Here is a 54,631-nt window from a genome sequence, read left to right as displayed (position 1 = left end):
TCGCGAAAGCGTCGTGTCAGGCACTGAAAAGGTGACTGACAGACCGCATTCGCGAGCAAGCCCGCTCCCACATTTTGCTCAGTGTTGTGTCAAAAAACTTTTCGATCTGCTTGACGATTTCCTGCCAATAGGTTTTGATTGCCTTCGTTATCTTTCGAAACGAAACTTATCATCACCATGTCGAAACGAAATACACCCCAACGGCGCCACAACATTCTGACCCTGCTCAATGAACAGGGCGAAGTCAGCGTGGACGAGTTGGCCAAACGTTTCGAAACTTCGGAAGTGACCATCCGCAAAGACCTTGCCGCCCTTGAAAGCAATGGCCTGCTGCTGCGCCGTTATGGTGGCGCGATCACCATGCCCCAGGAACTGGTCGGCGACGCTGCCCAGCCGATCTCGGCCTACAAGCGCGCCATTGCCCGTGCGGCCGTCATGCGCTTGCGTGAACACGCGCGCATCATCATCGACAGTGGCAGCACCACCGCCGCCATGATTCCCCAGTTGGGGCCCCAGCCCGGCCTGGTGGTGATGACCAACTCCCTGCACGTGGCCCGCGCCCTTAGCGAGTTGGAACATGAGCCGGTGCTGTTGATGACCGGCGGCACCTGGGACCCGCATTCGGATTCCTTCCAGGGCCAGGTCGCCGAACAAGTGCTGCGTTCCTACGATTTTGATCAGTTGTTTATCGGAGCCGATGGCATCGATCTGGAACGTGGCACCACCACTTTCAACGAACTGCTGGGCCTGAGCCGTGTCATGGCCGACGTCGCCCGAGAAGTGGTGGTGATGGTCGAATCCGACAAGATCGGCCGCAAGATCCCCAACCTGGAACTGCCCTGGAGCAGCGTCCATACCCTTATTACCGATGATCGCCTGCCGCTTGAGGCCCGCGACCAGATCCAAGCCCGCGGCATTACGCTGATATGCGCGGCAATCATCTAGGAGATACACCATGTGTGGAATTGTAGGCGCAGTCGCTGAACGCAACGTCACCGCCATCCTGCTTGAAGGTCTCAAGCGCTTGGAATACCGCGGCTATGACAGCGCCGGTGTAGCCGTATTTACCAACGCCGGTAAGCTCGAGCGCATGCGCCGCCCAGGCAAAGTCAGCGAGCTGGAACAAGCTTTGCTCGGCGAGCCGCTGGTGGGCCGTCTGGGTATCGCCCACACCCGTTGGGCCACCCACGGTGCGCCGTGCGAACGTAACGCTCACCCGCACTTCTCCGGCGACCTGGCTGTGGTGCACAACGGCATCATCGAAAACCACGAAGTGCTGCGCGAACAGCTCAAAGGCTTGGGCTACGTGTTCACCTCGGACACCGACACCGAAGTCATCGCTCATCTGCTCAACCACAAGCTCAAGGACCTTGGCGACCTGACCGTCGCCCTCAAGGCCACCGTCAAGGAACTGCACGGCGCCTACGGCCTGGCCGTGGTCTGCGCCAGCCAACCCGACCGCGTGGTGGCCGCGCGCAGTGGCAGCCCGTTGGTGATTGGCCTGGGCCTGGGCGAAAACTTCCTCGCCTCCGACCAACTGGCCCTGCGCCAGGTCACCGACCGCTTCATGTACCTGGAAGAAGGCGATATCGCCGACATTCGCCGTGAAAGCGTGCAGATCTGGGACGTCAACGGCGTGCCGGTCGAGCGCGAAGCCGTGCAATACCGCGACGGTGCCGAGGCCGCTGATAAAGGCGAATTCCGCCACTTCATGCTCAAGGAAATCCACGAGCAACCATCCGTGGTGCAGCGCACCCTGGAAGGCCGCCTGAGCCACAACCAAGTGCTGGTCAACGCCTTCGGCCCACAAGCCGCTGAGCTGTTCGCCAAAGTGCGCAATGTGCAGATCGTCGCCTGCGGCACCAGCTACCACGCCGGTATGGTTGCCCGTTACTGGCTCGAAGAACTGGCCGGCATCCCGTGCCAGGTCGAAGTTGCCAGCGAGTTCCGCTACCGCAAGGTGGTGGTGCAGCCCGACACCCTGTTCGTGACCATCTCCCAGTCCGGCGAAACGGCCGACACCCTGGCCGCGCTGCGTAATGCCAAAGAACTCGGCTTCCTTGGCAGCCTGGCGATCTGCAACGTCAGCATCAGCTCACTGGTGCGCGAGTCCGACCTGACCCTGCTGACCCAGGCCGGTCGCGAAATCGGCGTGGCGTCCACCAAAGCCTTTACCACCCAACTTGTTGGCCTGTTGCTGCTGACCCTGTCCCTGGGCCAGGTGCGCGGCACCCTCGCCGAAGGCGTCGAAGCCACCCTGGTCGAAGAACTGCGCCGCCTGCCGACCCGCCTGGGCGAAGCCCTGGCCATGGACAGCACCGTGGAAAAAGTCGCCGAACTGTTCGCCGACAAGAACCACACCCTGTTCCTCGGCCGTGGCGCGCAATACCCGGTGGCGATGGAAGGCTCGCTCAAACTCAAGGAAATCTCGTACATCCACGCCGAAGCCTACCCGGCCGGCGAGCTCAAGCACGGCCCATTGGCCCTGGTGGATGACGACATGCCGGTTGTCACCGTCGCGCCGAACAACGAACTGCTGGAAAAGCTCAAGTCCAACCTGCAGGAAGTGCGTGCCCGTGGTGGCCAACTCATCGTGTTCGCCGACGAAAAAGCCGGCATGACCAACGGCGAAGGCACTCACGTCATCAACATGCCGCACATCCACGACACCCTGTCGCCGATCCTCTACACCATCCCGTTGCAGCTGCTGTCGTACTACGTTGCTGTGCTTAAGGGCACTGACGTTGACCAGCCGCGTAACCTGGCGAAATCGGTGACGGTGGAGTAACAGGCCATACCCTGGAGGCCCTCGGGTCTCCAGGTTGCTGTCGAAATGGACCTCGTCATACGAAAGGATTCGGTTTTGAAGCAAACTCCTTTTTCAACGATCCGTGAGCGTTTGAACAATCGCAGGTTCGCTGTCGCCAACAACACTCACGGGCTTTCTGGTTCCGACACGCTATTTCACTACCTGGTCGAGGGTGATGCTATTACCGGCACTTACCAAGGCGGCCGAATCCACTTGGGGCAGCAGGTCGGGCGTGTGACAGGCGAGGATTCCATCGAGCTTCTGTTCCAGTGCCTGACCACGCAAGGAGAGCTCCTGGCCGGCTGGTCCCGTGGCACTGTCGGCATCGACGACGTCGAGCGTACTACGCTGGACTTCGAGTGGGGCTGGCTGTCGGGTGCGACCGGCGGCGGCAAATCCAGCTATGTCGAACTCACAGCATCAGAACTCCGGTAGCCGGGGTTTTTCTGCACGCAATGTGAACGTAGCTGAACCTTGACGAAATAAATCCGTACTTCCAGGTGTTCCCTTTGGGATAGAGCGCTAAGGCGCGAGTGGTACTAGCCCCCTGGAAAACGATCATGCTGACCTGTTTCGAACCCGCTGAAGCCCAGTCTCCTTCGCAGACGCCTTTGCACGCACTGTTCCATCACGCCGCCGAGCGGCCCAACGCCGTTGCCCTGATTGCCGACGGTGACATCTGGTCCTATCACCGCCTGGCCACTGAAGTGGTGCGCCTGAGCGATGGGCTCAAGCGGGCGGGCATCGAGCCGGGTGATCGGGTTGTCATGCTGGTGCGCACCTCGCCGCTGTACGCGGTTTTCCTGTTTGCCGCGATGATGAGCGGGGCGATCATGGTGCCGCTCAAGTGTGAATTCACCGCCCGTGAACTGGATGAGTTTCTGGGGTGGCTGCGGCCGAAATTGTTTATCCATGAGGCGGACCTGCAACCGGTTGTTTCACAGATAGACAACACGTTACTTGAGCGTACGCGCACTTTTACCAGCACCCATTGGCATGCGCTGTTGGGCGAAGGCAGCCGCCAGCAGGCGAAAGTACCGGCCGACATCGACTCCACGTGCCTGTTGCTGGCAACGTCCGGCACCACCGGCATGCCCAAACTGGTGGCCTATAACCAGCGGGCGATTTCCCACGTTATCGGTGCATTGAGCACGTGGAAGCTGGATGCGGATGCCTGCACCATCGGCAGCACGCCGGTGGCCCATGTCTCCGGTTCGTTTATGTTGTTGGCGACGGTTATCCGTGGCTGTCAGGAGGTCATGCTCAGTCGCTTCGACGCCGACCAACTGCTCGATGCTATCGAGCAAGAAGGTGGCACTACGGTGTTTATCGCGCCGTTTATCTGCCAACCGCTGGTGGACGCCCAGCGCAAGCGTGCGCGCGACCTCAGCTCGTTGCGGGTGTGCGGCATCGGTGGCGACGCGTGCCGACCCGCCGTTGCCGAAACCTTCCAAAGCACCTTCGACGTGCGACTGAGTAATGCCTATGGCTTGACGGAATGCCTGGGCAGCACGGCCTTCGGTTCGGCCTGGGACACCCTGAAGCTGGTGCCGGGCCGCGCACGCCTGGTGGGTGCCGACGGTATCGAAGTGACCCCAGGCACAGTGGGCGAACTGCAAGTGCGCGGCCCCAACCTCAGCCTCGGCTACTGGACCGGCCCCGGCGACATCATCAGCCATAGCCCCAAAGGCTGGTTCGCATCTGGCGACCTGATGCGCCAGGAACCCGGCGGCGAATACCGATTTGTCGGACGCTGCAAGGACCAGATCGTCTGCTTTACCGACAAGATTTCACCGGTGGAAGTGGAAAACCAGCTGATCCTGCACCCGGCGGTCGCAGATGCGGCGGTGGCAGGTGCGCCGGATTGCGAAGCGGGTCAGCGCGTGGTCGTACTGGTCAAGCTGGCGCCCGATGCAGCGGGCACCTCGGCGGATGACATTCTCGCCTGGCTGCGCACCCGCCTGGCACCGTTCAAGTTGCCTCAGCGGATCGTGCTGAGTGACGTCATCCCGCGCAATGCGTTGGGCAAGGTGGTGCGTAATGAGGTAATACGTATGGCATTGAATGCAGATTTTTCCTAGATTTAAAAGTCGGAAAAAATATCGGAAAAATAAATCTGAATATCGGTGTTAAAACCGGGATAAGCCCAGATAATATTGATCATTGTGAAAAAAGATATCGGAAAATAAATCGGAAAAAGGTAACCGTAATGGCGCAGGAATTTATCTCTGGAAACCATTGGCTTGAGCCTATCTGGCCTTCTCCGGGGTTTCCTGCGTCGACAGTGCGTACGGCAGAGTCCCTCGGCTTTCGCGCTGGAAAGCTGACAGGGCTCTTGCCCAGGCAAACGGCCAACCGCATAGGCGGTTTGATGCGGATCACCAGTAGCTATTACAGCAACCTGATCGAGGGCCAGTTTACGGAGCCGGTCACGTTGTCGGCTCGCGTGCCCAGGCGTGACCCAAAGGAGCTGCGAGCTCTCGCCCAAAGTCATATTGGTGTTCAGGAATTGTTAGAGAGAGCCTTGCGACGGCCCCAATCCATGGACGCCCCTTGGGATCTGTTCTTCGCGCCAGAGCTGGTGTCTGTTATTCATCGCCGCCTTTTCCGCGAGGCGAGTGATGAAGATTTGCGCCTGGGTGACGGGCACCTGCTGGTGCCTGGCCAACTGCGTGACGCCGCGCAGCGAAATGTTCTGGTGGGTGACCATGCTGCGCCAGCCTGGGGAGCTGTAACCCCCATGCTCACTCGGCTTCAGCAGGTCTATGGCAGGCAACCTGACCTGACTCCGCGAATCCTTGGCTCGCTGGCTTACCATCATCGCCTTGCTTTCGTGCACCCCTTTGAAGATGGCAATGGCCGGGTTGTACGCATGATGACCCACCTGCAACTGATGCGGCTTGGGCTTGCTTCCCCATTGTGGTCACTGTCCAGAGGGTTGGCGCGTAAGCAGGATGAATACTACGCCCATTTGCGCGCAGCGGATCAGCCTCGCCGAGGCGATCTGGATGGTCGGGGTCAACTCACCCAAGCGGGTTTGTTTGGTTTTGTGGAATTCATGCTGCAGGTTTGCATCGATCAAATGGACTATGTCGAGCAAGCCATGGACCTTGTGTCCTTGCGCCACCGGCTGGAACGGGTTGTCGGGCTTGAGCCGCGATTTATCCAGGCAGGCGTGAAGCAGGAAATGGCCAAAGCGATCCATATCTTGCTGACCCAAGGCGAGATGCTTCGAGCCGACTTCAAGACGTTTTCCGGCCTGCACGACCGAGTCGCCAGTGAGCAACTCAGAAAACTCATTGTTTTGGGGGTTGTTGAAGCCTCTTCAGCAAAATCACGGTCGATTTTTCCGGGACTGCCTGTGTGGTTCGCTCAGACGATCTTTCCCGATTTGCACAGACGTTTCTAGCCTTGAACGACACGCTTGTCGGTTCTGTGCGCTAAGTCCGGGTGCTTCACCGCGCTTTACCCCTAGAATGCCTCCCTGTGGATAACTCAGCCAGGGAACGCCTTCATCATGAACATAGAACTGCTTATCGCCGGTATCGTCGTGCTGATCATTGTCGTCGGCCTGATCGGCTGGATGGTCGGCGTTTACAACGGCCTGGTGATGCGGCGCAACGATGTGGATAAAGCTTTCGCCAACATCGACGTGCTGCTCAAGCAACGGGCCGATCAGATCCCCGACCTGATGCGCGTGGTGCAGACCGCCATGAACCATGAGAACGCGCTGTTCACGCGTTTGAGCGATGCGCGCACTCAATACCTGAACGCCAGCAGTCTCAATGCTAAGGTCGATGCCTCCAACCAACTCAACGCGGCGCTCAAGTCGGTGATTGCGGTGGCGGAGAGTTATCCGGCGCTGATTTCGGGGCCGAACATGGTTGAGTTGCAACAGGCTATCTCGGCTGTGGAGGAGCGCATTGCTGACCGGCGTGAGTTCTTCAACGAGTCGGTAAACCTCTACAACATCGCCATCGCGGTGTTCCCCGACCTGTTCTTTGCGCGGATGCTCAGCTATCAGCGCATTCCGCTGTTGGCCATCAGCGCCGAAGAAACCCGCTACGAAGGCGTGAAGCTTGAGGTGCCGGGGGCATGAAAACCACCCAGGCAGGCGTTGTGGTGAAAAAGCCGAGGTGGAAAACCGCGCTGGCGCTGGTGTTCCTTGCCGGCTTTATCGCCTTGATGGTTTACGCGCCAAACATCCTGATCGCGCTGTTTTTCCCCGTGGGCATTCTGGTCGGTTTGCTGGTCAGCTTCGGCCCCAGTTTCTACAAAACCGAGCAGCGCCTGGCCACCAGTCAGATTCGTTCGCTGGCCATGGGCCTGGTGGAAGTGCGCGGCAAGGTGGTCGCCGACCAGACCATGCTGTCGCCGGTCTACGGCAAGCCGTGCGTGGGTTACGTGTTGATTGTCGAAGAGGGGACCAAAGACAAGGACGGCGATTGGAGTTGGAGCCGGGTGTTGGGTGAGGCGCGCTGTCATGACTTCCGGCTGCAGGACGCCAGCGGTGAGGTCCGCGTGATTGCTGAAGGGATTGACCTGTTTGGCAATAAATCGCCTGTCGAGTATGAGCTGCTGGGCAGTTCCCGCCGCCAGGGTGAAATCCTGTTGGTCCAGGACCTGGACGTGATGCTGATTGGCGACGCCGGTGAGCGAGAAGGCCAAACGGTTATTTCACAGGGCAAACACCCGAAGGCGGTGTTTGGCGTGGCATTGACAGAGGATGTGGAAAACCGCCGAGTGCTGGCGCCTTTATGGCGTGCCGGTGGTTTTTATGGTGCCGTGATAGCGCTGCTCGGGGTGGGCGTCATGGCCATGACGCCTGCGCACTTCGCTCAACTGCATTTGCCCGGCCCCGAGACTTATCCACAGATGGCCGAACGGGGCCCGTTCTATCAGCTGCTTGCTTGGCTATACCGCGAAGGCGGCTTTCAGATTCCGTTCATGGCTGCGTTTGGCTTCTTTTTGACCCTTATCGTCGTCATGATGGCCACGCGGCTGGTCCTGCCCAAAGGTATTCGCCTGGCCGTGGGGCGCGTACTGGGGGCATGGATGGGGTTGGGCATGGTGATTGGCGGCGTTGTGACCCTGCTGCTGTTCGTTGCCCATGTGGATACGATGAAGTTGTTTCTGGTGTGGATGCTGATCCTGCTGGGCACCCTGGTGTTCTCGATCTTCGAGCAGAGAAAGCTCGGCGCGGCGTACAACCATTACGCCAAGCGCGTAGGCAAAGCCAGCTTCGGCGACGAAGACGCCTGATCAGCGAGTCGCACAGCAGATCCCCTGTGGGAGCGGGCTTGCCCGCGAAGACGTCAGCCCAGCCAACAGTAATATTGACTGACCCACCGCTATCGCGGGCAAGCCCACTCCCACAGGGATCTGCGCTTAGCCAGCTCAGGGCACAAACTCCACTTTCAGCCCGCGGCTAGCGCTGCGGCCCTGATCATCGCTGACCCGCAACCGATACTCGCCCGACTTGCCCGGCCGCCAGTTCAACGTGGTCTGCGGCGGGCCTTGGCCGATCAGCGTCTGGTCGGCAAACCAGTACAGCGTGGTCGCGTCGCTGGCGGCGTTGGCATTGAGCGGGATACTTTCCTGCGGCTGGGACAGGCGCAACTGGTAGCTCACCTGGGTCAGCGGCGAGCGAATCTGCGGCGCTTCGCTTTGGTCGCTGATGCGGTTGGGCTGGCAATTTTTCATCACATTAGGCGGCGTGCGCCGGGGCAGGCCGGCGGCGCGGTACAGGCGCTGCACGTCGCTGGGCCAGAATTCGAAGACTTCTTCGCGGGTGTATTGCGGCTCGAACGGCGGGCATGCGGCCTTGCCGGTGCGTGTGTCGATCAGTACCGGGCGATGCAGGTTGGACACGCGAATCGGCGACACGCCGGGGATGTACCAGGTCTTGCGGGTTTGCGGGCACCAGCGGTTGGGCAGCTCGCCGGAGGCCGCGCACACGTCGATGCGCACCAGCCCGGCGGGCGGCTTGTCGGGCTTGATCACCACGTTGGGCAAGGCCAGCGGCAGGGCGTCGGCGATCCGGAAGAACAACGGCGCGGCGGTTTTGGCGCCGATAAACGTCGGGTTCGGCCGCCCATCAAAATTGCCCACCCACACCACCAGCACATACGGCCCCACCAGGCCCGCGCTCCAGGCATCGTGAAAGCCCCATGAGGTGCCGGTTTTCCAGGCTGTGCGCCAGTGGCGGCCGGGCAGGCCGTCCGGGCGCGGGTTGCGGCGCAGCATGTCGCGCACCATAAACGCTGCTTGAGGCGTGAGCAGTTGCGCGCCGGTGGTTTGCGGCTGTTCCTGCAAATAGCGCAGAGGCCGCAAATGCCCGTCACCTGCCAGCATCACATACAGGCGCGCCAGTTCCTCCGGCGTCATCTCGCCGCCGCCCAAGGCCAGGGCCAGGCCGTAATGGCTTTCCCCACGCAAACCTTTGATACCGGCGCGTTGCAGCAAGCCATACAGCGAGGGCGACTGCACCTGGCTGGCGAGCCATACCGCCGGAATATTGCGACTACGGATCAACGCATCCCGCGCCGTCAGGGGCCCGACAAAACTGCCATCGAAATTTTCCGGCTGGAAGTAGCCGAAGTTACTGGGCAAATCCTTGAGGATGCTCATGGGGTGGATAACCCCCTGATCCAGCGCCAACCCATACAGAAACGGCTTGAGCGTCGACCCCGGCGAGCGCCGCGACAACACGCCGTTGACCTGCCCGTGGATGCCTGTGGATAAGTAATCCGCCGAACCTACCAGCGCCTTGACGCTCTGGTCGCGGCTGTCCACAAGGAGGGCCGTGGCGTTTTCCACACCGGTACTGCGCCGCTCGGCAATAAAGCCTGTGATCAAGCGTTCGAGCAGTTGCTGCAAAGGCAGGTTGAGGGTTGAGTTGAGTTCGTTGCCGGGTTGCGACGCCAGCAGCTGTTCGCTCAAGTGCGGTGCTAGAAACGGTATCTGCTGGCGGTTGCGCGCCTCCAGGGGCAAGTCGAGCAAACTGTCGTTACGCGGGTCCTGTGGATAAGTTTCGCGCCAATCGGCCATCAAGCGCAGCCGCGCATGTTGCAGCGACGGCCCGAAGCGCGCGCGCCGCCCCGGTTGCTGCGGGATCACCGCCAGCGCCAGCGCTTCGGACAACGACAGCTGCGCCGCCGACTTGCCAAAGTAAATCCGGCTGGCCGCTTCGGCGCCTTCGATATTGCCGCCCATGGGCGCCAGGTTCAGGTAAGCCTCAAGGATATCGTGCTTGCTGTAGCGCGCTTCCAGCCACAGCGCCAGGGCCATTTGCTGCAACTTGCCCGGCACTTGGCGGGTGTTGAGGTCCCACAGCCGCCGCGCCAGCTGCATGCTCAAGGTCGAACCGCCCTGGCGCTGGCCGCCGCTGTAGGTAGCCATGGCCGCGCGCAGCAACGCCGGGGGGTTGATGCCCGGGTGCCAATAGAAATTGCGGTCTTCCTTAAGCAGCAACGCCTCGACCAGTGAAGGCGACATGCGTTCCAGCGGCAGCCACAGGCGATATTGCCCGTCCTGCGCCAAGGTCATGCGCAGCAGCGAGCCGTCGTCGGCCAACACCACGCGGGACGAGGTGACGGCCTGTTCGAGTGGGGCGTGGGGCCACCATCGCAGCCCCGCCAGCGTGCCTGCAAAGAGTACCGCCGCTGCAAGCAGCGGCGTCAGGCGTTTAAGGCTTGGTAATTTCAAGCTGGCCTACTTTGCCGCGCCCTTGCAGGGTGGTTTCGTACATGCCTTCGGCATAGGCCGGTGGCGTATTGAACGTCCCTGCGTTGGTGGCGCGCACGCGGTACACGAAAGTGCCTACATCGCGCAGCGCGGTGCCATACAACACCACCCGATCATCGCGCACGTCCACGTAGTCCGGCTGCCAGTTGCTCAGCTCGGTCTCGCCGATCGGCGCCTGCCAGGCATCACCTTCATCACCGTCTGCGGTTTCCACGTACTCGGAATCGTCGCCCTCACTTTCACTTTCTTCGTTGCTGGCGGCCGCTTCCGGCTCCGGCGGCAAGTTATACACAGGCTCGACACCGCCTGGCAGCAAGTCGACCACGGCCACTTGCTGCACTTGGTCACGGTCGGTGGCGCGCAGGCGCAGGCGCACCAGGAACTCGTCGCCCACCGCGACTTTGCTCACTGGCTCGCCTTTGAGGTCGAGGTATTCGTGGATGATCTCCAGGCCATTGTTGATTGGCTTGAGCTTGGCGCCCTTGTCGAAACCGGCTTCGCTGAGCATGTAGAAGGCGGCCGGTCCGTCGGTTTTTTCCATCACCAGCTTCTGCGTTTTACCCGGCACGGCGGCGCGCGGCGGCTGGCCGGCCATCTCCAGCAATTGCTGTTGCTTGTCGCCGAGCCAGGCGGTGGCCTTTAGGGTCATGTCGCTCTGGGCGCGCTGGCCATAATTGTCCAGGGCGCGCAGCAGCAGGGCGGCCGACAGCGAGTTGTAACGCTGTTCGTTCAGGCGCTTGCCGAGTTTATCCAGCAGCGCCGTCGGTACATCGTCAAGCAACTCGGGGAAGTGACGCGCCAGCAGGTGCAAGTGCTCGGCATCGTGTACCAGCGGGTCGTAATACAGGCCATCGCTCTCCCACTTATCCACCAGCGAACGCCACGGGATTTTGCGGAACAAGGTATCGGCCTGACGATCCTGCTTGAGCAGCTTGTAACTGGCCGCCAGGTAAGCGGCGCCCAAGTCGTTCTGCCAGGTGTCTTTGAAGTAGCTCTCATAACGCTCGCGGATATCGCTCAAGGCGCCGCTCACCAGAATTCCCTGACGGCTCAAGAGGTAACTGGCGTAGGCACGGTTGCGCAATTCCGACAGACCTTCGCTTGGGCCATTGGCCAAGTCGGTCAGGTAGGCGTTGGAGCGCGCCAGCAGGTCTTCCGGCACCGGCAGCCCGCGTTCCTTGGCTTCGATCAGGAAGTCGGTGGCGTACAGGCTGGCATACGGCGCCACATCCGGGTTGGCGGCCCACAAACCAAAGCCACCGGCCGAGTTCTGGCGCTGGCGCAGCATGCGCACTGCGCCGCTGAAGGCTTGTTCGGCTTCTGGTGCGGTACCGCCCCAGATCAACGCCGGCATGGCCTTGGACACCAATTGCTCGGTGCAGGCGTAGCCGTAGTCATCCAGGTAATGCTTGAGGCCGTTGGCCCATACCAGTGGCGAGGCGGCCACACCCAGTTGCACATCGCGCAATTGGCTGAACAGCTCACGCGTCGGTTTCAGCTCTTTGCTGGCGCTGTCGAACCGGCCCAGGCTCAAGGCCACGCGATGCTCGCTCAGTGGGCGGATCGACGTGGTTTCTGCGACCTGGATACGTTTGCCGTTCGGCAGTACCGCGACAAAACGCAGGTCCGCGGAGCCGAGGGTTTCACCGACCTTGATCTTGAACTCGGCAGTGCCTTCCTTGCGCGGTTGCAGCGACAGGGTACTGCCTTTGTCGCCCTGCACGTTTAGCCCGTCGCTGGTCTGCACTTCAAACTTCACGTCCGCTGCCGCGTCGAGGTTACTGAACACCCCGGCGCTCACATTGAACACGTCCCCCGGCGCCACAAAGGCCGGCACGTTCGGTGTGATCACAATCGGCCCGCGCACTTCGGTATTGGCCTCGCTGACGCCCACGCTGTCACTGTCCACTGCCACCGCAAACAGGTGCAGCTTGCCGTTGAAGCTGTCCGGCACCTGGTAATGCAGCACGGTTTCACCGGCCGGCAGGTCAACCAACCCGGACCACCAGGCCACGGGCGGCTGGTGTTTACGCTTGAACGGGTTGAGGTGGTTGGCCAGCGCGCCTTCGGTGTCACCACCGGGCGCTGCCCCACTGAGCAGGCGGCTGAATTCCGGCAGGATCAGGTCAAGGATCTGACTGGTGCCAACCTCCAATGCGCGTTTCTGGAAGAAGAAGCCCAACGGGTCGGGTGTCTGGTAACGCGCCACTTGCAGGATGCCTTCGTCCACCGCGTAAACCACCGCGCGGCCTGGGCGGTCGGCGGTGACCTTGATATCCAGGGTCTGCCCCGGCTCGATTTTCTCCGGGCCTTCAACCTTGAGCGCCATGCGCCGCGCATCCAGGTTGATGCTGAACGGCACCACGCCGTAAGACAGCGGGCTCATATAAACCTCAGGCGAACCCATGTCGCGCACAAACTGCACGTTGACGTAGGCATTGCCCTCAAGCCCCGCAGGCACGCGGATATGTTGCACGCTGTTGGTGCTGTCGGCCTTGAACCACTGCTGGGTGTAAACCTTGTCACGTTCGATGGTGATCAAGCCGGCACCGGTGTACGGCGCGCGGATGCTGATCGCAATCTCATCGCCGGTGGCATAGCTGCGTTTATCCAGGCGCAGTTGCAGTTCGGCGTTGCGCTCCAGCGAGCGCGAGGTGTTGCCGTGCCCGGCCACGCTGTAGTCGATCTGGTTGAGCAGGCGGCCATTGGCGTCTTTGACTTGCAGGGTGAAATCACCCGGCGTGCCGGTGTTGAGCGTCTGCTTGGCGCCGTCCTTGGTCATCGTCAGCGGTGAGGCCGGTTGGCTGATGTTCTTGATGCGCGACTCGTATTTGTAAGTGCCGTTGGACTGTTTCACCAGCACCGATACATAGCGGTGCTCGACCACTTCGCTGGTCAGGCCATCCACTGCCATCGGCGTGAGGTCCGGCGCGACGGCGAGCCATTGCACCTGGCGCGGGGCGTCCTTGGCGACGTACGACAGCGAATCCTGACTTTTCACACCGACCAGATAAGGCGCGGACGACACCAGCAGCGCACTTTGCGCGGCCACGTTGCGGCCACCTTCGGCCTCGAACACCTGGGTCATCACTTGCAGGCGATAGGTGCTGCTGGCGAAGCGTTGCAGGTTGAGGTCGAGCACGGCCTGGCCGTTGTCGTCGACGGTGGTTTCAGCCAGGTCTTCGGTGCTGGCTTCTTCCAGGGAGTCGTTGAGGCGGAAGCGGTAGTCCGGGTAACGGTCAAAGGCCGCGAGCGTCGGGCTCAGGGACATCTTCGCCGTGACACGCCGGCCGGCTGCCGGGGCGCCGAACAGGTGCATGGCGGTGACTTTGGCCACCACTTGGTCCGGCGGGATCCAGCCCAATACCGGCGTGTCGTGCAGGCTCAGGCTGACCTTCATGCGGTCCGGCTCAAAGTCGCGGACCTTGAAGCTGACGCTGCCCAGGTCGGTGCGGGTGTTTTTCTGGCCAATCAGCTGCAAGGTCGCGGTGTACTCCCCGGCGGGCGCGACTTCACTGCTGGGGAAATCAAAGGTTTCAAAGCCGCTGGTGGACAGCTTCAGCGGCTGGCGAATCACTTCCAGGCCACGCGGGTCGGTGATTTGCAGTTCAACCGGCAGGCCTTGCAAGGCACCTTTCCAGTCGCCGCTGCGCACGATCATGCCCAGGTGCGCGGTCTCGCCCGGGCGGTACAGGCCACGGTCGGTGAACATGTACGCGCTGAGGCGATTAATCGCGCCGTCTTCTTCCAAACCACCTACATCGAAGCGTGAAAAGTCCAACTGCTGGGACTGACGGGCAATCGGCAGGAACGACTGGTCGTTGCCGCGCGTGACCACATACATCAGCGGCGTTTTCTCACGGCGCAGTTCATCCAGCTTGGCGAAATGCGCGTGGCCTTCAGCGTCGGTGCGGCCGCTGGCGACCGGTAGACCGTTGCGACCCATGATGTCCACTTGTGCATCAGCCACCGGCGAACCGTTGCCGATGGACTGCACATACACATCGTGGCTGCCGTCGCTGGAGCGTTTGGCGATGATGCCCAGGTCGGTAACCACGATAAAACGCAGGTCGCTGGTGCTGTTGCGCTCGTACTCGAACGTGCGCTCGGCCGGGTCATCCTGCGGGCTCAGCTTGAGCACGAAAATACCGCGACGGCCGCCATTGGCGGTGAGGTAGTGGCTCAGGTCCACGTTGTCGTAGACGGTTTTCGCCGGGTCATTGGACGACAACGCAATATCCAGCGACTGACGCTCAACCATGCGGTCAAAGTATTCATTGCCGAAATTCGGCCGGGCGAAGCTGCCGCTGCTTTGGTCGACCAAATGCTGCAACTGGTTGGGCAGCAGGCGGGCGATTTCCACATGGGCGCCGGGCACGCCACGGGCCATGAAGCCCAGGCGTTTTTCGCCGTTGAGGCTCAGCAGAGCGCCGTCGGACAAGAACTGCAGAGTGCGCGGATATGCCGGCATGCTGATCAGCGAGGCGGTAGGGTTTTTCGCCAGATAACCGCCAATGGCTTCCAGGTTGGCAGGCACGCGCACGTACAACGCGCGGCCGGCCGGGGCTTTGAACTTGAAGGCATGCAGGGTGTTCAGCGGCTCGACGCTGGGCACGTGGGTCAAGCTGACCTTGGTGCTGCGCGCCAGCATTGCGTCGTCGATATCGTTGCTGGTGTAAGGGCGCGTGTCGTCTTCGGCCTTGGCCGGCAGCAGCCAGGCCTGGACCTTGCCGGCGATGGTGTCATCGGCCACGGCGCTGGAGCTGCTGAACATCAATACCGGCTCCGGTTCGCCGCGCTCGTTGTCGACAAAACTGACTTCGGCAGCGGTAAACGTCAGGCGATAACGGCCGGGCACGGTGACTTCCGCCACCAATGGCGCGGTGCTGGCATTGCCGCCGTCACGGGCCTTGATGCCTTCATCGAGCTTGGCGCTGACCGGCGTGCTTTCCAGTGGCGTGGCCAGGGCGGCGGAGCGCACGTAGGCGTTGAGCTTGAGGTCGTCAAAGGTGACTTCCGGGCGGTTGGGCAACTGAGCGTCGCGGTAGGCCAGGCCTTTGCCGAGGGTCACCGAGACGCGCTTGCGCAGGTTGTCTTCATCCACCGGGTGGGAAAAGTGGAAGGTCGCCACCAGCTGTTTCAGCGTCGGGTTGGACGGGTCCTGGTACAGCTCGTTTTGCGCCAGGGTGGCGCGGAACGGTTGGGTCGAGAACTGGCTGCTGTATTGGCTCAGCAGCACGCCGTCAGCCAGCAGCTGTTTCTTGGCCAGGTCGAGCGTGTAATGGGCGTCCACAGGCCAGTCTTTTTCCGGCACGAACAATAAGGTGCGGTCGTCGGACCAGCGCCAGGCACCGGCTACAGCGGGTTTAAGGGTAATGCCTTCAGTGACCGGCTTGCCAATGGCCGCCAGCGGAGCCACGGACTCGGCAAAACGCACCTGCAAGTTATCCACAACCGCAGGCTGCTGGGTGTAATCGGTCAGGTTCGGCTTATGCAGCGAATAACCCACGGTATGGGGCTGCGGCAAATTTGAATACCAGTGCCAGCCGTAGAAACCAGCAGCGGCCAGCAGCACCAGCCCCAAGACCCCGGCACCCGCCTGGCGCGGATGGGCGCGGGCTTTACTGCCCAGGTTCCCCACGCCACGGCCCGTGGCTCGCAGCCAGGCTGGCGGCTGCCATTGGCCAAAGACGGCACTCACCACAGTCAATAAAGCGCCGATAATCCGGCGGCTGATCGCTTTCAACGAATCGAACATGGTGAGCATCCCTGGCAAAGTGCGGCCTATCTTACACGCGTCTTTGATACAAAAGATGACGTGAAGTGGTCAGCGTGCTCAGGCGTGTTGCACAAAGGTGAGGCGTACCGCAAAACCGATTAAAAGACTGCCAAACAGCCACTGCTGCATGCGCTGCGCGTGGCGATTGTGCGCCAGCCAACGGCCGATACGTGCCCCGGCCAGGGCGTAGCAACTGTCGAACACGAAACCCACGCCCACCAGAGTCACGCCAAGCCATACAAACTGCGCCGCCACCGGGCCGGCTTGCGGGTTGATGAACTGCGGCAATAGCACTGAGCAGAACAGCAGCGCCTTGGGGTTGAGCAAGTTGGTGAGCAGTCCGCGTTGCAGCGCCACACGCCAGGCATGCCCCGAAGGTGCGCCTTGGCTCGCTTCGAGCGAGGGCAACATATTGGCGCGCAGGCACTGCACACCCAACCACAACAAATAGGCGGCCCCGCCCAGACGCACCACATCAAAGGTCCAGGGAGCGACTTTGAACAAGGTCGCCAGGCCCATACCCGCCAACGCGACATGGCATGCCCGGGCGAGCCCCAAGCCGATTGCCGTGGTCAGCGCCAAGGCTTTGCCCTGACGTGCGCCGGTTTGCAGCAGCAGAATCATGTCCGGTCCCGGCAACAGATACGCCACCGACAGCGCCGCTAGAAATAACCAGAGTTCTGACATTCTCACCCCCGAAAATTGTTTGCCAATTCTAGGGCGCGAAGGCGGGGCAGGTGCTTGCGTTATCAGCCAGGTAATCGGCAATCTTGGCACTATCTGCCACTAAAAATTACCTCGGCCATTCACTTATGCCAAATCTCAAGCTTGATGCTTTTGACCGCAAGATCCTTGAAGCCCTGCAACGCGATGGGCGCCTGAGCAATGTGCAATTAGCTGATGAGATCGGCCTGTCCGCCTCGCCCTGTTTGCGCCGTGTTCGGCTATTGGAAGAGGCGGGCGTGATTCGCGGCTATCAAGCCACCCTCGACCGCGATGAAGTGGGGCTGGGTATGATGGTGTTTGTCGGCGTGAAAGTGGAACGCCATAACGACACTGAGGCCAATGCCTTTCGTGAAGCGGTGCTGGCATTGCCTGAGGTTATCTCGGCGTTCCTGGTGTCGGGGGAGTCGGACTTTCTGTTGCAGGTGGTGGTGACGGATTTGCGCGGGTATGAGCGGTTTGTGACCGGTAGCCTGTTGAAGCTGCCGGGGGTGAGGGATATTCGCAGCAACTTCGCGATCCAGACCGTGAAAACCCCAGGGGCGCTGCCGCTGGGGCATTTGCCGGTCTGAGTGAGGACCTGAAACCACCACAAGGCACATGTGGGAGCGGGCTTGCTCGCGAAAGCGGTTTTCCAGTCAATATTTCGGCTGACTGATCCACCGCCTTCGCGAGCAAGCCCGCTCCCACATTTTGATCTTCACTTGGCTTAGTACGGTGGGTCAGGTCCACCAGTAGCGCACAAGGTGGAAGAAAATCGGCGCGGCGAAACATACCGAATCCAGGCGGTCCAGCATCCCGCCGTGGCCTTCGATCATGTGCCCCCAATCCTTCACGCCCCGGTCGCGCTTGATCGCCGACATCACGATGCCGCCGGCAAAGCCCAGCAGGTTGATCAGCAGCGCGATCAGGAATGACTGCCACGGGTTGAACGGCGTTGTCCACCACAGCGCCGCGCCGATCAGGGACGACAGCAGAATCCCGCCGACAAAGCCTTCCACGGTTTTGGACGGTGACAGGTTGGGCGCGATCTTGTGTTTGCCGAACAGCTTGCCGCACACGTACTGCAGTACGTCCGACAGTTGCACCACGATCACCAGGTAAGCGATCAGCAACAGGTTGCGGCCTTCGTAGCCGGGAATGTCGAGCGTCAGCAGGGCGGGCACGAACGACACGCAGAACACCGCGATCATCAGGCCCCATTGCACCTTCGACGCTCGCTCCAGAAAGTGCGTGCTGTCGCCACCCAGCGAAGCAAGGATCGGCAGCAGCAGGAACACGTACACCGGGATAAAGATCGAGAACAGCCCGTACCAGTCCGCATAAATCAGCAGGTATTGCAGCGGCAACGCCAGGTAGAACGCGGCTACAAGGGCCGGGTAGTCACTGCGCCGTGTAGGGGTGAGGGTGAGAAATTCGCGCAGGGCGTAGAACGACACCGCATAGAACAGCAGGATCACCGCGCCAGTGCCGAGCCAGAAGGCGATGCCGATCACCACCACCATTACCCACCACGCATTGATGCGGGCGTTGAGGTTGTCGACCACCGCATTCGGTGTGCCACGGGTGCGCAGTTTGAGGATCAGGCCGATCAGCGAGGCGAGCACCAGGATCGCGCCGATCCCGCCGAACAACATCAGGGTTTGGCTATCCATGTCAGACATGCTCCGGGGCGAGGGCAAGCAGGGCGTCGCGAGTGCGAGCAAGGAAGGCGGACTTGTCTTCACCGTCTTCCAATTGCAGCGGCACGCCGAAGCTGGTGGTGCACAGCAAAGGCAGCGGCAGCACGCGCCCTTTGGGCATGACCCGGTTGAGGTTGGCGATCCACACCGGAATCAACTCGGCCTGTGGGTAACTTTTTGCCAGGTGATACAGGCCACTTTTGAACGGCAGCAAACCGTCCTCCAGGTTGCGCGTACCTTCGGGAAAGATGATCAAGGAATCGCCGCCTTCCAGCGCGGCCAGCATCGGCTGCAAGGGGTTATCCACCGGGTCTTTGCGCTCGCGGTCGATCAACACGCCATTGAACACGCGGTTGATGATGTAGCGGCGCAGTGCGCTTTGATTCCAGTAATCACTGCCGGCCACCGGCCGCGTGAATTTGCGCAGGTTCTGCGGCAACGATGCCCACAGCAGTACGAAATCACCGTGACTGCTGTGGTTGGCGAAGTAGATGCGTTGCACCGGCACCGGCGCGCACCCCAGCCACAGGCTACGGGCGCCGGTGACGGTGCGGGCCATCGAGGTAATCAGGGTGGCGACCACGGGTTCGAACATGGGGATTCCTTATCCGGCGAAAGGTAGCCAAGGGCTGGCGAGGATGACGGCCAGGGTCAGCAGCGCTTGCGCACCCAGCAACCAGGCTTGTTTGCGCAGCAGTTTGAGCGCGCCGCGACGGCGTTCGGTCCAGGGTCGGCCCGCGCGTTTGGGCGATTGCAGGCCGAGGTTCTGCAAGGCTTGGTCGAGATCGGCCGTGCGCTCGGTGTCGCAGGCCAGCAGGGCGAACAGGTCGGCGTCGAAGGCCACACGCAAGGCCCAGTACTTTTGCAGCAGGCCGAGAATAATCATCCACAGGCTGAGCAGCAGGCACAGGGTCGAAACGCTGACCAACAGCAATTGAGCAAGGCCGAATAACACGCCGGCCACGGTCAGGCCTGTGGATAACTGATCCAGCGAGCGGCCACGGCGCAGCAGGCTGGCAACCACCTGGAGTTCCATATCAGCGGGCATGGGGCAAACCCTCCAACGCTTTACGGTGAGCAGGATGCAGGACCACTTCGGCCCGTGCTGTACGAATAATAGCCACTGCCTCGTCGACCGTGGCAGCGCGCCCGCTGTGCAGCAGCCACGCGGCGACGGCGGTGGCGCTGCGCGAGTAGCCAAGGGCGCAGCACACCAGCAGCGTGCCGCTTGAACGCAGGCGTTCAATGGCCTCAGCGGCTTGCAGGGATTGCGCGGGCGTTGGCGCGATCAGGTCGAGCACGGGCACGCATTCATAGGCGCGGCCCTGTGGATTAATCGGCAATTCGGCGCACAGATCGACGATGGCCTTGAAGGAACCTTGCTCGCCGGTGGCAGGAATGCGGCCGAGCCAGACGTTATCCACAATTTGGTCAGGCTGTGGATGTTTACGTGTCCACAGCCTGGAATTTATCCACGCGGCCGCCAAGTAGGGTGCATACAGCCAGCGCGCCGCTGGCGTGAGCTGGCCATCAGCTCGTTTTTGGAAGCCCGAGGCGCCCAGCACGAGGTAATTGGCCTTGATCAAGCCTAGGGAGACCGCCGGCCATAGCAGCCACAACCACCCGCCACGCAGCACCCAAGCCAGGATCACCAGCACTACAGCGCCAAGGCCGTAGCGCATGCCCAGCCGCCATCGTTTTGTGTCCCGCGTCAGCCGTGCATTCAACAGCGGGCTTGGATGTTCCACCGGCCACAGCCACACGCATAACCAACCGGCCAGGGCGCCTGTGGGTAAGTCGATAAAGTGATGTTGATAAGTGGTCAGCACCGAAATACCGATCAACGCAAACCAGCCATGCACCATCCAACGCCAAAACCCTTGGGTGTGGCGCTGATACATGACCCACAAAATCACCAGCAGCGCGATATGCAGCGACGGCGCCTGGTTAAAGGGTTTGTCGAACCCGGCCAGCACCGCAAACAGCCAGCCGAATACGCCATCCAGCTCCGGCCGTTCAAAGGTGAAACGCAGCGGCCAGATCAAAAAGCAGCTCACGGCAATGACTTGCGCACTGAGCAGGCGCAAGGCGTGTTGTTTCAGCTCATGACGTGTATTGGGCAGCAGCAGTGAAAACCCGTAGAGCAGGTCGATGGACCAATAGGGCACGATGGTCCATGCCCAGAACGGCATATCGGTTTCCCAGCCGAACACCAGCGTACCCACGTCGCTGCGCTGGCTGGTGATCCAGGTGGCGAAGCCATAAGTGCTGAAAAACAGCGGCGCCAACAGCAGTAGCCACAGGACTGCGGGTTTCAATAAGCCGGGTTCGCGCATGCTCAGATCTTCTGCGCCAGGGACACGGTGAAAATGCCCCACTCATCCACACGCTGGGTGATTTTGCGAAAGCCCGCCGCCTCGACCAATTGATCCATCTCTGCCTGGCTGCGACGGCGCATTACCCAGGCCTGGCCCTGGCGATGGCTGGTCAACGCGCGGGCGATCAATTCCAGTTGCGGGTGCCATGGCTGGCCGGTGTAGACCAGATACCCGCCGGGCTCCACCGCTTCGGCCAGACCGGCCAGCGAACCGCCGACCATGCCGTTATCGGCAAACAGCTCATACAGGCCGGACACCACTGCCAGGGTCGGCTTGGGCGCCAGTGCCGCCAAGTCTGCTCTATCAAACGCATCGCCTTTGACGAACTGCGCGATATCCCCCAGGCCTTTTTCACGAATCAGCGCGCCGCCGTCACGCACGTTGATATCGCTGTAGTCGCGCAGCAGGATCGATTCCGGCAGCGGCGAAACGCCCTGCAAGGCTTCGAGAATGTAGCGCCCGTGGCCGGCGGCGATATCGACGATGCGGACTTCTCGATCCTCTGCGCGCAACTTGGCCATGGCCAGCCGCAGCAGTTCTTCGACGTTCAGCTTGCGCTGGCGAATGCCGCGCCAGCCTATGGAGTTGAGGTAGTTGGTGTCGATCATCCGCCCCAGGCCGCCTTTGCCGGTGGGTTTGTTGCGGTACACGTAGTCCAGGGTGCTGCCGGAGTCGAAGCCGGTGTCGAAACCCAGCTTCACCCCGTCCGACAGGTTCTTGCCCAGCCCCATGCTGGCGCGGGTCATGCGCCAGTACAGGTCGCGCAGGGAGTTGCGCGGCAGCGGCGCGGCGAGGGCTTCGGACTCGGCGCAAGTGGCGCCCATTTTGTCGGCATCCAGCAGGGCGGCGCGGTCCAGCGGGTGTTGGAAGTTCTGCAGGATAAAGCGCCGAGCGCTGCTTACGGCCACGGCGCGGTCGCGCTCGCCAAGGGTGTCGTGGAAAAAACCGGGCAAGATGTGCAGCTCTTTTTTCAGGCTGCCCAGGCGGTCGAAAAATTGCTGCTGGGGTTTGCGGTGCACCACGAAGTCGGAACCGGAGATGAGCAATTGCGTCGGTACCTGGATCGCCTGAGCATCGGCGACCACCCGGTCGGCGGCTTCGTACAAACCGAGCAGCACATTCACCGAAATCGCCTTGGTGATCAGCGGGTCGCTGTCGTAGGACGCGACGCGCTCCGGGTCATGGCTGAGGAACTTGGCCTTGACGTAGCTGTTGACGAAAAAGTTGCCGCGAAACTTGCGCATCAACGCCAGCCCAGGCCGGGCGAAGGGCACGTACAGCTTGACCTTGAACGCCGGGGAGGCGAGCACCAGTGCGCGGATTTTTGGCGCGTAGTCGTGTACCCAAGTGGCCGCAATCACCGCGCCGACGCTTTGGGCGATAACGGCGAAATTTTGTTCTTCTATGCCGTAAGTGGCGCCGATGTGTTCGCAGAAGGTCTGCACGTCGCGGGCGCTGGTGGCGAAGCTTGGGCTGTCACCGCGCGCGCCCGGCGATTGGCCGTGGCCACGGGCGTCCCAGGCAAAGAAATCGAATTGTGGCAGGTCGAGTTCGTCGACCAAATGGGCAATACGGCCCGAATGTTCGTGACCACGATGGAACAGCAGGATCGCCTTGCGCGGCGCGTCGCCCACAGGCGCAGTGGCCGGCCAGTGCCGATAAAAAAGCTCGACGCCATCATGGGTACCGAAGGTGTGCTCTTGCTGTTCGCGCATCGCAAAAATCCTTATGCAATCGGAGAGGTTTCTTGTTGTTCTTTGAGGCCCTGACGCACGCGGTTGACCAAGGTGTAGGTGAGCAGGGCAGCCACCAGCCACATCACCGCATCCACCCAGCCGGCGCCGAGCCAGCCCAGCGCCACGCCAGTGGCGAGCACACCGAGCACGAACGCACGATCACTTTTGCCCATCGGCCCGTCATAGCGGCGTGAGGCACCCACCATTGGCCCCAACACGCCGGCGTATTCGCTGAATACGGCAAGCAACGCCACCAGCAGCACCGGCGCCAGGCTCACGCCGGGAATCAGCGCAAAGGGCAGGATCAACGCGCTGTCGGCGATCACATCGCACAGTTCATTGAGGTAGGCACCCAGACGCGACTGCTGGCCGAATTCGCGCGCGAGCATGCCGTCGATGGCATTGAGGGCCATGCGCAGGATCATCCACAGCGGGATCAGCGCAAACAGCCAGAGGTGTTGGGCAAAGCCGGCGATCAACAGGCCGACCAGCAAAGAAACGACGCCGGCCAGCACGGTGATCTGGTTGGCGGTGGTGCCGTTATCGTAAAGACGCTGCACAAGAGGGCGCAGCAGGTTCTGAAAACGCGGTTTGAGCTGGTAGATCGAAATCATGACGCTTCCTTGTCCATGGGCCCGCGAAAAACTGTTTGGAGTGTGCCGATTAATCCGTGCCTGCACCAGTGATGGCTCGTGTTTCTGGGGGTTTAATCACTTTCCAGAGAGCACCACAGCATAAATGTGGGAGCTGGCTTGCCTGCGATGGCGGTGTATCAGGCCAACCATCAATAACTGGCAGACCGCTATCGCGGGCAAGCCCGCTCCCACAAGGGATTTGCGCTGTTTTCGGACAAAAATTTCACGCTGCGTGTTATATCGTAACCAATTGTATGTAAGTGGACGTGAAGTAGATGCAAGTGGATCTGGCAGCTGACGGCGCTTCGGTTGAAGGCCTTCCGCGTTTTCAACAAGGGTTGTTCCATGCCCGCCGATTGCGCCAAGCGGGCATCAGCCTTACGGCTCTGGCCGTGGCCGGTTGGGTGCTGGCGCTGTTTGTCGCGCTGTTTGCGCCGCTGTCGATCTGGCCGGTGGTGTTGATCAACTGCGCCTCGGCCTTGCTGGTGCTGGTGGCCGGCTTGCAATCGGCGTGGTGGGTGGCGGATTGGCGCGCCCAGGCGCTGGAAACACCCACGGCGGAGTTGATCGAAGCCTCCGGCGAAGAAGTTGGCGCGTTCGCACGGGCGATCAATCGGTTTGGCAGCGGCGTGCTGGCACAGATCGGCGCGCCGGTGCTGTGGCTGTGCGGCTGGTCGTTGCTGGCGCTGATCAGCATCATCGAATTCTGGAACCTGGCCTTGCCCGCCGCCGCGCTGGGGCAATCGGCGAGTATCGGCGCGGCGCTGGCCCTGGCGTTGGCCTTTGGCTTGCTGGTGTTCGAGCGCCGGTTGGCCCAGGAAACCGCCGCGCAATGGCCGGAGGCTTCGCAGTTGGCGCAGTTGAGCCGCGTGGCGATTACCAGCCTGGTGCTCAGCGCGATCTGCCTGCTGTTTGCCGGCGCCGAATCCGTCTGGCCGTTGCGCCTGGCCGTGTTGACGGGGCTGTTGCCCGCGCTGGTGGCGCTGGAGTTTCTGCTAAGAGGCGTGCTGTCACTGTTCAGCCCGCGCCAGCCGCGCCTTGAACCACGCTTGATGGCGCAGAGCTTTATCGCGGACCTGCTGCGTTGGCCACCCCAACCCTTGCTGGCGTTGCAGCACGAATTGCACAACCGCTTTGGCATCGATCTGCGTCAGATCTGGGCGTTTACCTACATGCGCCGGGCTTTTTTGCCAGTGCTGTTGGTGGTGCTGGCGGTAGGCTGGGCGCTGACCGGCGTGCACGAAGTGCCCCTGCAAGGCCGTGGGATTTATGAACGCTTCGGCAAACCCGTGCAGGTGTTCGGGCCTGGCTTGCATGCTGGGTTGCCTTGGCCATTGGGCCGCGTGCTGAGCGTGGAAAACGGCGTGGTGCATGAACTGGCGACCAGCGTCAGCGAGGCCGCCGCACCGGAGTTGGCATCTGCCGAAGGCCCGGCGCCCTTGATCGCCAACCGCTTGTGGGACGCCAGCCATGTGAATGACAAATCTCAAGTGATCGCCAGCAGCAGCGGCGACAAGCAGAGCTTCCAGATCGTCAATATGGATGTGCGTTTCGTCTACCGTATTGACCTGACGGACAAGGCTGCGCTGGCCGCCACCTATAACAGCGCGGATGTACCGACGCTGATTCGCAGCACCGCCAGCCGCATCCTTGTGCATGATTTTGCCTCGCGCACCCTTGACGAATTGCTCGGTGAGCAACGCACCAGCCTCGCCGATGAAGTGGGCCGCGCCGTGCAGGCAGACCTGCAGAAACTCGACAGCGGCGTGGAGATTTTGGCCACGGTAGTGGAAGCGATCCACCCACCGGCAGGCGCCGCCAATGCCTATCACGGCGTGCAGGCGGCACAAATTGGTGCCCAGGCGCTGATCTCCCGTGAGCGCGGCGCTGCCAGCGAGCAAACCAACCAGGCGTTGCTGCAAGCCAGCACTGCCCGCGACAAGGCGCTGGCCTCTGCCCGTGAAGTCAACGCGGGTGCTCAAGCGGCCGACCTGCGTTTTACCGCCGAACAAAAAGCCTACGCCACGGCGGGTCGTGCCTTTGTGCTGGAACAGTACCTGGGCCAACTCAGCCAAGGCCTGGCCAACGCCAAGCTGCTTATTCTGGATCACCGCCTGGGCGCCGATGGCGCGCCGACGATCGATCTGCGTTCTTTTACTTTGCCGGCCGACCCGATGGCGCCGCGTAAAGCCGTTCAATAAGGAGTCTGTCTGTTGAGCGCTCATTCTCACGATCACGGTCATCACCATCATCACGGCCACCATCATCACCACCATGGTGATGAGCAGGCCGCCGGGCCTTTCCCCTGGCGGCGCATGGCCTGGGCGGTATTGCTGGTGCTGTTTGCCGTCGCGGCGGCGAGCCTGGTGCAGGTGCGTTCCGGTGAAGCCACGGTGATTACCCGCTTCGGCAACCCGGCGCGGGTACTGCTGGAGCCGGGCCTGGGCTGGCGCTGGCCGGCGCCGTTCGAAGCGGCGATCCCGGTGGACCTGCGCCTGCGCACCACCTCCAGCGGTTTGCAGGATGTGGGCACCCGCGATGGCCTGCGCATTATCGTGCAGGCCTACGTGGCGTGGCAGGTGCAGGGCGATGCCGACAATGTGCAGCGCTTTATGCGTGCGGTGCAGAACCAGCCGGATGAAGCGGCGCGACAGATCCGTACCTTCGTCGGCTCGGCGCTGGAAACCACGGCAGCCAGCTTCGACCTGTCGAGCTTGATTAACACCGACGCCAGCCAGGTGCGCATTGCTGATTTCGAGGCACAGCTGCGCCAGCAAATTGATCAACAATTGCTCACTACCTATGGCGTGCGCGTGGCGCAAGTGGGGGTCGAGCGCCTGACGTTGCCTTCCGTCACCCTGACCGCCACCGTCGACCGCATGCGCGCCGAGCGCGAAACCATCGCCACTGAACGCACCGCCGTGGGCAAGCGGGAAGCGGCGCAGATTCGCTCTGCTGCCGAGCGGGATGCGCGCATCGTGCAAGCCGATGCCACGGTGAAAGCCGCCGATATCGAAGCCCAGTCGCGGGTTGAGGCGGCGCAGATTTACGGGCGTGCCTACGCCGGCAACCCGCAGTTGTACAACCTGCTGCGCTCGCTCGATACCTTGGGCACGGTGGTCACGCCGGGCACCAAGATCATCCTGCGCACCGATGCTGCGCCGTTCCGTGCATTGGTAGACGGGCCCAAGGACGTTCAGCCATGACCGAGCGTGACGGCCCGGACAGCCCGTGGATCCAGGCCGGGCGCCTGACCTTCCTGGCGCTGTACGCAGTGACGGTGTTGGCGGCGTTGGCCTGGGCGTTTTCGAATGTGCGCCAGATCGACCCGCAAAACCGCGCCGTGGTGTTGCACTTCGGCGCGCTTGACCGCATCCAGAACGCCGGGCTGTTGCTGGCGTGGCCTCAGCCCTTCGAGCAAGTGGTGCTGTTGCCGGCGGCGGACCGTGTGATCGAGCGGCGCGTGGAGAACCTGTTGCGCTCTGAGGCAGCGATCCAGGCCGACCGCGTGGCCAGTTTTGCCACGCCATTGAGCGACGCGCTGGCCGGTTCCGGCTATTTGCTGACGGGCGATGCCGGCGTGGTGCAGCTGGATGTGCGGGTGTTCTATAAGGTCACGGAACCTTACGCCTTTGTGTTGCAGGGCGAGCATGTGCTGCCCGCCCTGGATCGGCTGGTGACGCGCAGCGCGGTGGCCCTGACCGCCGCGCGCGACCTGGACACGATTCTGGTGGCGCGCCCTGAACTGATCGGCACCGACAATGGCGCCGCCGAACGCCGTGAACGGCTGCGCGGTGATCTGGTGCAAGGCATTAATAAACGCCTGGCGCAGCTGGCCTCGACGGGCTTGGGCTTGGGCATCGAAGTTACCCGCGTAGATGTGCAATCGAGCCTTCCGGGCCCGGCAGTCAATGCATTCAACGCCGTGCTGACGGCCAGCCAGCAGGCCGACAAAGCCGTGGCCAATGCGCGCACCGAAGCGGAAAAGCTCACCCAGACCGCCAACCAGGAAGCCGATCGGCTGGTGCAAGTTGCCCACGCCCAGGCCAGTGAACGCTTGGCCAACGCCCAGGCGCAAACCGCGACCGTCGCCAGCCTGGCTCAAGTCAAAGACCCTGGCTTATTGCTGCGTCTTTATCGCGAGCGCTTGCCGAAGATTCTAGGCCAGGCAGGTTCCGTGACCACCGTCGACCCTAAAGACGACTCCCGCTTGATCATTCAGGGAGCCGAGCAATGAGCGCACCCATGTTGACCTCCGCCGAGCAGCGCAGCGCTGCCCGGCAATTAACCCTGGCCATGCTGGCCTTGGGACTGCTGGTGCTGGGCCTGGTCTGGCGCTGGCTGGCGCCGGATCAGACCGGTGTCAGCCAATTACTGCTTGGCGTTGCGTCCTTGCTGGTGGCCGTGCCGGTGATGCGATCGGCCTGGTACAGCCTGCGTTACCCCAGCCTGCATGGCATCACCGACCAATTGATCGCCCTGGCGATGCTGGGTGCCTGGGCCACCGGTGATCTGCTGACCGCCGCGTTGTTGCCGATCATCATGATCTTTGGTCACGTGCTGGAAGAGCGCAGCGTGATCGGCTCCCAGGAAGCGATTCACGCCTTGGGCAAACTGACCCGCAGCCATGCGCGGTTGGTGCAGGCCGATGGCAGCATTATTGAAGTGGATAACGGCACGTTGAACACTGGCGATATCGTCGAAGTGCGCGCCGGTGACCGTGTGCCTGCCGACGGCGTGGTGCTGTCGGGCCAGGCGAGCCTGGACACGGCGCCCATTACGGGTGAGTCGGTGCCGCTGGAAGCCAGTGTCGGTGTGCAGGTGTTTGGCGGGGCGATCAACCTGGATGGGTTGTTGCGCTTGCAAGTGACGCGCACCGGCAATGAGTCGACCTTGGGCAAGGTCATTGCGCTGATGCAGAACGCCGAGCGCTCCAAGCCGCCGATCACGCGGCTGCTGGAGCGTTATGCCGGCAGCTATATGGTGCTGGTATTGCTGCTGGCGGCGGTGACCTGGTTTGTCACCAATGACGCCCAGGCAATGTTGGCGGTGTTGGTGGCGGCATGCCCGTGTGCTTTGGTGCTGTCGGCGCCAGCCACGGCGATTGCCGGGATTGCGGTGGCGGCGCGCCATGGGATTTTGATTCGCAGCTCGGCGTTTCTGGAGGAGTTGGCGGACCTGACCTCGTTGGTGGTCGACAAGACCGGCACGCTGACCTTCGGCACCCTGCGTTTGCAGTCCATCGAAACCACCGCGCCGGATCGGCAGGTGTTGCTGAACCTTGCCGCCAGCCTCGGTTCGGCCAGCAGCCACCCGGTCAGCCGTGCACTGGCGGGTTTGGCCACGCAGGAGCAAATGTTGGTACTGACGGACATCCGCGAACGTCAGGGCCTCGGCGTTGTGGCCCAAACCGAACAGGGCGAGGCGGCGCTGGGGCGGCCGGAGTTGTTCGAGCAGTTGGGTATTGTCACGACGACAGTCCCGAACCATGACGGCCCGATTGCCGGGCTGGCGTTGAACGGGCAGTTTCTGGCCTGGCTGTTGCTGGCGGACAGCGTGAAGCCGGAAGCACGCCAAGCGCTGCAAGAGTTGCGCGAGCTTGGCCTGGGTCGCCAATTGCTGCTGACCGGCGACCGCCAAAGCGTGGCCGACAGCCTGGCGCTCGACGTAGGCATCAGCGATGTCGAAGCGCAGGCTTTGCCGGAGGACAAGCTCAACCGCGTGCTGGGGGAAATTGGCAGCGGTTTCCGGCCGATGGTCGTCGGTGATGGCATTAACGATTCCCTGGCGCTCAAGGCAGGTGTGGTCGGTGTGGCCATGGGCGCGGGCGGTGCGGACATCGCCCTGGCATCGGCGGACGTGGTGCTGATCGGCAGCGATCTGCGTCGCCTTGGCACCTGTGTGCGCTTGAGCCGCCAGTGCCGACAGACGTTGCAGGTCAACGTGATCATTGGCCTGGGCTGGACGCTGGCCATCGTGGTGTTCGCCGCGTTTGGCTGGTTGGGCGCTGCCGGGGCCATGATCGCGGCGGTGTTGCACAATCTCAGCACCCTGTTGGTATTGGGGAATGCCGGGCGTTTGTTGCGCTTCCAGGAGCCGCTTTTGAAGCTGGATGAATAATTTTCAGAAATATTTGCACACAGCTGTAACGCCGGTGATGGACCTCACTCTAGTGGTATGTCGAGACTGAACAATCCGTTCAGACCGATTCCACTACCGATCATGAGGAATACAAAAATGAACTTCAAATCCGCTGCTGCTGGTGCCGCCCTCGCAATGGCCGCTGCTACCATGTTTGCTGGTGTTGTCACTCAGGCTCAAGCCGCTGACACCGCTGTGCACTGCTACGGCATCAATGCTTGCAAAGGCCAGAACGATTGCAAAACCAAAGACCACGCTTGCAAAGGTCAAGGTTCTTGCAAAGGCCAGGGCTTCCTCGCCAAGCCTTCTGCTGATGCCTGCATGAAGGCTGGCGGCAAAGTCGGCGAATAACCGGCAACTCAGTGCTCCCGCAGCGGATGCCCCCCACCGCTGCGGACACTTTGCCCAGGAGTGTGTGATGTCCGCTTCCCTTACAAGTCTGGGTTACGGCCTGGGTTTACGCAGTGAGTACTACCAGCAGATCCTTGAACAGTCGCCGGCCGTGGATTGGTTCGAAGTGATCTCCGAGAATTATCTGGTCCAGGGCGGTAAAGCCTTGTACTACCTGGACGCGATAGCCGAGCGTTATCCCCTGGTGATGCACGGTGTGTCCCTGTCCATCGGTGGGCCGCATGCCCTCGATAGCGATTACCTGAAACAAATCAAACAACTTGCCGAGCGCATTCAGCCTGCGTGGATCTCCGATCACCTGTGCTGGAGCCGTGGCAGTGCCCATCAGTTGCACGACTTGCTGCCGCTGCCTTACACCGAAGAAAGCCTTTACCACGTGGCAGGCCGCGTGCGCCAAGTGCAGGATGTGTTGCAACGCCCACTGGTGCTGGAAAACGTCTCCAGCTATGTGCGCTCCAAGGCCGATGAGTTCACCGAGTGGGAATTCCTCAATGCCCTGGCCCATCTCACCGGGTGCCAACTGTTGCTGGACGTGAACAACGTGTATGTCAGCTCGCGCAATCATGGGTTTGATGCCTGGACGTTTATCCGCAGTTTGCCGCCTGAAAGTATTCGCCAGCTGCATCTGGCCGGGCACATGGACTACGGCGATTATGTGGTCGATACCCATGACCATCCGGTGTGCGATCCGGTATGGGCGCTTTATCAACAGACGCTTGAGCATCTGGGGCCGGTCTCGACCTTGCTGGAACGCGATGACCATTTCCCGCCGTTCGAAGAGCTGCTCACCGAATTGAGCAAGGCCCGTGAATTGGGTGCGACTGCGTTGGCCAGGAGATCGTTATGCGCCTGACCGATTGGCAGTTGGCTTTTGAACAACACCTGTTATCTGAAAACTCAGCCGCCAACAGTGGTTTCGCCGCGACCTTGCTCGGCGGGCCAACCCTGGATGTGGACACGGGCCTGGCGATTTATCACAACGCCTACCTGTCGCGCTTGCAGGAAGTGCTGCGCCATGACTTCGGTGCCATTTGGTATTGGCTCGGCGATGATGAGTTCGCATCACTGACAGAAGCCTATTTGCGCCGCTATCCGTCCGCCCATTACAGCCTGCGTTGGCTGGGTGAGCGGTTCCCGGCGTTTATCGTCGAGCACTTGGTGGCTGAGCAGAGCGCGCCGCTGGCAGAGTTGGCGCGTTTGGAGTGGGCGTTTACCCTGGCGTTTGATGCGCTGCAGGGCGAACCGCTGAGCCTGGACGCCATGGCGCAGTTGGCGCCCGAAGAATGGCCGGCATTGCAGGTGAGCCTGGCGCCGTCGGTGCAGCAGATGCTGTGTCACTTCAACACCGTGGCGATTTGGCGGGCGAGCAAGGATGAGTCGCAGTTTCCCGACAGCCACGCGTTGGAGCTGGCGCAGATTTGCCTGGTATGGCGCCACCAGAATGTGTGCCATTACCGCAGCCTGGAGCCAGCTGAAGCCTGTGCCTTGGCGGGTATGGTGACCACCGGCTGGAATTTTTCAGAACTGTGCGAAGCGCTGGTAGTCACTTATGCAGAGGGTGCGCCACTGCAAGCGGTGACATGGCTGAAACAGTGGATCCAGGATGGTTTGCTCGAGCGTCGAGCCCCATAGAAGAAGGCTATTAAATCGATAGCCTCCTACTTTGTCTTCGGATGGTCTACCCTCACTCCAGACGTCTGAAACAAGGGGGGACTACTCATGCTCGCGCAACTTCCACCGGCCTTACAGAATCTTCAGCTACCGCTGCGTCTTCGACTCTGGGACGGCCATGAATTCAACTTGGGCCCCGAGCCCAGTGTGACCATCGTGGTGAAGGACCCCACGGTCGTGTCCAAGCTGACCCATCCAACGCTCGATGCTTTGGGCGAAGCCTTCGTCGAGGGCAAGTTGGAGCTGGAAGGCTCCATCGCCGAGGTCATCCGGGTATGTGACGAGTTGAGTCACGCCCTGATCGAAGACGACGAGGGGAGTCGTCCGGTGCGCTCGATCCACGACAAGGCCACTGACGCAGCGGCCATTTCCTACCATTACGACCTGTCCAACGAGTTCTACCAGCTATGGCTGGACCAGGACATGGCGTATTCCTGCGGCTATTTTGAAACCGGCAGCGAATCCATCGACCAGGCCCAACAAGATAAATTTCGCCATCTGTGCCGCAAATTGCGGCTGCAGCCGGGTGAGTATTTGCTCGATGTAGGCTGTGGCTGGGGCGGGCTGGCGCGGTTTGCCGCGCGCGAGTTTGGGGTCAAAGTGTTTGGCATTACCCTGAGCAAGGAACAGCTGGCGCTGGCTCGGGAGCGGGTTAAAGCTGAAGGCCTGGAAGATCAGGTAGACCTGCAACTGCTCGACTATCGCGACCTGCCGCAAGATGGCCGTTTCGACAAAGTGGTGAGCGTGGGCATGTTCGAACACGTCGGCCACGCCAACCTGGCGGAGTATTGCAAGACGCTGTTTGGCGCGGTGCGCGAGGGCGGCTTGGTGATGAACCACGGCATTACCGCCAAGCACACCGATGGCCGACCTGTGGGCCGTGGCGCCGGGGAGTTTATCGAGCGTTATGTATTCCCCAACGGCGAGCTGCCGCACCTGGCGATGATGACCGCCGAAATCAGTGAAGTCGGGCTGGAAGTGGTCGACGTCGAAAGCCTGCGCCTGCACTACGCGCGCACCCTGGACCACTGGAGCGAGCGCCTGGAAGACAACCTCGAAGCGGCGGCGAAGATGGTGCCGGAGCAGGCGTTGCGGATCTGGCGACTGTACCTGGCTGGTTGCGCGTATGCGTTTGCGCGGGGCTGGATCAATTTGCACCAGATATTGGCGGTGAAACCCCATGCCGACGGCAGCCATGAATTGCCGTGGACGCGGGAAGATATCTACCGCTGAAACTCGGTTATAAAAGTGCTGAAGATCTAAATGTGGGAGCGGGCTTGCTCGCGAATGCGGAGTGTCAGAACCAAATTAATAGGCTGATCCACCGCATTCGCGAGCAAGTCGAATCGTCGCACCGCCGCTCCCACATTTGTTCTGTGCTGTATCAAAGAATCGGTGAAATAAGCCGCGCCACCCGCATGCCCAGTTGTTGCAAGCGCCGAGTCTCGCGGCTTTCTTCCTGGCTGACTTCATGTGCCAGGGCGAAATCGTCCAGCAGCATCTGCTCCACCTCGCTGGCAAACGCCTCGTCCACCGTCAGCAGCATCACTTCAAAATTCAGCCGGAACGAACGGTTGTCCATGTTCGCGCTGCCGATGGCGCTGATTTCGCTGTCCACCAACACCACTTTCTGATGCAAAAAGCCTGGCTTGTAGCGGAACACCCGCACGCCTGCGCGCACGGCTTCGATCGCATAAAGGCTTGAGGCGGCATAAACGATGCGGTGATCGGGGCGCGATGGCAGCAACAGGCGCACATCAACACCGCGCAGCACGGCCAGGCGTAAGGCCGAGAACACCGCCTCATCGGGCACGAAATACGGGCTGGTGATCCACACCCGTTCGGTCGCCGCATGAATGGCTTCGACAAAAAACAGCGAGCAGGTTTCATACGGGTCGGCCGGGCCGCTCGCGAGCAATTGGCAGAGCACGCCGTCTTCGGGGTAAGTGTCCGGCAAAATCAGTGGCGGCAGTTCGCGCGCCGCCCAGAACCAGTCTTCGGCAAATGACTCCTGCAGGCACGCCACCACTGGGCCGGTGACCTGCACGTGGGTGTCGCGCCAGGGTGCCAGTGGCGGCTTTCTGCCCAGGTATTCATCGCCGACGTTGTGCCCGCCGACGAACCCGGTAATGCCGTCCACCACTACAATTTTGCGATGGTTGCGAAAGTTGACCTGGAAGCGGTTAAGCCATCCGCTGCGGGTGGCGAACGCTTTGACTTTGACCCCGGCGTCGCGCAGCGATTGCACATAACGATGGGGCAGGGCGTGGCTGCCGATGCGGTCGTAGAGCACGTGAATATCCACACCTTCGGCAGCTTTTTCCTTCAGCAGCGCATGCAGCTGTCTGCCAAGCTCGTCGTCATGAATGATGAAAAACTGGAACAGCACTGCAGTTTTGGCGTTGCGTATGGCGTCGAAAATCGCGCTGAACGTGGCTTCACCATTGATCAGCAAACGCACTTCATTATTGGCCAGGCACGGCATGCGCCCCAGTTTTGGCATGGCGCGCAAGGAACCGTAGGCGCTGGAGTTGCGCGCGGCCAGGGCTTCGTCGACCCACGGGCGCCAGTTAAGCTCGGTGATGGCAGTGTGCATTTCCTGGTTGGCTTGGCGACGTGCCTGGATGTACGCGTCGAAGGTGCTGCGGCCGAAGATCAGGTACGGGATCAGCGTCAGGTAAGGCATGAACATCAGCGACAAGGCCCAGGCGATCGAGCCTTGGGCGGTCCTGACCGTCAGCACCGCGTGGATCGCCGCCAGCGTCCCGAGAAAGTGCAGCGTGGCAATGAAGTAGGCGAGCAGGTGCGGGCCAAAAAAATCCATGAACGACGTAACTCCGGGCAATCGAGTGCCTAACAGACCATGTTCCACAGCGAATGTCGCTATTTTATTTGCCGTGCAACACTGGCGGCTTTGCGGCGTCTAACGCCCACAATTACCCAGGAGTTACCCGATGAATGCTCGTCTGCTTGGTTTGGCCATGGTTGTTGGATTGACGCTGCCCGTGGCGGCTCAGGCGCAGATGCTGGCGCCGGGCTTGTGGGAGTTGACCACCAGCAATATGAAAGTCGATAACCAGGACTTGCCGGACCTGTCGCTGATCCTCGGTCAGCTCAAGCAACAGATGACCCCGGAGCAGCGTGCGATGCTGGAAAAACAGGGCATCACCATGGCCGGTAAAGGCGTGCAGGTATGCCTGACGCCTGCCCAGGTCGCCTCCGATTCGATCCCGCTGACCGACCCGCAATCGGGCTGCAAGCAGGAAGTGACCGACAAGACTGGCAACCAATGGAAATTCCGTTTCAGCTGCCCGAAAGCCCAGGGCACTGGCGTTGCAACCTTCCAGAGCCAGCAGGAATTCACCACCACCGTTAACGGTACGTTCAACGCCACCGGTGTCCAGCAGAAGGGCAGCCTGGACACCCACGCCCAGTGGCTGGGCAACGATTGCGGTACGGTTAAACCCCGCGCTTAAACTGTGGGAGTTGGCTTGATCACGGCACAGGTGCACAACTATTGAAGGTTGCCACCTTCTCTGTGGCGAGGGAGCTTGCTCCCGCTGGGGCGCGAAGCGGCCCCTGCTCTTTGCTTTAAAGGCATGGGACTGCTGCGCAGTCCAACGGGAGCAAGCTCCCTCGCCACAGGTTACTTTTTACCCTTCAGCCTTCTTAACTGAATGGCATTAGGGCAAGCCCGCAGGCGTCGGTCAGCGCAGAAAATGCAAAGGCAAGCCCTGGCAGCTGTCGACCACCTGGCCGTTGTGCCACGCCAGGTGGCCGGACACCAGCGTGGTGCTCACGCTGTGGCGAAAGCTGCGCTCGGCGAACGGTGTCCAACCGCAGCGGGCGAGGATCGGCTGGCTGCTCACCGGTTTGCCTTCGGGTTCGGGTTTGATCAGCACCAGGTCGGCCCAATAGCCTTCACGCAAGTAACCACGGTCTGGGATGGCGAATAAATCGGCCACCCGGTGACTGGTTTTTGCCACCAGCGTGGTCAGGGGCAAATGCCCGTCGATGACCAATTCCAATAACGCCGGCAACGCGTGCTGCACCAGCGGCAGCCCGGACGGCGCTTCCCGATAGCCCAACTGTTTTTGCGCCCAGGTATGCGGCGCATGGTCGGTGCCGATCACATCCAGACGATCACTCAACAAGGCCAGGCGCAGCGCGTCGCGGTCGGCGCGGGTCTTGATCGCCGGGTTGCATTTGATCTGGTGGCCGAGGCGATGATAGTCACGGTCATCGAACAGCAAGTGGTGCAGGCAGACTTCGGCGGTGATGCGCTTCTCGGCCAACGGCGTGTCTTCGAACAACGCCAGTTCGCGGGCGCTGGTCAGGTGCAGCACATGCAGGCGCGTGCCATGGCGCTTGGCCAATTCCACGGCAAAGGACGACGAGCGATAACAGGCTTCAGCATCGCGGATCAGCGGGTGGGCGACGGCTGGAATCTGCTCGCCGAAACGCTCGCGCAGGCGTTGCTCGTTGGCCAGGATGCTGGGCGTGTGTTCGCAGTGGGCCAGCAGGATGGTCGGCACTTGCGCAAACAGCCGCTCCAGAATCCGTGGGTCGTCCACCAGCATATTGCCGGTGGAGGCGCCCATGAACACTTTGACCCCGGCCACTTCACGCGGGTCGAGAGCGGCAACGACATCGAGGTTGTCGTTGCTCACGCCAAAGTGAAAGCCGTAGTTGGCCACCGAGTGCAACGCGGCGCGGCGCTTTTTATCGGCCAGTGCTTCCAGGTTCAGCGTGGCCGGGCTGGTGTTGGGCATGTCCATGAAGCTGGTAATGCCACCGGCCACTGCTGCGCGGGATTCGCTGTAGAAACTGCCTTTGTCCGGCGCGCCAGGTTCGCGAAAGTGTACCTGGTCATCGATCATGCCCGGCAGCAGCCATTGGCCTTGGGCGTCGATTTCCACTGGCTCATTGTAGCCTTCAAGGCTGCCGGCGATCTTTTCGATGCGGCCGTTGGCGACCAGTACATCGGCGTCGAATTCCTGGCCTTCATTGACCAGGCGGGCGTTGCGGATCAGCAGGCGGCTCATGGTTCAGAACTCGTTTTGCAGGGCTTTGTAACCACGTACCAGGTCGACGTTGGTACGCGCGACGTCTTCGGAAAACTCCGAGGCGCTGACGCTCACCGGTGGGAATTGCGACAAGTCGGTATTGGGACCGATGCGGGTGGTGGAGGGCACGTAGAAGGCTGCGGGCAAGTCGCGGCCGTCGACCACCGAGTTGTGGCGCACCACGCAGCCATCGCCGACGGCGCAGTTGAACAGCACGCTGTTGAAACCGATGAAAACGCGGTCGCCGACGGTGCAGGGGCCGTGAACGATGGAGCGATGCGCAATAGACGTAAACTCGCCAATCGTCACCGCCGCGCCGGACTTGGAGTGGATCACCACGCCGTCCTGGATGTTGGAGTTGGCGCCGATGGTGATCGGGTCCATTTTGCCGGTGGCGTCGACTTCGTCGGCGCGGATCACGGCGTAGGGGCCGACGAACACGTTCTCGCCGATGATGACCTTGCCGCAGATGATCGCGGTCTTGTCGACGTAGGCCGACTCGGCAATCACCGGCAGGTCGCCGGAGGGGTTTTTGCGGATCATGCAACAGGCTCCGTGATGATGTGAACGTGGTCGCCCACAATGGCGTTGTAGAAACAGGTCGGCCGCCCGGTGTGACAGGCCGGGCCTAGCTGGTCGACGATCAGCAGCACGGCGTCGCCGTCGCAATCCAGGCGCGCCTCAATCAACTGTTGCCAATGGCCGGAGCTTTCGCCTTTGCGCCACAGTTGCTGGCGCGAGCGTGACCAATAGCAAACTTGCCCAGTGGCCAGGGTTTCGCTGAGGGCCTGGCGGTTCATCCAGGCCAGCATCAGCACTTCGCCGCTGCGGTGTTGCTGGGCGATGGCTGCAATCAGGCCATCGCTGTTCCACGGCAGGGCGTCGAGCACGGGTTCGAGTGGAAAGCGGCTGCCAAGGGCAGCCTCTTCCAGGTCGAGCATGCTCAGTGTCATGGCTTGCTCAGGGCGGCGCACAAGGTGTTGAGGTTGTACTCGAACAACCCAGTGAAGGTGCTGGCCGGGCCTTCGGCGGCGAGGGCGTCGGAGTACAGCGTGCCACCGATCTGCGCGCCGCTTTCGTCAGCGATCTGCTTGAGCAGGCGCGAATCCTTGATGTTTTCCATGAACACGGCTTTGACCTTGTCCTTGCGGATCTGGGTGATCAGCGCAGCGACTTCGGCGGCCGAAGGTTCGCGTTCGGTGGACAGACCTTGCGGTGCCAGGAACTGGATGCCGTAGGCCTGGCCGAGGTAGCCAAAGGCATCATGGGAGGTGACGATGCGACGGTTGCCGGCTGGCAGTGCGCCGAACTTGGTCTTGGCTTCGGCCAGCAAACGGTAGATTTCTTTCAGGTAGGTCTGGCTGTTACGCAGATAGTCAGCCTTGTTGGCCGGGTCGGCAGCTACCAGTGCCTTGGTGATGTTGTTCACATAGATTTCGGCGTTGGCCAGGTTGTGCCAGGCGTGTGGGTCCGGAATGGTTTCGCCGTCTTCTTCCATGGTGTGGGAGATCACGCCCTTGCTGGCGGTGACTACGGTGGCTTTGGTTTCGGTGCTGGTGACCAGGCGGTCCAGCCAGGGTTCGAAGCCCAGGCCGTTCTTGATGATGACCTTGGCCTTGAGCAGCGCCTTGGCATCGTCCGGCGTCGGCTCATAGGTGTGGGCGTCGGAGTCTGGGCCGACCATATTGCTGATCTGGATGTGATCGCCACCGATCTGGTGGGTGATGTCATCGAGAATACTGAAGCTGGTGACCACTTGGAGTTTGTCGGCGGCCTGGGCCATCGACAAGGGCAGCAGAAGACTGAACAGCACGAGTAAAGCGCGCATCGGGAAACACCTCATTGGGATGTAAGAGAGGGCGGGCGGCGCAGCAAGCCGTGCACCGGGCCGAAAACCACGGACAGCAAATACCCGCCGCCAGCCACCAGCACGATGGCCGGGCCGCTGGGCAGTGAGTAGTAGAACGACAGCAGCAAACCAAACCACACCGACAGGCATCCCAGCACCGCCGATACCGTAATCAACACCGGCAGGCGCCGGCTCCAGAAGCGTGAAGCAATCGCCGGCAACATCATCAAACCCACCACCATCAATGCGCCGATGGCCTGGAAACCGATCACCAGGTTCAACACCACCAGGGTCAGGAACAACCCGTGGGCAAGTGGGCCAAGGCGGCTGACGGTTTGCAGGAACAGCGGGTCAAGGGTGTCCAGCAGCAGCGGTTTGTAGATCAGCCCCATGGCGATCAAGCTGAAACCCGAGACCCAGAGCATGCCGGTGAGGGTGGTTTCATCCACCGCCAGGGCGGAGCCGAACAGCAGGTGCAAGAGGTCCAGACGCTTGCCGGCGATGCCCAGGATCAGCACACCCGCGGCGAGCGAGATGGGGTAGATGGCCGCGAGGCTGGCGTCTTCGCGCAGGCCGGTGCGGCGGGTGATCCACGCCGACAATCCGGCCATGCTCAGCCCAGCGCCGAGGCCGCCGATGGTCAGTGCAGGCAGGCTGATGCCGGCGAACCAGAAGCCGAGTGCGGCGCCGGGCAGGATGCCGTGGGCAACGGCGTCACCGATCAGGCTCATGCGCCGCAGAATCAAAAACACGCCCAACGGCGCGGTGCTGCACGCAAGCACCAGCCCGCCGATGAGGGCGCGGCGCATGAAAACGAAATCTTGAAACGGCATCCACAATTGGGCGGCGAAGTGCATCAGGCCACCTGCATTTGAGGTTGCGGGCGGATCAGTTCTTTACTGGGGCCAAATACGCAGCCAGAGCTTTTGATTTGCACTACTTGCTGAGTGTGGTGGCGCACGGAGGCGAGGTCGTGGCACACGATCACCACCGTGCGGCCTTCATCGTGCCAGGCGTGTACATGTTTCCAACACAGCGCCTGGCCTTCTTCGTCGAGGGCGGCGTGAGGTTCATCGAGTAGCAGCACCGGCGCTTCAGCCAGGCTCATGCGTGCCAGCAGCGCGCGTTGCAGTTCGCCGCCAGACAAAGCCATCAACGGTCGATGCTCCAGGCCGCTGAGGCACCAGTCTTCCAACACGGCTTGCAGGCGCTGGCTGCGTTGTTCCGGGGTGAGTTTGGTGCCCCAGAATCCGGCAGCCACCAACTCTTGCAGGCTGATCGGAAACTGCCGGTCCAGGTGTTGCTGCTGCGGCAGGAACGACAAGCCGCCACGGCGTGGAACATCCACGCAGACGTTGCCCGCCAACGGCTTTTGCAACCCAGCGATGACTTTGAGCAGGCTGCTCTTGCCCGTGCCGTTGGCGCCAATGATGCCGGTGAGGCTGCCTTTTTCCAGGCACAAATCCAGCGCAGGGGTGAGCGGCTGCCCGGGTGCGCCCCAGCGCAAAGCGTTGCAGGTGATCATGCAGAGTCTCTCGTCCAGCGGCTTTCAGCCACGGCATCGTGCGCGTGCAGGCTTTCGGCGTGGATCACTTTCAGGTGGAAGGCTTTGACGGCATCCGAGCGTTTCAAGGCGAGGTTCAGGCGGCGGGCGGCGTCTTCGCAGAACATCAGGTTCTGCCCATTGGCCAAGGCGAAGGCTTGTTCGTCCGCGCGTTTTACGGCGGTTTGTACGGCGGTGCCGAGGGCGGCTTCGACGTTATCGATCAGGTCTGTGAGTGGCAGGGTGTTCTGGCTGGCGTCCAGTTGGATCGACAGTTGGGCGCTGCTGCGCTGGCTGTGAGGCGTGGCCACGATGCCGTTGGCGCTGCCGAGCCAGGTCAAAACGTCCTCGTGCTGCAACGGCGTGTTGGCAAAATCCTGAAGAAATTGCTGCTGAATCAACTGCCTGGCGAGCGCAGCTGAGCAAGGGCAGGTTGAGGAATAAGTAACGTCAATTTTTAGTTCCACGTGGAACATCTGGTTTTCCAGACGCGCTTCGATGCACACCGGGTAGCCTTTCCAACCGGCCAGCGGGCTGACCAAGGCCGGGCGTTTGAGTAACAAATCCGTGTGAATACGCAAGTAGGCGTTCTTAGATAATCCTTCATGACTCTCGAGAAAGCGCTGCAGTACATTACGCAGAAGTGCAGGTGTAAGAAGCTGCTGGTCGAGCATTTCCAATGCCAGGTACAGGCGTGACATATGAATGCCACGGGCCTCTCCATCGTCCAGGCTCACACCTGCATCGGCGGTGGCTGTCAGGCGTTGGCCGTCGATGAGGATTGGCAGGGCGATGCCGCACATGCCCACCCAGTCGAGTGGCAAGGCTTGCCGTGAAGCCTGCGCGGCGATATCCGGCAGAGTCAGCGCGTTCATGAGCAGGTCCATCGTTGGAAATAAAAAGACATGTTATATTATAACGATTAAGTCGACGATGATTTTTCTGCTCCAGTCTTTCTTCAGTCATGTCGAGCAGGGACGCTCCTTTATTTGCGGTGTTTTTTCATGCACAGACGTCAGCTTCTCAATCTGCTGCTGGTCAGCCCTCTGTTCACCTTTCCATTGGGGGCGTTCGCCACACAGATTCGTAATGCGCGCTTGTGGCGCTCCGACGACAAACTGCGGCTGGTGTTCGACCTCAGCGGCCCGGTGCAATACAAGACCTTCTCCCTGACGTCGCCGGAGCGCGTGATCATCGACCTGAGCGGCGCCGGGCTCAGTGGTGATTTTTCGCAGTTGGCGCTGAAAAACAGCGGGATTACTTCGATTCGTTCGGGGCATTTCGGCAAGAGCGATACCCGCATCGTGCTGGACCTGGCCTCGCCGATGCAGCTCAATAGCTTTTTATTGCCGCCACAGGACGGCCAAGGCCATCGGCTGGTGCTCGACCTGACCAACGCCACCCATGCGCCGCGCCAGATTGCTGCGCAGCCGACGCCATTAGTCGCGCCAGTCGACAAGGCGCACCCCAAGCGCGACATCATTGTGGTGGTCGACCCCGGCCACGGCGGCAAAGACCCTGGCGCCATCGGCTCCAAGGGCCAGCGCGAAAAAGACGTGGTGCTGTCCATCGCCCAACTGCTGGCCAAACGCTTGAAGCGCGAGAAGGGCTTTGACGTGAAACTGGTGCGCAACGATGACTTCTTCGTGCCGCTGCGCAAGCGCGTGGACATCGCCCGTCAGCACAAGGCCGATATGTTTATCTCGGTGCATGCCGACGCCGCGCCACGGCTCACCGCATCCGGCGCTTCGGTGTATGCGTTGTCGGAAGGCGGTGCCACCTCCGCCACCGCGCGCTTCATGGCGCAGCGCGAAAACGGCGCCGACCTGCTGGGCGCCACTACCTTGCTCAACCTCAAGGACAAGGACCCGATGCTCGCCGGGGTGATTCTCGATATGTCGATGAACGCCACCATCGCCTCCAGCCTGCAACTGGGCAGCTCGGTGTTGGGCAGCTTGCAAAGCATCACCACGCTGCACCAGAAGCGCGTGGAGCAAGCCGGGTTTGCGGTGCTCAAATCACCCGACGTGCCGTCGATCCTGGTGGAAACCGGGTTTATCTCCAACACCCAGGACGCCCAGCGGCTGGTGACGGCGCGTCATCAACAAGCCGTGGCGGATGGCCTGTTCGACGGCCTGAAAAAATACTTCGAGAAGAACCCGCCGATGAACAGCTACATGGCCTGGGTTCAGGAGCAGAAGAGCGGCCAGGTCTAACAGCCGGCTATACGGCTGCACGTGAACTTGGCGCTGGCGCCACCCGAGCTGGAAAACCGGTTGATGGTGGTCCAACCCACGCGGCGCGTGTAGCCGACCCACGCCTCACCATCGGACGCCAACCCGGTAAAGAACGTCAGTTGCCCGTAGCGGCTGCTGGTCTGTGCCCAATAGCGTTTGCCGATCACTTCAAAACCGCGCAAATACGTGGTGCTGCCAACCGTCGCCACGCTGTAGGCGTTGCCCAGCGGGTCTACACAGGCCAGCAAGTTGGCGCTGCGCGTGCAGTTCGCCAGCAGGCTCGGCGTTTGCGCGCAGGCAGGTCCTGCCACGCCCAATAACAGGGCACACACCAGGTATTTCATCGCATTTCTCGGGCAAGAAAGTGTTCCAGCATTGCGCCCTTCGTCGTGGCGAGCAAGCGGGGATTGGCTTATTTGTATTGTTATACTATAACATTAACAAACAGCCTGACCCGTGAACCGCTTTCCATGACTGAACAAGACCTTCTGGCCCAACCGCCCGCCGATTACATGAATGACGCTCAGCAAGGTTTCTTCCGAGCGCTGCTGTTGACCCAGCGCGACGACTTGCAGGCGCGTATCGAGGCCGAATTTGTACTGCTGCGCGAGCAGGAAACCAACAGCGACCTGGCCGACATCGGCAGCGCCGAAGAGCAGCGCCAATGGCAGCTGCGCCTGCTGGAGCGCGAAAAAAAGCTCTTGGACAAGATCGACGACGCCCTCGAACTGCTGGCCCGCGGCGAATACGGCTGGTGCCGCGAAACCGGCGAGCCCATCGGCCTGCAACGCCTGCTGCTGCGCCCCACCGCCACCCTGTGTATCGAAGCCAAAGAACGTGAAGAGCTGCGCGAACGCCATAAACGGGCGATTTGACCGGCCAACCCTGATGAGGACTACCTGATGACCAATCGCCTTCCCGTTACCGTGCTGTCCGGCTTTCTCGGCGCCGGTAAAAGCACGCTGCTCAACTACGTTCTGCGCAACCGCGAAAACCTGCGGGTGGCGGTGATCGTCAACGACATGAGTGAAATCAATATCGACGGCAGCGAGGTGCAGCGCGACGTCACCCTGAATCGCTCCGAAGAAAAACTGGTGGAGATGAGCAACGGCTGCATCTGCTGCACCTTGCGTGAAGACTTGCTGGAAGAAGTCACAAAGCTCGCCAAGGAAGGTCGCTTCGATTACCTGTTGATCGAGTCCACCGGCATTTCCGAGCCGCTGCCCGTGGCCGAAACCTTCACGTTTCGTGATGAAAACGAGCAAAGCCTGGCCGATATCGCGCGCCTGGACACCATGGTCACCGTGGTCGACGGCATGAATTTCCTGCTCGATTACCAAGCTGCCGAAAGCCTGGCTTCCCGGGGTGAAACCCTGGGCGAAGACGACGAACGCTCCATCACCGATTTGCTGATCGAGCAGATCGAATTCGCCGACGTGATCCTGATCAGCAAGATCGACCTGATCAGCAGCCGCGAACGCGAGGAGTTGATGGCCATCCTTGAGCGCCTCAATGCGCAGGCGGAAATCATTCCGATGGTGATGGGTGAAGTGCCGCTGAACAAGATCCTCAACACCGGCCGCTTCGACTTCGAACGCGCAGCGCAAGCGCCGGGCTGGCTGCAGGAGTTGCGCGGTGAGCACGTGCCGGAAACCGAAGAATATGGCATCGCCTCCACCGCTTACCGCGCGCGTCGCCCGTTTCATCCGCAACGCTTCTTCGACTTTATCGACCGCCCTTGGGTGAACGGCAAACTGCTGCGCTCCAAGGGCTTTTTCTGGCTGGCGAGCAAGCATCAGGATGCGGGCAGTTGGTCCCAGGCCGGCGGTTTGATGCGCCATGGCTTTGCCGGTCGCTGGTGGCGTTTTGTGCCGAAAAGCCAGTGGCCTCAAGATGAGGAAAGCGTGGCGGCGATCATGGGCAACTGGCAATTGAGCACCGGCGACTGCCGACAGGAACTGGTGTTTATCGGGCAGAACATCGACTTCGCCCAGATGCGCGCCGAGCTGGACGCGTGCTTGCTTAATGATGAAGAAATGGCCCTGGGCGTCGAAGGCTGGCGCCAGTTGGCCGACCCCTTTGGCCCTTGGTATGAGCAGGTAGCCTGATGCTGGCCCCGGTAATTCCCTTACGCCCGGTGATCCGGCAAACCCGTGGTGAAACCCCGCTGGCGCTGTCGGACATCCTCGAAAACGACGTCAACCTGGCGCTGTGGCAGCGCCAGTTGCCCCTGCATATCGCCGAATTCGGCGCCTTGCTGGTGGCGCTCAATGAGCCGTTGGCCGATTCCATGGTGATTGAGCTCGACAGCGAGGACGCTGTGCCGAATTTGCAGGGGTTGGCGTCCAGTTGCCGCGACCTTGAAGGCTACGAGGGTTTTATCGCCGATGTGTCCTGGCTGGTCAGCGCGTTTGCGTGTTTGCTCGGCGCCAAGCGCATTGGCGTGCGGTTGCGGCTGTTGGACAAGGCCATGTGCCCGCGTTTTCACGTCGATCATGTGCCGGTTCGGCTGATCACCACCTACGCCGGCGTCGGCAGCCAGTGGCTGCGTGAAGGCGTGATGGACCGTCGTAAGCTCAGCCAGCCCGACGCGGAACCCACCGAGCGTATCGAGCAGGTCCACTGCGGCGAAGTGGCCTTGCTCAAGGGCACAAAATGGCACGGCAACGAGAACCATGGCTTGATCCATCGCTCACCCGCGCTCAAGGCCGACGAGCGCCGGTTGATCCTGACGCTGGATTGGCTCGCATAACCGCGTAGGATCAAGCGCTCTACCCGGCCTGAATGAAGCCCCATGCTGCAGAACATTCCTACTCACGTGATCGCCGGGCCTTTGGGCGCCGGCAAGACCAGCCTGATCAAACACCTGCTGGCCCAACGCCCGGCCAACGAGCGCTGGGCCGTGTTGATCAATGAGTTCGGGCAAATCGGCCTGGACGCTGCCTTGCTTACACAGGACGACGACGGCATTGCCCTGGGCGAAGTGGCCGGTGGCTGTTTGTGCTGTGTGAATGGTGCACCGTTCCAGGTAGGGCTTGGCCGCCTGCTGCGTAAGGCCAAACCGGATCGGCTGTTTATCGAGCCCTCGGGCTTGGGTCATCCGGCGCAGTTGCTCAAGCAGTTGCGCGAGGCGCCATGGCAGGGCGTGCTCGCGGTTCAGCCGTGTGTGTTGGTATTGGATGCCCAAGCGTTGGCCGCGGGTAAGGCATTGCCGCAAGCGCAGCAGGAAGCGCTGGCCAGCGCCGGTTTGCTGGTAGTGAACAAAGATGAAGCGTTGGATGCCTCACAGCGCCAGGCCATAGAACAGCAACTGCCTGCTTGCCCGATTTACTGGACACGCCAGGCGCAATTGCCACTGACGCAATTGCCCGGCCTGAATGAACAGGCAGGCGCGGCTGTGGATAACTTAGACGTGCCCAAAGGCCTGGCACAGATACCGGCGATCTGGACTGATCCTGCGTTGCCCATTTGCTTGAGCCAGGCTCAGGAAGGCGGCTGGAGTATCGGTTGGCGCTGGCATCCGAGCCAGTCGTTCGACATTGCGCGCCTGCACAGCTGGCTGTCAGGCCATGAATGGCGCCGTGCCAAGCTGGTTATCCACAGCGGCGTTACCTGGGTGTCGGCTAACGCTGTGGATAATAGTCCACTCACCTGGCAACCCAGCGAGTGGCGCCGTGATTCACGTATTGAGTTGATTTTCAGCCAGCCACAGGACGTGGCTGGGCTACAGAGCGCGCTGGCCGCCTGCCGTCAGTGACGGGTCTTGCTGGCGTGATCCTGGCGCCATTGGCTCAGCTCAATGACTTCGGCGCTGGGCAGCGGCGTTTTAATCTCAAACGGGTAGGGCGCCAATTCGATCTGCGCGCTGTGGGCGCCGAACTGAGTGATAGTCCCAGGATGGCGGGCTTCGCCGGTCACGGTGAACTCAAAGTTATAAATGCGCGCCAAGCGGCGCCGACCATTGGCATCTTTCACAAAACCGATGCGTTTGAGCGCCACCGCGCCGTCGAGCAGTTCGATATCCAGCTTGGCGCAATGCTGCTTGACCCGCTCCAGCGCCTTTTCGCGCAGGCCGTGGTTGTGCCACACCCAGGCGGCACCGGTCGCCAACAGCATCAACACGAAGATGTTTCCCAGGGTCAGCATGCGATGAACTCCAACAAAGTGAGAGCAGCTTAACTGTGTCGCTGGTCTGTCGTACAGGCTGCGTTTAGTCGCATACTGCGCGGCCAGAATTCTAACGGCTTTACGGAAATCTCCCGCATGAAACGCACACCTCATCTGCTTGCGATCCAGTCTCATGTGGTCTTTGGCCACGCCGGAAACAGCGCCGCCGTGTTCCCCATGCAGCGGGTCGGGGTGAACGTCTGGCCGCTGAACACCGTGCAGTTCTCCAATCACACTCAGTATGGCCAGTGGGCGGGCGAAGTGCTGGCGCCGCAGCAAATTCCGGCGCTGGTAGAAGGCATAGCCGCGATTGGCGAGCTGGGTAACTGCGACGCGGTGCTGTCCGGCTACTTGGGCAGTGCCGATCAGGGCCGCGCGATTTTGACCGGCGTGGCACGTATCAAGGCCATTAACCCTAAAGCCCTGTACGTGTGCGACCCCGTCATGGGCCATCCGGAAAAGGGCTGCATCGTGCCCCAGGAAGTGAGCGATTTCCTGCTGGACGAGGCGGCGGCCATGGCGGATTTCCTGTGCCCCAACCAACTGGAGCTGGATAGCTTTGCCGGGCGCAAGCCGCAATCGCTGTTCGATTGCCTGGCGATGGCCAAGGCGCTGCTGGCCCGTGGGCCGAAGGCGGTATTGGTCAAACACCTGGATTATCCGGGCAAGCTGCCGGAGGGTTTCGAAATGCTGCTGGTCACAGCAGAAGGCAGCTGGCACTTGCGCCGGCCGTTGCTGGCGTTTCCGCGTCAGCCGGTGGGCGTGGGCGACCTGACGTCGGGGTTGTTCCTGGCGCGTGTGCTGTTGGGCGACAGCCTGCTGGCGGCCTTCGAATTCACCGCCGCAGCGGTGCATGAAGTGCTGCTGGAAACCCAGGCCTGCGCCAGTTACGAGCTGGAGCTGGTGCGAGCCCAGGATCGCATCGCGCATCCGCGTGTGCGCTTTGAAGCAACACCCATCGGTTTGTAACCACACAGATCAAAATGTGGGAGCGGGCTTGCTCGCGAAAGCGCAGTGCCAGTCAATACATGTGTGGCTGACCCACCGTATTCGCGAGCAAGCCCGCTCCCACATTTGACCCGGCTTACAATTCCAGACTTACGGCCCGTCGGCTTTGATTTCCTGGTAACGCTTCTCCAGCTCCTGGCGGATCTGCCGGCGTTGCTGCGCCTGTACAAACCGGCGCTTGTCTTCGCTGTTCTGCGGCTGCAGCGGCGGCACGGCGGCGGGTTTGCGCTGGTCGTCCACGGCCACCATGGTGAAGAAGCAGCTGTTGGTGTGACGCACCGAGCGCTCGCGGATGTTCTCGGTCACCACTTTGATGCCCACTTCCATCGACGTGTTGCCGGTGTAGTTGACCGAGGCCAGGAAGGTCACCAGCTCGCCGACATGGATCGGCTCGCGAAAAATCACCTGGTCGACCGACAGCGTCACTACATAACGGCCCGCGTAACGGCTTGCGCAGGCGTAGGCCACTTCGTCGAGGTACTTGAGCAGGGTGCCGCCGTGAACATTGCCTGAGAAGTTGGCCATGTCAGGGGTCATCAATACCGTCATCGACAGCTGGGCGTTTCCGGGTTCCATAGCACACTCACGGGTTGTAGGCATTGGTTGGGGGACACCTCTACGGGTGCTGGAATCTTTACAGCGCTCTCCCTAACGGGACGCCAATGGGCGGCTTGCCGTCACGCGAATGCCGATCTGTTTCCATATATTGCACCGGCTTTCTGCCGGAAGTCGCGGTGTTAACCTTCAAAAGCCCATCTCAGGGCATTTCTTACGATCAAGGCAGACTTTTCCTTCCGCGCTTCGCGACTGTTCAAGGGCGCGTGCGGAAGTGGGAAAAGCGCCAGTACCCCTCAAGGAGCCCCTCGCCATGCACGCCATCAGCTTTATCCAGGACTTGGCCGTGATCATGTTGGTGGCAGGGGTTGTCACCATCCTGTTTCACCGTCTCAAGCAGCCGGTGGTGCTGGGGTACATCGTCGCCGGGTTCATCATTGGCCCTCACACGCCACCGTTCGGTTTGATCCACGACGAAGACACCATCAAGACCCTGGCTGAGCTGGGGGTGATCTTCCTGATGTTCTGTCTGGGCCTGGAGTTCAGCCTGCGCAAGTTGTTCAAGGTCGGCGCCACGGCGTTTATCGCGGCCTTCCTGGAAATCATCCTGATGATCTGGATCGGCTACGAGATCGGCCGCTGGTTCGACTGGAACACCATGGACTCGCTGTTCCTCGGCGCGATCCTGGCAATTTCCTCGACCACCATCATCGTCAAGGCGCTCAATGACCTGAAGATGAAGAACCAGCGTTTCGCCCAGCTGATTTTCGGCGTGCTGATCGTCGAGGACATCCTGGGCATCGGCATCATCGCCTTGCTGTCGAGCATCGCCGTCAGCGGCACGGTAAGTTCCGGCGAGGTGTTCTCCACAGTCGGCAAACTGTCACTGTTCATGATCGTGGCGTTGGTGATCGGCATTTTGCTGGTACCGCGCCTGCTGGCCTATGTGGCCAAGTTTGAAAGTAACGAGATGCTGCTGATCACCGTGTTGGGCCTGTGTTTCGGCTTTTGCCTGCTGGTGGTCAAGCTCGAATACAGCATGGTGCTGGGCGCGTTCCTGATCGGCGCGATCATGGCCGAATCTCGCCAGTTGATTAAAATTGAGCGCTTGATCGAGCCGGTTCGCGATATGTTCAGCGCAATCTTCTTTGTCGCCATTGGCTTGATGATCGACCCGCAGATCCTGCTGCAGTACGCCTGGCCAATCGCGGTGATTACCGTGGCGGTAGTGCTGGGCAAGATGCTGTCCTGCGGCCTGGGGGCGTTTATTGCCGGCAATGATGGCCGTACTTCACTGCGTGTGGGCATGGGGCTGTCACAGATTGGCGAGTTTTCCTTCATCATCGCCGCGCTGGGCATGACCTTGCAGGTGACCAGCGACTTCCTCTATCCGGTGGCGGTGGCGGTTTCGGCGATCACCACGCTGCTCACGCCGTACCTGATTCGCGGCGCTGACCCGTTGTCGTTGAAGATTGCCGCGGTAATGCCCAAGCGCATGAGCCGGGTGTTCGGCCTGTATGGCGAATGGTTGCGCAGCATTCAGCCCCAAGGTGAGGGCGCGATGCTGGCGTCGATGATTCGCAAGATCATCCTGCAAGTGGGGGTTAACCTGGCGCTGGTGATCGCGATCTTCTTTGCCGGGAGCTTCTTCGCGGCGCGCATTGGCGGGTATCTGCAAGGCTGGATCAGTGATCCGAGCTGGCAGAAAGCATTGATCTGGGGTGGGGCGTTGCTGCTGTCGCTGCCGTTTCTGATTGCGGCGTATCGCAAGCTCAAGGCGCTGTCGATGCTGCTGGCGGAGATGAGTGTGAAACCGGAGATGGCCGGGCGGCATACCCAGCGTGTGCGAAGGGTGATCGCAGAGGTGATCCCGGTCCTGTCGCTGCTGGTGATCTTCCTGCTATTGGCAGCCTTGTCGGCGAGTATTTTGCCGACCAACAAGTTGCTGGGGCTGATTGCCGTGGTCACGGCGGCGGTGGCGGCGGTGCTCTGGCGGTGGTTCATCCGCGTGCATACGCGGATGCAGGTCGCCTTGCTGGAGACCCTGGATAACCACAAAGATACGCCGGAGCACTGATGTCATTGTGGCGAGGGAGCTTGCTCCCGCTGGGGTGCGCAGCAGCCCTAAAACAGTCACCTCGCCACGCCTGGAAAAACGCTTTGCCCTGGTTAGGGCTGCTTCGCAGCCCAGCGGGAGCAAGCTCCCTCGCCACAAAAGCGGGGTCACCTAAGGTTTTGGGGCTCAGCTTTCCAGCCAGACGTCCCGCGCCCAGTGCCACACCGATTCCCAGGTTTCTTCGGTGACCAGTTCTTCTTCGCCGGACCACAGCACCACGGTGCCGTCTTCTTCGACGCAGTAGTAGTCATCGCCGTCCTGGCAGATCGGGATCATGCTGCGGTCAACACCAGCGTCCCAGGCGTTGGCGGCAACGTCCGGCAGGTAGGTGTGGGACTGCGGGTCGGTGACGGTCACCGGTTCCAGGCTGCCGTACACCACGTCGCTGACAGTCAGCAGGAATTCACGGAAGACAAACGGGATGTCGATGAACAGTTGTTCCTCGATTTCCACAATCTGATCTTCGTCAGGCAGCTCCAGAGGAACCGGGACCGGTTCGTTGGCTTCACGCAATTGTTCGATGATTTCTTCCACGGCCGGGATCCTCTTGCTAGTTGGCGCGGTTAATAGGGCGTTTTATACAGTAGCTCGCTATAAGTGCAACCGCGAAATAGAAAACCCCGGAACATGTCCGGGGTTTTTATTACCAAGTGCTCAAGCGTGCGGTTATCAGCCGTTCTGGCGGATACCGGCGACCAGCCAAGGCTGGTTCTCGCCTTGCGGGCGTTCCATGTTCCAGCTTTCGCTGAACACTTCGCCCTGGTCGAAACGCGAGGTCTTCGACACACCGCTGAAGGTCAGGGTGGCGATGGTCTTGTCGGCGCGATCATCCACACCGTCCAGCTGCACGCGCAGGTCGTCGATGTAAGTCGACTGGAACGCATCACCGATTTCGGCGCGTTCGCGCTTGAGGAACTCCAGCAGTTGCGGGGTCACGAACTCGGCGATCTTGTCCATTTCGTTGGCGTCCCAGTGCTGCTGCAGGGACTGGAAGTGGCTGCGGGCCGCTTCGACGAAACGTTCTTCGTTGAACCAGGCCGGTGCGTTGATCACCGGACGGGCGGCAGCAGGCGCGGCCGAACCACCGAAGATCGAGCCCATGGCGGGTTTTTGCTCGAACACTTCACGCTGCATCGGCGCGCCGGCTGGAGCCAGGTGCTCCTGCTGCTTGCGTCGACGGGCGGCGATAAAGCGGAAGATCACAAAGGCGATGACCGCCAGGATCAGGATGTCGAAGATCTGCATGCCCTGGAAGCCGCCGCCCATGAACATGGAAGCGAGCAGGCCACCGGCGGCGATACCGGCCAGTGGGCCCAACCAGCGCGAAGCACCGCCGGCCTTGGCGGCAGCGCCAGCAGCACCGGCTGCGCCTGCGGTCGCGGCTGCGCCGCCCACGCCACCGGCGGAAGGAGCCATTTGGCTGGTCTGGTGAGTCGGCGCCGAGCCCATGCTTTTGCCGCCACCGAAGCGCTTGGCGTTGGCGTCGAGGCTCATCGTCAGGCCGATGCACAACGCCATGGCGATGCTAAGAAAACGTTTCATAAAGGGAATTCCCATTTGTGGATTGCACGCGCGCCATGTTGCACAGGTGTCGTGACAGTGGCTAGCGACATAATGTTTCGGGCTTTTGCGTAAGACCGATTCAGAATGGCCTGTAGGACTTATCTCAGATATTGGCCCGTACTGCTTAAAAACAAGGGCGCCACCGCAGATCGTTCCCACGCTCTGCGTGGGAACGCCGCTTGGGACGCTCCGCGTCCCGCTTTGAAGGGGTGACGCAGAGCGTCACTGGATGCATTCCCACGCGGAGCGTGGGAACGATCATGAGGCGCCCCCGTCAGACGGCTTCGAGCTTCGCGTAACCCATCATCAGCCACTTGCTGCCTTCGGCGAAGTTCACCTGCACACGTGCCTGGGCGCCGGCGCCTTCGAAGTTGAGGATCACACCCTCGCCGAAAATCGCATGCTTGACCTGCTGGCCAAGGCTGAATGGGGTTTCCGGTATTTCGGAGCCGGCAAACATGCTGCTGGAGTTCTGCTGCTGGCCGCCGCCGAACGGGCGGCTGACGCTGTTGGACAAGCGCACTTCCTGGATCAGACCTTTCGGCACTTCACGTACGAAGCGTGACACCTTGTTGTAGGTCTCGCTGCCGTACAGGCGTCGGGTCTCGGCGTAGGTCATCACCAGGTTCTGCATGGCGCGGGTGATGCCCACGTAGGCCAGGCGGCGTTCTTCTTCGAGGCGGCCGGGCTCTTCCAGGCTCATCTTGTGCGGGAACAGGCCTTCTTCCATGCCCACCAGGAACACATACGGAAATTCCAGGCCCTTGGCGCTGTGCAAGGTCATCAGCTGGATGCTGTCTTCATGCTCATCGGCCTGGGTATCACCGGCTTCCAGCGACGCATGGCCGAGGAAGGCGGCGAGCGGCGTCAGTTCTTCATCTTCCTCGGTGTTTTCGAAGGCGCGGGCAGCGCTGACCAGTTCCTCAAGGTTTTCCACCCGAGCCTGGCCTTTTTCGCCTTTTTCCGCTTCGTGATAGGCGATCAGGCCGGACTGCTCGATCACCGTCTGGGTCATCAAGTGCAACGGCATTTCCGCGCATTTGGCCGCCAGGTTCTCGATCAACTCGACAAACACGCCCAGCGCTCCAGCGGCGCGGCCGGTCAGGCCCTTGTTGGCGATCAGCAAGCGCATGGATTCCCACATCGACACATCGGCGTGGCGGGCGTGGTCGCGAATCGCTTCAACGGTTTTCTCACCGATGCCACGCGCCGGGATGTTGATCACCCGCTCCAGCGCCGCATCGTTGCCACGGCCTTCCAGCAAGCGCAGGTAGGCCATGGCGTTCTTGATCTCAGCACGCTCGAAGAAGCGCTGGCCGCCATAGATGCGGTACGGAATGCGCTCGCGCAGCAAGGCTTCTTCAAGTACCCGCGATTGGGCGTTGGAGCGGTACAAAATCGCGATATCGCTGCGCGCCAGGCCGGTTTTCAACGCGCTTTCGATGGTTTCCACCACGTAGCGTGCTTCGTCGTGTTCGTTGAATGCGGCGTACAGGTTAATCGCCTCGCCTTCGCCGCCGTCGGTCCACAGTTCTTTGCCCATGCGCCCGGTGTTGTTGGCGATCAAGGCGTTGGCGGCCTTGAGGATGCCGGCGGTGGAGCGGTAGTTCTGCTCCAGACGGATGGTGATCGCGTCCGGGAAGTCGTCGGAATACTGGTAGATATTTTCGATTTTCGCGCCGCGCCAGCCGTAGATCGACTGGTCGTCGTCGCCCACCACCATCAGGCTGTCGCCGCCTTTGGCCAGCAGGCGCAACCAGGCGTACTGCACGGCGTTGGTGTCTTGGAACTCGTCCACCAGAATGTGCCGGAAGCGTTTCTGGTAATGGGCCAGCAAGCCTGGGTTGTCGCGCCACAGGTCAAGGGCGCGCAGCAGCAGCTCGGAGAAGTCGATCACACCGGCGCGCACGCAGGCGGCCTCGTAGGCTTCATAAATGCTGCGCATGGTGGCCAGAAACAAATCGCCGCTGGCCTGGATATGTTGCGGGCGCAGGCCTTCGTCTTTCTGACCGTTGATAAACCATTGCGCCTGACGCGCCGGCCAGCGTTGCTCGTCCAGGCCCAGCTCGCGGATCACCCGCTTGACCAGGCGTTGCTGGTCATCGCTGTCGAGAATCTGGAAGGTCTGGGCCAGGCCTGCTTCCTGCCAGTGCGCCCGCAACAGACGATGCGCCAGGCCGTGGAAGGTGCCTACCCACATGCCGGCGGGGCTGATGCCCATCAACTGCTCGATGCGATGACGCATCTCGGCAGCGGCCTTGTTGGTGAAGGTCACCGACAGGATGGAATGCGGGGACGCGTTTTCGACCTGGATCAACCAGGCGATACGGTGCACCAGCACTCGGGTTTTACCGGAGCCAGCACCGGCCAGGACCAACTGACGGCCAACGGGGGCTGCGACAGCCTGGCGTTGGGCATCGTTGAGGGAGTTCAGCAAAAGGGAGAGATCATCGCGCATCGGCGCATTCTAGGGTGCTGCGGGGAGTCGGGCAAATCCCAATGCCGGGTGGTCGATACAAAACTTTCCGGGCGATCCTGGCCGTGCAAACATTCTGCTGGCGGTGATGACCGGTAAGTCATGGCCCACAGCCCGCGCAGGGTCTAGCTCAAGCGCTTTGGCCACGAAGGTTGTGTGTAAAAACCGTGTGGTTTTTATGACTTGGAGCAGTTTGGCCCAAGCGCTTGCTTGTGTATGCTCCGTCCACGTTTCGGGCTCACCATTATAAGAACACTGCCTATGACCCTCAGTCCCGACCTGTTTGGCCCCTCGGTGGCGCCCGCGCAGGTCATCCGTAAACATTATGCAACCGAGATGG

General features: G+C 61.2%; 48 protein-coding genes (1 of these 48 running past the window's edge). 25 read left to right on the top strand and 23 right to left on the bottom strand.

Going from position 1 to position 54,631, the window contains the following annotated elements; genetic code table 11:
• The first annotated feature begins 177 nt into the window (after positions 1-177).
• The 7 genes from ACTD9P_RS04385 (at position 178) to ACTD9P_RS04355 (ending at position 8,071) form a co-directional block, all read left to right on the top strand.
• Positions 178-945, top strand: a complete 768-nt coding sequence (locus ACTD9P_RS04385) for a DeoR/GlpR family DNA-binding transcription regulator (protein ID WP_138813207.1) — start codon at positions 178-180, stop codon at positions 943-945.
• Positions 946-955: 10 nt separating this feature from the next.
• Entirely contained in the window at positions 956-2,788 is a 1,833-nt protein-coding gene (glmS, locus tag ACTD9P_RS04380) for a glutamine--fructose-6-phosphate transaminase (isomerizing) (RefSeq protein WP_219337502.1), read from the top strand.
• A 45-nt stretch (positions 2,789-2,833) separates the two neighbouring features.
• On the top strand, positions 2,834-3,244 hold the full coding sequence (locus ACTD9P_RS04375; RefSeq protein WP_438866833.1) for an avidin-fold protein: 411 nt from the start codon (positions 2,834-2,836) through the stop codon (positions 3,242-3,244).
• A gap of 125 nt (positions 3,245-3,369) precedes the next feature.
• Positions 3,370-4,890: a class I adenylate-forming enzyme family protein gene (locus ACTD9P_RS04370; RefSeq protein WP_438866832.1), complete on the top strand. Its 1,521-nt coding sequence runs from the start codon at positions 3,370-3,372 to the stop codon at positions 4,888-4,890.
• A gap of 128 nt (positions 4,891-5,018) precedes the next feature.
• Positions 5,019-6,218, top strand: coding sequence for a Fic family protein (locus tag ACTD9P_RS04365; protein ID WP_438866831.1), 1,200 nt, complete (start codon positions 5,019-5,021; stop codon positions 6,216-6,218).
• A gap of 108 nt (positions 6,219-6,326) precedes the next feature.
• Positions 6,327-6,908: a LemA family protein gene (locus tag ACTD9P_RS04360; RefSeq protein ID WP_219337499.1), complete on the top strand. Its 582-nt coding sequence runs from the start codon at positions 6,327-6,329 to the stop codon at positions 6,906-6,908.
• On the top strand, positions 6,905-8,071 hold the full coding sequence (locus ACTD9P_RS04355; protein ID WP_438866830.1) for a hypothetical protein: 1,167 nt from the start codon (positions 6,905-6,907) through the stop codon (positions 8,069-8,071). Before ACTD9P_RS04360 ends, ACTD9P_RS04355 begins: the two co-directional genes overlap by 4 nt.
• A 135-nt stretch (positions 8,072-8,206) precedes the next feature.
• Here ACTD9P_RS04355 and pbpC read toward each other — a convergent pair whose 3' ends face one another.
• From pbpC to ACTD9P_RS04340, 3 genes are all read right to left on the bottom strand, one after another.
• On the bottom strand, positions 8,207-10,516 hold the full coding sequence (pbpC, locus tag ACTD9P_RS04350; protein ID WP_438866829.1) for a penicillin-binding protein 1C: 2,310 nt from the start codon (positions 10,514-10,516) through the stop codon (positions 8,207-8,209).
• Positions 10,497-16,313, bottom strand: coding sequence for an MG2 domain-containing protein (locus ACTD9P_RS04345; RefSeq protein ID WP_438866828.1), 5,817 nt, complete (start codon positions 16,311-16,313; stop codon positions 10,497-10,499). The genes pbpC and ACTD9P_RS04345 overlap by 20 nt, the downstream gene beginning before the upstream one ends.
• A 78-nt stretch (positions 16,314-16,391) precedes the next feature.
• Entirely contained in the window at positions 16,392-17,021 is a 630-nt protein-coding gene (locus tag ACTD9P_RS04340) for a LysE family translocator (protein ID WP_438866827.1), read from the bottom strand.
• 125 nt (positions 17,022-17,146) lie between these two features.
• Between ACTD9P_RS04340 and ACTD9P_RS04335 the strand changes: the two genes are divergently transcribed.
• On the top strand, positions 17,147-17,629 hold the full coding sequence (locus tag ACTD9P_RS04335) for an Lrp/AsnC family transcriptional regulator (RefSeq protein ID WP_438866826.1): 483 nt from the start codon (positions 17,147-17,149) through the stop codon (positions 17,627-17,629).
• Positions 17,630-17,779: 150 nt separating this feature from the next.
• Here ACTD9P_RS04335 and ACTD9P_RS04330 read toward each other — a convergent pair whose 3' ends face one another.
• From ACTD9P_RS04330 to ACTD9P_RS04305, 6 genes are read right to left on the bottom strand one after another with little or no spacing between them, the layout of a single operon-like run.
• The gene (locus ACTD9P_RS04330; RefSeq protein WP_017135107.1) at positions 17,780-18,712 is read right to left on the bottom strand and encodes a phosphatidate cytidylyltransferase; all 933 of its coding nucleotides are present in this window, start codon (positions 18,710-18,712) and stop codon (positions 17,780-17,782) included.
• Position 18,713: 1 nt separating this feature from the next.
• Positions 18,714-19,334, bottom strand: a complete 621-nt coding sequence (locus ACTD9P_RS04325) for a lysophospholipid acyltransferase family protein (protein WP_438866825.1) — start codon at positions 19,332-19,334, stop codon at positions 18,714-18,716.
• A gap of 9 nt (positions 19,335-19,343) precedes the next feature.
• Positions 19,344-19,787 carry a hypothetical protein gene (locus ACTD9P_RS04320; protein ID WP_438866824.1) on the bottom strand — a complete coding sequence of 148 codons (444 nt, stop codon included), beginning with the start codon at positions 19,785-19,787 and terminating at the stop codon, positions 19,344-19,346.
• On the bottom strand, positions 19,777-21,075 hold the full coding sequence (locus ACTD9P_RS04315; RefSeq protein WP_438866823.1) for a phosphatase PAP2/dual specificity phosphatase family protein: 1,299 nt from the start codon (positions 21,073-21,075) through the stop codon (positions 19,777-19,779). The genes ACTD9P_RS04320 and ACTD9P_RS04315 overlap by 11 nt, the downstream gene beginning before the upstream one ends.
• Before the next feature lie 2 nt (positions 21,076-21,077).
• Positions 21,078-22,832, bottom strand: a complete 1,755-nt coding sequence (locus ACTD9P_RS04310) for a bifunctional alpha/beta hydrolase/class I SAM-dependent methyltransferase (RefSeq protein ID WP_438866822.1) — start codon at positions 22,830-22,832, stop codon at positions 21,078-21,080.
• Between the two features lie 11 nt (positions 22,833-22,843).
• Positions 22,844-23,467, bottom strand: coding sequence for a CDP-alcohol phosphatidyltransferase family protein (locus ACTD9P_RS04305; protein WP_438866821.1), 624 nt, complete (start codon positions 23,465-23,467; stop codon positions 22,844-22,846).
• A 296-nt stretch (positions 23,468-23,763) separates the two neighbouring features.
• On the opposite strand from ACTD9P_RS04305, the gene hflK (ACTD9P_RS04300) reads away from it, so the two are divergent.
• From hflK (ACTD9P_RS04300) to cfaB, 8 genes are all read left to right on the top strand, one after another.
• A complete protein-coding gene (gene hflK, locus ACTD9P_RS04300; RefSeq protein WP_438866820.1) occupies positions 23,764-25,689 on the top strand; it encodes a protease modulator HflK in 1,926 nt (641 codons plus the stop codon).
• A 9-nt stretch (positions 25,690-25,698) separates the two neighbouring features.
• The gene (hflC, locus tag ACTD9P_RS04295) at positions 25,699-26,694 is read left to right on the top strand and encodes a protease modulator HflC (RefSeq protein ID WP_170037021.1); all 996 of its coding nucleotides are present in this window, start codon (positions 25,699-25,701) and stop codon (positions 26,692-26,694) included.
• Positions 26,691-27,725 carry a protease modulator HflK gene (gene hflK / locus ACTD9P_RS04290; protein ID WP_138450390.1) on the top strand — a complete coding sequence of 345 codons (1,035 nt, stop codon included), beginning with the start codon at positions 26,691-26,693 and terminating at the stop codon, positions 27,723-27,725. The genes hflC and hflK (ACTD9P_RS04290) overlap by 4 nt, the downstream gene beginning before the upstream one ends.
• Positions 27,722-29,608 carry a cation-translocating P-type ATPase gene (locus ACTD9P_RS04285; protein ID WP_438866819.1) on the top strand — a complete coding sequence of 629 codons (1,887 nt, stop codon included), beginning with the start codon at positions 27,722-27,724 and terminating at the stop codon, positions 29,606-29,608. Before hflK (ACTD9P_RS04290) ends, ACTD9P_RS04285 begins: the two co-directional genes overlap by 4 nt.
• Positions 29,609-29,725: 117 nt before the next feature.
• Positions 29,726-29,980 (top strand): BufA2 family periplasmic bufferin-type metallophore, encoded by a 255-nt coding sequence (bufA2, locus tag ACTD9P_RS04280; protein ID WP_200431096.1) that lies wholly within the window; start codon positions 29,726-29,728, stop codon positions 29,978-29,980.
• Between the two features lie 67 nt (positions 29,981-30,047).
• On the top strand, positions 30,048-30,893 hold the full coding sequence (bufB, locus tag ACTD9P_RS04275; RefSeq protein ID WP_058421073.1) for an MNIO family bufferin maturase: 846 nt from the start codon (positions 30,048-30,050) through the stop codon (positions 30,891-30,893).
• On the top strand, positions 30,884-31,672 hold the full coding sequence (locus ACTD9P_RS04270) for an HvfC/BufC family peptide modification chaperone (protein WP_438866818.1): 789 nt from the start codon (positions 30,884-30,886) through the stop codon (positions 31,670-31,672). Before bufB ends, ACTD9P_RS04270 begins: the two co-directional genes overlap by 10 nt.
• Positions 31,673-31,759: 87 nt before the next feature.
• Positions 31,760-32,944, top strand: coding sequence for a C17 cyclopropane fatty acid synthase CfaB (gene cfaB / locus ACTD9P_RS04265; protein ID WP_219337486.1), 1,185 nt, complete (start codon positions 31,760-31,762; stop codon positions 32,942-32,944).
• Positions 32,945-33,095: 151 nt separating this feature from the next.
• On the opposite strand, the gene cls is transcribed toward cfaB, so the two are convergent.
• A complete protein-coding gene (cls, locus tag ACTD9P_RS04260; RefSeq protein ID WP_438866817.1) occupies positions 33,096-34,535 on the bottom strand; it encodes a cardiolipin synthase in 1,440 nt (479 codons plus the stop codon).
• 130 nt (positions 34,536-34,665) lie between these two features.
• Here cls and ACTD9P_RS04255 point away from each other — a divergent pair, with 130 nt between their 5' ends.
• Positions 34,666-35,187: a DUF3617 domain-containing protein gene (locus tag ACTD9P_RS04255; protein WP_138813226.1), complete on the top strand. Its 522-nt coding sequence runs from the start codon at positions 34,666-34,668 to the stop codon at positions 35,185-35,187.
• A 231-nt stretch (positions 35,188-35,418) separates the two neighbouring features.
• On the opposite strand, the gene ACTD9P_RS04250 is transcribed toward ACTD9P_RS04255, so the two are convergent.
• Genes ACTD9P_RS04250 through folE2 form a run of 7 tightly spaced genes read right to left on the bottom strand, consistent with a single transcriptional unit; the run spans position 35,419 to position 41,044 of the window.
• Entirely contained in the window at positions 35,419-36,756 is a 1,338-nt protein-coding gene (locus ACTD9P_RS04250; protein ID WP_200431038.1) for a dihydroorotase, read from the bottom strand.
• A gap of 3 nt (positions 36,757-36,759) precedes the next feature.
• The gene (locus ACTD9P_RS04245; protein ID WP_170036634.1) at positions 36,760-37,320 is read right to left on the bottom strand and encodes a gamma carbonic anhydrase family protein; all 561 of its coding nucleotides are present in this window, start codon (positions 37,318-37,320) and stop codon (positions 36,760-36,762) included.
• Positions 37,317-37,730, bottom strand: a complete 414-nt coding sequence (hisI, locus tag ACTD9P_RS04240; RefSeq protein WP_438866816.1) for a phosphoribosyl-AMP cyclohydrolase — start codon at positions 37,728-37,730, stop codon at positions 37,317-37,319. The genes ACTD9P_RS04245 and hisI overlap by 4 nt, the downstream gene beginning before the upstream one ends.
• A complete protein-coding gene (locus ACTD9P_RS04235; protein WP_065932043.1) occupies positions 37,727-38,605 on the bottom strand; it encodes a metal ABC transporter substrate-binding protein in 879 nt (292 codons plus the stop codon). The genes hisI and ACTD9P_RS04235 overlap by 4 nt, the downstream gene beginning before the upstream one ends.
• A gap of 11 nt (positions 38,606-38,616) precedes the next feature.
• On the bottom strand, positions 38,617-39,483 hold the full coding sequence (locus ACTD9P_RS04230; RefSeq protein ID WP_438866815.1) for a metal ABC transporter permease: 867 nt from the start codon (positions 39,481-39,483) through the stop codon (positions 38,617-38,619).
• Complete coding sequence (locus tag ACTD9P_RS04225) at positions 39,483-40,151, bottom strand: metal ABC transporter ATP-binding protein (protein ID WP_170036642.1); 669 nt, start codon at positions 40,149-40,151, stop codon at positions 39,483-39,485. Before ACTD9P_RS04225 ends, ACTD9P_RS04230 begins: the two co-directional genes overlap by 1 nt.
• Entirely contained in the window at positions 40,148-41,044 is an 897-nt protein-coding gene (gene folE2 / locus ACTD9P_RS04220; RefSeq protein ID WP_438866814.1) for a GTP cyclohydrolase FolE2, read from the bottom strand. Before folE2 ends, ACTD9P_RS04225 begins: the two co-directional genes overlap by 4 nt.
• A 129-nt stretch (positions 41,045-41,173) precedes the next feature.
• Here folE2 and ACTD9P_RS04215 point away from each other — a divergent pair, with 129 nt between their 5' ends.
• On the top strand, positions 41,174-42,385 hold the full coding sequence (locus ACTD9P_RS04215) for an N-acetylmuramoyl-L-alanine amidase (RefSeq protein WP_438866813.1): 1,212 nt from the start codon (positions 41,174-41,176) through the stop codon (positions 42,383-42,385).
• Here the strand turns inward: ACTD9P_RS04215 and ACTD9P_RS04210 are convergent.
• Positions 42,382-42,750 carry a glutamine synthetase gene (locus ACTD9P_RS04210; protein ID WP_438866812.1) on the bottom strand — a complete coding sequence of 123 codons (369 nt, stop codon included), beginning with the start codon at positions 42,748-42,750 and terminating at the stop codon, positions 42,382-42,384. The genes ACTD9P_RS04215 and ACTD9P_RS04210 overlap by 4 nt on opposite strands.
• A 126-nt stretch (positions 42,751-42,876) precedes the next feature.
• Between ACTD9P_RS04210 and dksA the strand changes: the two genes are divergently transcribed.
• Genes dksA through ACTD9P_RS04190 form a run of 4 tightly spaced genes read left to right on the top strand, consistent with a single transcriptional unit; the run spans position 42,877 to position 46,163 of the window.
• A complete protein-coding gene (gene dksA / locus ACTD9P_RS04205; protein WP_438866811.1) occupies positions 42,877-43,281 on the top strand; it encodes an RNA polymerase-binding protein DksA in 405 nt (134 codons plus the stop codon).
• Between the two features lie 27 nt (positions 43,282-43,308).
• Positions 43,309-44,514: a zinc metallochaperone GTPase ZigA gene (gene zigA / locus ACTD9P_RS04200; protein WP_058421083.1), complete on the top strand. Its 1,206-nt coding sequence runs from the start codon at positions 43,309-43,311 to the stop codon at positions 44,512-44,514.
• A complete protein-coding gene (locus ACTD9P_RS04195) occupies positions 44,514-45,158 on the top strand; it encodes a DUF1826 domain-containing protein (RefSeq protein ID WP_438866810.1) in 645 nt (214 codons plus the stop codon). Before zigA ends, ACTD9P_RS04195 begins: the two co-directional genes overlap by 1 nt.
• A gap of 42 nt (positions 45,159-45,200) precedes the next feature.
• Positions 45,201-46,163 (top strand): CobW family GTP-binding protein, encoded by a 963-nt coding sequence (locus tag ACTD9P_RS04190; RefSeq protein ID WP_438866809.1) that lies wholly within the window; start codon positions 45,201-45,203, stop codon positions 46,161-46,163.
• On the opposite strand, the gene ACTD9P_RS04185 is transcribed toward ACTD9P_RS04190, so the two are convergent.
• Complete coding sequence (locus ACTD9P_RS04185; RefSeq protein ID WP_058421086.1) at positions 46,157-46,552, bottom strand: DUF3301 domain-containing protein; 396 nt, start codon at positions 46,550-46,552, stop codon at positions 46,157-46,159. The two genes, ACTD9P_RS04190 and ACTD9P_RS04185, sit on opposite strands and share 7 nt — an antisense overlap.
• Before the next feature lie 117 nt (positions 46,553-46,669).
• On the opposite strand from ACTD9P_RS04185, the gene pdxY reads away from it, so the two are divergent.
• The gene (gene pdxY, locus ACTD9P_RS04180) at positions 46,670-47,542 is read left to right on the top strand and encodes a pyridoxal kinase PdxY (protein ID WP_438866808.1); all 873 of its coding nucleotides are present in this window, start codon (positions 46,670-46,672) and stop codon (positions 47,540-47,542) included.
• Positions 47,543-47,671: 129 nt separating this feature from the next.
• On the opposite strand, the gene ACTD9P_RS04175 is transcribed toward pdxY, so the two are convergent.
• The gene (locus ACTD9P_RS04175; protein ID WP_003213461.1) at positions 47,672-48,157 is read right to left on the bottom strand and encodes an acyl-CoA thioesterase; all 486 of its coding nucleotides are present in this window, start codon (positions 48,155-48,157) and stop codon (positions 47,672-47,674) included.
• Between the two features lie 292 nt (positions 48,158-48,449).
• Between ACTD9P_RS04175 and ACTD9P_RS04170 the strand changes: the two genes are divergently transcribed.
• Positions 48,450-50,213 (top strand): cation:proton antiporter, encoded by a 1,764-nt coding sequence (locus tag ACTD9P_RS04170; RefSeq protein ID WP_438866807.1) that lies wholly within the window; start codon positions 48,450-48,452, stop codon positions 50,211-50,213.
• Positions 50,214-50,378: 165 nt separating this feature from the next.
• On the opposite strand, the gene ACTD9P_RS04165 is transcribed toward ACTD9P_RS04170, so the two are convergent.
• The 3 genes from ACTD9P_RS04165 to uvrD form a co-directional block, all read right to left on the bottom strand.
• On the bottom strand, positions 50,379-50,786 hold the full coding sequence (locus ACTD9P_RS04165) for an SMI1/KNR4 family protein (RefSeq protein ID WP_017135771.1): 408 nt from the start codon (positions 50,784-50,786) through the stop codon (positions 50,379-50,381).
• A 135-nt stretch (positions 50,787-50,921) separates the two neighbouring features.
• Entirely contained in the window at positions 50,922-51,794 is an 873-nt protein-coding gene (locus tag ACTD9P_RS04160; RefSeq protein ID WP_058421089.1) for a Tim44 domain-containing protein, read from the bottom strand.
• A 295-nt stretch (positions 51,795-52,089) separates the two neighbouring features.
• Positions 52,090-54,273: a DNA helicase II gene (uvrD, locus tag ACTD9P_RS04155; RefSeq protein WP_219337475.1), complete on the bottom strand. Its 2,184-nt coding sequence runs from the start codon at positions 54,271-54,273 to the stop codon at positions 52,090-52,092.
• 279 nt (positions 54,274-54,552) lie between these two features.
• On the opposite strand from uvrD, the gene ACTD9P_RS04150 reads away from it, so the two are divergent.
• Positions 54,553-54,631: the 5' end (the start) of a putative bifunctional diguanylate cyclase/phosphodiesterase gene (locus ACTD9P_RS04150; RefSeq protein WP_438866806.1), read on the top strand. It continues 2,795 nt past the right edge of the window; only the first 79 of its 2,874 coding nucleotides appear in the window; the start codon lies at positions 54,553-54,555; the stop codon falls past the right edge of the window.

It is taken from the genome of Pseudomonas onubensis (assembly GCF_965653655.1).
Taxonomy (GTDB): Bacteria; Pseudomonadota; Gammaproteobacteria; order Pseudomonadales; family Pseudomonadaceae; genus Aquipseudomonas.
The sequence above is the reverse complement of the archived record's forward strand: the minus strand, read 5'-3'. Positions and strand labels throughout refer to the sequence as shown.

Coding starts and splice junctions, on each gene's coding strand:
- ACTD9P_RS04385 (WP_138813207.1), top strand. CDS start 178: ATGTCGAAACGAAATACACCCCAACGGCGCCACAACATTCTGACCCTG.
- glmS (WP_219337502.1), top strand. CDS start 956: ATGTGTGGAATTGTAGGCGCAGTCGCTGAACGCAACGTCACCGCCATC.
- ACTD9P_RS04375 (WP_438866833.1), top strand. CDS start 2,834: ATGGACCTCGTCATACGAAAGGATTCGGTTTTGAAGCAAACTCCTTTT.
- ACTD9P_RS04370 (WP_438866832.1), top strand. CDS start 3,370: ATGCTGACCTGTTTCGAACCCGCTGAAGCCCAGTCTCCTTCGCAGACG.
- ACTD9P_RS04365 (WP_438866831.1), top strand. CDS start 5,019: ATGGCGCAGGAATTTATCTCTGGAAACCATTGGCTTGAGCCTATCTGG.
- ACTD9P_RS04360 (WP_219337499.1), top strand. CDS start 6,327: ATGAACATAGAACTGCTTATCGCCGGTATCGTCGTGCTGATCATTGTC.
- ACTD9P_RS04355 (WP_438866830.1), top strand. CDS start 6,905: ATGAAAACCACCCAGGCAGGCGTTGTGGTGAAAAAGCCGAGGTGGAAA.
- ACTD9P_RS04345 (WP_438866828.1), bottom strand. CDS start 16,313: ATGTTCGATTCGTTGAAAGCGATCAGCCGCCGGATTATCGGCGCTTTA.
- ACTD9P_RS04340 (WP_438866827.1), bottom strand. CDS start 17,021: ATGTCAGAACTCTGGTTATTTCTAGCGGCGCTGTCGGTGGCGTATCTG.
- ACTD9P_RS04335 (WP_438866826.1), top strand. CDS start 17,147: ATGCCAAATCTCAAGCTTGATGCTTTTGACCGCAAGATCCTTGAAGCC.
- ACTD9P_RS04330 (WP_017135107.1), bottom strand. CDS start 18,712: ATGGATAGCCAAACCCTGATGTTGTTCGGCGGGATCGGCGCGATCCTG.
- ACTD9P_RS04325 (WP_438866825.1), bottom strand. CDS start 19,334: ATGTTCGAACCCGTGGTCGCCACCCTGATTACCTCGATGGCCCGCACC.
- ACTD9P_RS04320 (WP_438866824.1), bottom strand. CDS start 19,787: ATGCCCGCTGATATGGAACTCCAGGTGGTTGCCAGCCTGCTGCGCCGT.
- ACTD9P_RS04315 (WP_438866823.1), bottom strand. CDS start 21,075: ATGCGCGAACCCGGCTTATTGAAACCCGCAGTCCTGTGGCTACTGCTG.
- ACTD9P_RS04310 (WP_438866822.1), bottom strand. CDS start 22,832: ATGCGCGAACAGCAAGAGCACACCTTCGGTACCCATGATGGCGTCGAG.
- ACTD9P_RS04305 (WP_438866821.1), bottom strand. CDS start 23,467: ATGATTTCGATCTACCAGCTCAAACCGCGTTTTCAGAACCTGCTGCGC.
- hflK (WP_438866820.1), top strand. CDS start 23,764: ATGCAAGTGGATCTGGCAGCTGACGGCGCTTCGGTTGAAGGCCTTCCG.
- hflK (WP_138450390.1), top strand. CDS start 26,691: ATGACCGAGCGTGACGGCCCGGACAGCCCGTGGATCCAGGCCGGGCGC.
- ACTD9P_RS04285 (WP_438866819.1), top strand. CDS start 27,722: ATGAGCGCACCCATGTTGACCTCCGCCGAGCAGCGCAGCGCTGCCCGG.
- bufA2 (WP_200431096.1), top strand. CDS start 29,726: ATGAACTTCAAATCCGCTGCTGCTGGTGCCGCCCTCGCAATGGCCGCT.
- bufB (WP_058421073.1), top strand. CDS start 30,048: ATGTCCGCTTCCCTTACAAGTCTGGGTTACGGCCTGGGTTTACGCAGT.
- ACTD9P_RS04270 (WP_438866818.1), top strand. CDS start 30,884: ATGCGCCTGACCGATTGGCAGTTGGCTTTTGAACAACACCTGTTATCT.
- cfaB (WP_219337486.1), top strand. CDS start 31,760: ATGCTCGCGCAACTTCCACCGGCCTTACAGAATCTTCAGCTACCGCTG.
- cls (WP_438866817.1), bottom strand. CDS start 34,535: ATGGATTTTTTTGGCCCGCACCTGCTCGCCTACTTCATTGCCACGCTG.
- ACTD9P_RS04255 (WP_138813226.1), top strand. CDS start 34,666: ATGAATGCTCGTCTGCTTGGTTTGGCCATGGTTGTTGGATTGACGCTG.
- ACTD9P_RS04250 (WP_200431038.1), bottom strand. CDS start 36,756: ATGAGCCGCCTGCTGATCCGCAACGCCCGCCTGGTCAATGAAGGCCAG.
- ACTD9P_RS04245 (WP_170036634.1), bottom strand. CDS start 37,320: ATGATCCGCAAAAACCCCTCCGGCGACCTGCCGGTGATTGCCGAGTCG.
- hisI (WP_438866816.1), bottom strand. CDS start 37,730: ATGACACTGAGCATGCTCGACCTGGAAGAGGCTGCCCTTGGCAGCCGC.
- ACTD9P_RS04235 (WP_065932043.1), bottom strand. CDS start 38,605: ATGCGCGCTTTACTCGTGCTGTTCAGTCTTCTGCTGCCCTTGTCGATG.
- ACTD9P_RS04230 (WP_438866815.1), bottom strand. CDS start 39,483: ATGCACTTCGCCGCCCAATTGTGGATGCCGTTTCAAGATTTCGTTTTC.
- ACTD9P_RS04225 (WP_170036642.1), bottom strand. CDS start 40,151: ATGATCACCTGCAACGCTTTGCGCTGGGGCGCACCCGGGCAGCCGCTC.
- folE2 (WP_438866814.1), bottom strand. CDS start 41,044: ATGAACGCGCTGACTCTGCCGGATATCGCCGCGCAGGCTTCACGGCAA.
- ACTD9P_RS04215 (WP_438866813.1), top strand. CDS start 41,174: ATGCACAGACGTCAGCTTCTCAATCTGCTGCTGGTCAGCCCTCTGTTC.
- ACTD9P_RS04210 (WP_438866812.1), bottom strand. CDS start 42,750: ATGAAATACCTGGTGTGTGCCCTGTTATTGGGCGTGGCAGGACCTGCC.
- dksA (WP_438866811.1), top strand. CDS start 42,877: ATGACTGAACAAGACCTTCTGGCCCAACCGCCCGCCGATTACATGAAT.
- zigA (WP_058421083.1), top strand. CDS start 43,309: ATGACCAATCGCCTTCCCGTTACCGTGCTGTCCGGCTTTCTCGGCGCC.
- ACTD9P_RS04195 (WP_438866810.1), top strand. CDS start 44,514: ATGCTGGCCCCGGTAATTCCCTTACGCCCGGTGATCCGGCAAACCCGT.
- ACTD9P_RS04190 (WP_438866809.1), top strand. CDS start 45,201: ATGCTGCAGAACATTCCTACTCACGTGATCGCCGGGCCTTTGGGCGCC.
- ACTD9P_RS04185 (WP_058421086.1), bottom strand. CDS start 46,552: ATGCTGACCCTGGGAAACATCTTCGTGTTGATGCTGTTGGCGACCGGT.
- pdxY (WP_438866808.1), top strand. CDS start 46,670: ATGAAACGCACACCTCATCTGCTTGCGATCCAGTCTCATGTGGTCTTT.
- ACTD9P_RS04175 (WP_003213461.1), bottom strand. CDS start 48,157: ATGGAACCCGGAAACGCCCAGCTGTCGATGACGGTATTGATGACCCCT.
- ACTD9P_RS04170 (WP_438866807.1), top strand. CDS start 48,450: ATGCACGCCATCAGCTTTATCCAGGACTTGGCCGTGATCATGTTGGTG.
- ACTD9P_RS04160 (WP_058421089.1), bottom strand. CDS start 51,794: ATGAAACGTTTTCTTAGCATCGCCATGGCGTTGTGCATCGGCCTGACG.
- uvrD (WP_219337475.1), bottom strand. CDS start 54,273: ATGCGCGATGATCTCTCCCTTTTGCTGAACTCCCTCAACGATGCCCAA.